This window comes from Streptomyces sp. NPDC046379, assembly GCF_055587785.1.
Window position 1 is genome coordinate 57,672 of sequence record NZ_JBVJFP010000010.1, and the last position, 54,813, is coordinate 112,484.

General features: G+C 72.1%; 52 protein-coding genes and 1 pseudogene (1 of these 53 cut by a window edge). 29 read left to right on the plus strand and 24 right to left on the minus strand.

Annotated elements, in window-relative coordinates; genetic code table 11:
- A protein-coding gene (locus ACZ6KF_RS18695; protein ID WP_469159046.1) for a glycoside hydrolase family 3 C-terminal domain-containing protein crosses the window boundary here: on the plus strand, positions 1-1,984 show its 3' portion. 836 nt of this gene lie to the left of the window's left edge; the window shows 1,984 of its 2,820 coding nt (coding positions 837-2,820); the start codon falls outside the window, past its left edge; it ends in the stop codon at positions 1,982-1,984.
- Positions 1,985-2,069: 85 nt separating this feature from the next.
- On the opposite strand, the gene ACZ6KF_RS18700 is transcribed toward ACZ6KF_RS18695, so the two are convergent.
- From ACZ6KF_RS18700 to ACZ6KF_RS18710, 3 genes are all read right to left on the minus strand, one after another.
- On the minus strand, positions 2,070-3,515 hold the full coding sequence (locus tag ACZ6KF_RS18700) for an aldehyde dehydrogenase family protein (protein ID WP_469159045.1): 1,446 nt from the start codon (positions 3,513-3,515) through the stop codon (positions 2,070-2,072).
- 165 nt (positions 3,516-3,680) lie between these two features.
- The gene (locus ACZ6KF_RS18705; RefSeq protein ID WP_469239256.1) at positions 3,681-5,264 is read right to left on the minus strand and encodes a PucR family transcriptional regulator; all 1,584 of its coding nucleotides are present in this window, start codon (positions 5,262-5,264) and stop codon (positions 3,681-3,683) included.
- Positions 5,265-5,400: 136 nt separating this feature from the next.
- Positions 5,401-7,887 (minus strand): ATP/GTP-binding protein, encoded by a 2,487-nt coding sequence (locus ACZ6KF_RS18710; RefSeq protein ID WP_469239258.1) that lies wholly within the window; start codon positions 7,885-7,887, stop codon positions 5,401-5,403.
- 302 nt (positions 7,888-8,189) lie between these two features.
- On the opposite strand from ACZ6KF_RS18710, the gene gabT reads away from it, so the two are divergent.
- Both gabT and ACZ6KF_RS18720 read left to right on the plus strand, forming a co-directional pair.
- Positions 8,190-9,524 carry a 4-aminobutyrate--2-oxoglutarate transaminase gene (gene gabT / locus ACZ6KF_RS18715; RefSeq protein WP_469239260.1) on the plus strand — a complete coding sequence of 445 codons (1,335 nt, stop codon included), beginning with the start codon at positions 8,190-8,192 and terminating at the stop codon, positions 9,522-9,524.
- Positions 9,525-9,967: 443 nt separating this feature from the next.
- A complete protein-coding gene (locus ACZ6KF_RS18720; protein ID WP_356629970.1) occupies positions 9,968-10,678 on the plus strand; it encodes a phosphatase PAP2 family protein in 711 nt (236 codons plus the stop codon).
- Here ACZ6KF_RS18720 and ACZ6KF_RS18725 read toward each other — a convergent pair.
- The 8 genes from ACZ6KF_RS18725 to ACZ6KF_RS18760 form a co-directional block, all read right to left on the minus strand.
- The gene (locus ACZ6KF_RS18725) at positions 10,617-12,362 is read right to left on the minus strand and encodes a chitinase (protein WP_469239414.1); all 1,746 of its coding nucleotides are present in this window, start codon (positions 12,360-12,362) and stop codon (positions 10,617-10,619) included. The two genes, ACZ6KF_RS18720 and ACZ6KF_RS18725, sit on opposite strands and share 62 nt — an antisense overlap.
- A 150-nt stretch (positions 12,363-12,512) precedes the next feature.
- Entirely contained in the window at positions 12,513-13,001 is a 489-nt protein-coding gene (locus tag ACZ6KF_RS18730; protein ID WP_469177224.1) for a hypothetical protein, read from the minus strand.
- Positions 13,002-13,156: 155 nt separating this feature from the next.
- A complete protein-coding gene (locus ACZ6KF_RS18735; RefSeq protein ID WP_356629974.1) occupies positions 13,157-14,575 on the minus strand; it encodes an NAD(P)/FAD-dependent oxidoreductase in 1,419 nt (472 codons plus the stop codon).
- Positions 14,576-14,597: 22 nt separating this feature from the next.
- Positions 14,598-15,398 (minus strand): ABC transporter permease, encoded by an 801-nt coding sequence (locus ACZ6KF_RS18740; protein ID WP_356629976.1) that lies wholly within the window; start codon positions 15,396-15,398, stop codon positions 14,598-14,600.
- Positions 15,399-16,322, minus strand: a complete 924-nt coding sequence (locus ACZ6KF_RS18745) for an ABC transporter permease (protein WP_469239263.1) — start codon at positions 16,320-16,322, stop codon at positions 15,399-15,401.
- Positions 16,322-17,467: an ABC transporter ATP-binding protein gene (locus ACZ6KF_RS18750; protein WP_469159040.1), complete on the minus strand. Its 1,146-nt coding sequence runs from the start codon at positions 17,465-17,467 to the stop codon at positions 16,322-16,324. The genes ACZ6KF_RS18745 and ACZ6KF_RS18750 overlap by 1 nt, the downstream gene beginning before the upstream one ends.
- 5 nt (positions 17,468-17,472) lie before the next feature.
- Positions 17,473-18,717, minus strand: coding sequence for an ABC transporter substrate-binding protein (locus ACZ6KF_RS18755; RefSeq protein WP_469239264.1), 1,245 nt, complete (start codon positions 18,715-18,717; stop codon positions 17,473-17,475).
- A gap of 53 nt (positions 18,718-18,770) precedes the next feature.
- Positions 18,771-20,306, minus strand: coding sequence for a gamma-aminobutyraldehyde dehydrogenase (locus ACZ6KF_RS18760; protein ID WP_469239266.1), 1,536 nt, complete (start codon positions 20,304-20,306; stop codon positions 18,771-18,773).
- Positions 20,307-20,490: 184 nt separating this feature from the next.
- Here ACZ6KF_RS18760 and ACZ6KF_RS18765 point away from each other — a divergent pair, with 184 nt between their 5' ends.
- Positions 20,491-21,096 (plus strand): NADAR family protein, encoded by a 606-nt coding sequence (locus ACZ6KF_RS18765; protein ID WP_469239269.1) that lies wholly within the window; start codon positions 20,491-20,493, stop codon positions 21,094-21,096.
- Between the two features lie 4 nt (positions 21,097-21,100).
- Here ACZ6KF_RS18765 and ACZ6KF_RS18770 read toward each other — a convergent pair whose 3' ends face one another.
- Positions 21,101-21,991: a DUF4190 domain-containing protein gene (locus ACZ6KF_RS18770; RefSeq protein ID WP_469177212.1), complete on the minus strand. Its 891-nt coding sequence runs from the start codon at positions 21,989-21,991 to the stop codon at positions 21,101-21,103.
- A 206-nt stretch (positions 21,992-22,197) separates the two neighbouring features.
- Here ACZ6KF_RS18770 and ACZ6KF_RS18775 point away from each other — a divergent pair, with 206 nt between their 5' ends.
- On the plus strand, positions 22,198-23,238 hold the full coding sequence (locus ACZ6KF_RS18775) for an adenosine deaminase (RefSeq protein WP_469159067.1): 1,041 nt from the start codon (positions 22,198-22,200) through the stop codon (positions 23,236-23,238).
- Positions 23,239-23,286: 48 nt separating this feature from the next.
- Complete coding sequence (locus ACZ6KF_RS18780) at positions 23,287-23,994, plus strand: glycerophosphodiester phosphodiesterase (RefSeq protein ID WP_469239271.1); 708 nt, start codon at positions 23,287-23,289, stop codon at positions 23,992-23,994.
- Here the strand turns inward: ACZ6KF_RS18780 and ACZ6KF_RS18785 are convergent.
- The 3 genes and pseudogenes from ACZ6KF_RS18785 to ACZ6KF_RS18795 all read right to left on the minus strand — a co-directional run.
- A pseudogene (locus ACZ6KF_RS18785) lies at positions 23,969-24,300 on the minus strand (NAD(P)-binding domain-containing protein); the annotation flags it as partial. The gene ACZ6KF_RS18780 and the pseudogene ACZ6KF_RS18785 overlap by 26 nt on opposite strands.
- 43 nt (positions 24,301-24,343) lie before the next feature.
- Positions 24,344-24,886, minus strand: a complete 543-nt coding sequence (locus tag ACZ6KF_RS18790; protein WP_469159034.1) for a hypothetical protein — start codon at positions 24,884-24,886, stop codon at positions 24,344-24,346.
- 56 nt (positions 24,887-24,942) lie between these two features.
- On the minus strand, positions 24,943-27,180 hold the full coding sequence (locus tag ACZ6KF_RS18795; RefSeq protein WP_469159033.1) for a heavy metal translocating P-type ATPase: 2,238 nt from the start codon (positions 27,178-27,180) through the stop codon (positions 24,943-24,945).
- Positions 27,181-27,328: 148 nt separating this feature from the next.
- Between ACZ6KF_RS18795 and ACZ6KF_RS18800 the strand changes: the two genes are divergently transcribed.
- Entirely contained in the window at positions 27,329-28,285 is a 957-nt protein-coding gene (locus ACZ6KF_RS18800; protein ID WP_469239273.1) for a hypothetical protein, read from the plus strand.
- A 160-nt stretch (positions 28,286-28,445) separates the two neighbouring features.
- Here ACZ6KF_RS18800 and ACZ6KF_RS18805 read toward each other — a convergent pair whose 3' ends face one another.
- The gene (locus ACZ6KF_RS18805; protein ID WP_469239275.1) at positions 28,446-29,885 is read right to left on the minus strand and encodes a gamma-aminobutyraldehyde dehydrogenase; all 1,440 of its coding nucleotides are present in this window, start codon (positions 29,883-29,885) and stop codon (positions 28,446-28,448) included.
- Between the two features lie 164 nt (positions 29,886-30,049).
- On the opposite strand from ACZ6KF_RS18805, the gene ACZ6KF_RS18810 reads away from it, so the two are divergent.
- From ACZ6KF_RS18810 to ACZ6KF_RS18840, 7 genes are all read left to right on the plus strand, one after another.
- On the plus strand, positions 30,050-30,598 hold the full coding sequence (locus tag ACZ6KF_RS18810; protein ID WP_356630002.1) for an Lrp/AsnC family transcriptional regulator: 549 nt from the start codon (positions 30,050-30,052) through the stop codon (positions 30,596-30,598).
- Between the two features lie 20 nt (positions 30,599-30,618).
- On the plus strand, positions 30,619-31,983 hold the full coding sequence (locus ACZ6KF_RS18815; RefSeq protein WP_356630004.1) for an aspartate aminotransferase family protein: 1,365 nt from the start codon (positions 30,619-30,621) through the stop codon (positions 31,981-31,983).
- A 188-nt stretch (positions 31,984-32,171) separates the two neighbouring features.
- Positions 32,172-32,912, plus strand: coding sequence for an ABC transporter ATP-binding protein (locus ACZ6KF_RS18820; RefSeq protein ID WP_356630006.1), 741 nt, complete (start codon positions 32,172-32,174; stop codon positions 32,910-32,912).
- Positions 32,894-34,495 (plus strand): hypothetical protein, encoded by a 1,602-nt coding sequence (locus tag ACZ6KF_RS18825; RefSeq protein ID WP_469239277.1) that lies wholly within the window; start codon positions 32,894-32,896, stop codon positions 34,493-34,495. Before ACZ6KF_RS18820 ends, ACZ6KF_RS18825 begins: the two co-directional genes overlap by 19 nt.
- 109 nt (positions 34,496-34,604) lie before the next feature.
- Positions 34,605-35,012 carry a VOC family protein gene (locus ACZ6KF_RS18830; protein WP_356630010.1) on the plus strand — a complete coding sequence of 136 codons (408 nt, stop codon included), beginning with the start codon at positions 34,605-34,607 and terminating at the stop codon, positions 35,010-35,012.
- 179 nt (positions 35,013-35,191) lie between these two features.
- Positions 35,192-36,271: an LOG family protein gene (locus tag ACZ6KF_RS18835; RefSeq protein ID WP_469239416.1), complete on the plus strand. Its 1,080-nt coding sequence runs from the start codon at positions 35,192-35,194 to the stop codon at positions 36,269-36,271.
- Between the two features lie 180 nt (positions 36,272-36,451).
- Positions 36,452-37,132 carry an LAETG motif-containing sortase-dependent surface protein gene (locus ACZ6KF_RS18840; protein ID WP_469239279.1) on the plus strand — a complete coding sequence of 227 codons (681 nt, stop codon included), beginning with the start codon at positions 36,452-36,454 and terminating at the stop codon, positions 37,130-37,132.
- Between the two features lie 108 nt (positions 37,133-37,240).
- Here the strand turns inward: ACZ6KF_RS18840 and ACZ6KF_RS18845 are convergent, their stop codons facing one another.
- The 5 genes from ACZ6KF_RS18845 to rlmN form a co-directional block, all read right to left on the minus strand.
- Positions 37,241-38,050: a maleylpyruvate isomerase family mycothiol-dependent enzyme gene (locus tag ACZ6KF_RS18845; RefSeq protein WP_469239281.1), complete on the minus strand. Its 810-nt coding sequence runs from the start codon at positions 38,048-38,050 to the stop codon at positions 37,241-37,243.
- 23 nt (positions 38,051-38,073) lie between these two features.
- Entirely contained in the window at positions 38,074-39,093 is a 1,020-nt protein-coding gene (locus ACZ6KF_RS18850) for an ABC transporter ATP-binding protein (protein WP_469239283.1), read from the minus strand.
- Positions 39,093-40,766, minus strand: coding sequence for an ABC transporter permease (locus tag ACZ6KF_RS18855; RefSeq protein ID WP_469239286.1), 1,674 nt, complete (start codon positions 40,764-40,766; stop codon positions 39,093-39,095). The genes ACZ6KF_RS18850 and ACZ6KF_RS18855 overlap by 1 nt, the downstream gene beginning before the upstream one ends.
- Positions 40,742-41,836 (minus strand): thiamine ABC transporter substrate-binding protein, encoded by a 1,095-nt coding sequence (locus tag ACZ6KF_RS18860; protein ID WP_469239287.1) that lies wholly within the window; start codon positions 41,834-41,836, stop codon positions 40,742-40,744. The genes ACZ6KF_RS18855 and ACZ6KF_RS18860 overlap by 25 nt, the downstream gene beginning before the upstream one ends.
- Before the next feature lie 214 nt (positions 41,837-42,050).
- Positions 42,051-43,157 carry a dual-specificity RNA methyltransferase RlmN gene (gene rlmN, locus ACZ6KF_RS18865; RefSeq protein ID WP_469239289.1) on the minus strand — a complete coding sequence of 369 codons (1,107 nt, stop codon included), beginning with the start codon at positions 43,155-43,157 and terminating at the stop codon, positions 42,051-42,053.
- A 210-nt stretch (positions 43,158-43,367) separates the two neighbouring features.
- Here rlmN and ACZ6KF_RS18870 point away from each other — a divergent pair, with 210 nt between their 5' ends.
- From ACZ6KF_RS18870 to ACZ6KF_RS18880, 3 genes are all read left to right on the plus strand, one after another.
- Positions 43,368-44,003, plus strand: coding sequence for a hypothetical protein (locus tag ACZ6KF_RS18870; RefSeq protein WP_469239291.1), 636 nt, complete (start codon positions 43,368-43,370; stop codon positions 44,001-44,003).
- Between the two features lie 30 nt (positions 44,004-44,033).
- Positions 44,034-44,822, plus strand: a complete 789-nt coding sequence (locus ACZ6KF_RS18875; RefSeq protein ID WP_469239294.1) for a DUF6414 family protein — start codon at positions 44,034-44,036, stop codon at positions 44,820-44,822.
- Between the two features lie 409 nt (positions 44,823-45,231).
- On the plus strand, positions 45,232-45,792 hold the full coding sequence (locus tag ACZ6KF_RS18880) for an HD domain-containing protein (RefSeq protein WP_161368214.1): 561 nt from the start codon (positions 45,232-45,234) through the stop codon (positions 45,790-45,792).
- On the opposite strand, the gene ACZ6KF_RS18885 is transcribed toward ACZ6KF_RS18880, so the two are convergent.
- Positions 45,780-46,250 (minus strand): NUDIX hydrolase, encoded by a 471-nt coding sequence (locus ACZ6KF_RS18885; RefSeq protein ID WP_469239296.1) that lies wholly within the window; start codon positions 46,248-46,250, stop codon positions 45,780-45,782. The two genes, ACZ6KF_RS18880 and ACZ6KF_RS18885, sit on opposite strands and share 13 nt — an antisense overlap.
- A gap of 28 nt (positions 46,251-46,278) precedes the next feature.
- On the minus strand, positions 46,279-47,010 hold the full coding sequence (locus ACZ6KF_RS18890; protein WP_356671732.1) for an XRE family transcriptional regulator: 732 nt from the start codon (positions 47,008-47,010) through the stop codon (positions 46,279-46,281).
- A 156-nt stretch (positions 47,011-47,166) separates the two neighbouring features.
- On the opposite strand from ACZ6KF_RS18890, the gene ACZ6KF_RS18895 reads away from it, so the two are divergent.
- From ACZ6KF_RS18895 to ACZ6KF_RS18950, 12 genes are all read left to right on the plus strand, one after another.
- Positions 47,167-47,523, plus strand: coding sequence for an SCO3933 family regulatory protein (locus tag ACZ6KF_RS18895; RefSeq protein WP_161368211.1), 357 nt, complete (start codon positions 47,167-47,169; stop codon positions 47,521-47,523).
- A gap of 2 nt (positions 47,524-47,525) precedes the next feature.
- On the plus strand, positions 47,526-48,881 hold the full coding sequence (locus ACZ6KF_RS18900; protein WP_469239298.1) for an FtsK/SpoIIIE domain-containing protein: 1,356 nt from the start codon (positions 47,526-47,528) through the stop codon (positions 48,879-48,881).
- A gap of 84 nt (positions 48,882-48,965) precedes the next feature.
- Positions 48,966-49,124 (plus strand): hypothetical protein, encoded by a 159-nt coding sequence (locus tag ACZ6KF_RS18905; RefSeq protein ID WP_167396220.1) that lies wholly within the window; start codon positions 48,966-48,968, stop codon positions 49,122-49,124.
- Positions 49,124-49,792 carry a DUF2637 domain-containing protein gene (locus tag ACZ6KF_RS18910; protein ID WP_469239301.1) on the plus strand — a complete coding sequence of 223 codons (669 nt, stop codon included), beginning with the start codon at positions 49,124-49,126 and terminating at the stop codon, positions 49,790-49,792. The genes ACZ6KF_RS18905 and ACZ6KF_RS18910 overlap by 1 nt, the downstream gene beginning before the upstream one ends.
- 22 nt (positions 49,793-49,814) lie before the next feature.
- The gene (locus tag ACZ6KF_RS18915) at positions 49,815-50,006 is read left to right on the plus strand and encodes a mobile element transfer protein (protein WP_161368208.1); all 192 of its coding nucleotides are present in this window, start codon (positions 49,815-49,817) and stop codon (positions 50,004-50,006) included.
- A gap of 11 nt (positions 50,007-50,017) precedes the next feature.
- The gene (locus ACZ6KF_RS18920; protein WP_184564812.1) at positions 50,018-50,176 is read left to right on the plus strand and encodes a hypothetical protein; all 159 of its coding nucleotides are present in this window, start codon (positions 50,018-50,020) and stop codon (positions 50,174-50,176) included.
- A 19-nt stretch (positions 50,177-50,195) separates the two neighbouring features.
- A complete protein-coding gene (locus ACZ6KF_RS18925; protein WP_469239304.1) occupies positions 50,196-50,504 on the plus strand; it encodes a SpdD-like protein in 309 nt (102 codons plus the stop codon).
- Positions 50,505-50,597: 93 nt separating this feature from the next.
- Entirely contained in the window at positions 50,598-51,149 is a 552-nt protein-coding gene (locus tag ACZ6KF_RS18930; RefSeq protein ID WP_469239306.1) for a GGDEF domain-containing protein, read from the plus strand.
- An 85-nt stretch (positions 51,150-51,234) separates the two neighbouring features.
- Positions 51,235-51,420 carry a hypothetical protein gene (locus ACZ6KF_RS18935; protein ID WP_469239308.1) on the plus strand — a complete coding sequence of 62 codons (186 nt, stop codon included), beginning with the start codon at positions 51,235-51,237 and terminating at the stop codon, positions 51,418-51,420.
- The gene (repSA, locus tag ACZ6KF_RS18940) at positions 51,413-52,789 is read left to right on the plus strand and encodes a replication initiator protein RepSA (RefSeq protein WP_469239310.1); all 1,377 of its coding nucleotides are present in this window, start codon (positions 51,413-51,415) and stop codon (positions 52,787-52,789) included. Before ACZ6KF_RS18935 ends, repSA begins: the two co-directional genes overlap by 8 nt.
- The gene (locus ACZ6KF_RS18945) at positions 52,786-52,983 is read left to right on the plus strand and encodes a helix-turn-helix transcriptional regulator (RefSeq protein WP_161368203.1); all 198 of its coding nucleotides are present in this window, start codon (positions 52,786-52,788) and stop codon (positions 52,981-52,983) included. The genes repSA and ACZ6KF_RS18945 overlap by 4 nt, the downstream gene beginning before the upstream one ends.
- Positions 52,983-54,218: a tyrosine-type recombinase/integrase gene (locus tag ACZ6KF_RS18950; RefSeq protein ID WP_469239313.1), complete on the plus strand. Its 1,236-nt coding sequence runs from the start codon at positions 52,983-52,985 to the stop codon at positions 54,216-54,218. Before ACZ6KF_RS18945 ends, ACZ6KF_RS18950 begins: the two co-directional genes overlap by 1 nt.
- 105 nt (positions 54,219-54,323) lie before the next feature.
- Here ACZ6KF_RS18950 and ACZ6KF_RS18955 read toward each other — a convergent pair whose 3' ends face one another.
- Positions 54,324-54,560 carry a hypothetical protein gene (locus ACZ6KF_RS18955; RefSeq protein ID WP_469239314.1) on the minus strand — a complete coding sequence of 79 codons (237 nt, stop codon included), beginning with the start codon at positions 54,558-54,560 and terminating at the stop codon, positions 54,324-54,326.
- Positions 54,561-54,813: the final 253 nt, after the last annotated feature.

Sequence of the window (54,813 nt, forward strand, 5' to 3'; positions counted from 1 at the left end):
CACCGACGGCTCGCAGATCACCGCGCGGGTGCACGGCGCCCTGGAGCGGGGCCTGCTGACGGAGGCCGACGTGGACACGGCCGTGCGCCGCCAGTTGTCGGTGCGGTTCCGGCTCGGCGAGTTCGACGGCTACGACGAGGCCGGCGCCTTCGACACCCCCGGACACCGCGCGCTCGCACGGGAGGCGGCCGAGCAGGCGATCGTGCTGCTGCGCAACGACGGCGTCCTGCCGCTCGCCCCCGGGACCCGGATCGCGGTGACCGGGCTGCTCGCCGACGAGTGCAAGCTCGACTGGTACAGCGGCACGCTGATCCACCGCAGCACGCCGCTGGAGGGCCTGCGCGAGCGCTTCGGCGCGCAGAACGTCGTCTTCGCGGAGGGCGTGGACCGCGTCCGCCTGCGCACATCGGCCGGCGCCTTCCTCCATGTGCCGCGGGCCCCGGAGGCCGCCGGCGCGGTACGCGGCGCGGAGGGCGCCCTCGACCCGGCGCTGCTGGCAGGCCGCACGGACCTGCCCCCGCTGACCACCGACGCCGCCGGCACCGAGCTGGCCCTCGTCGACTGGGGCGAGGGCGTCCTCACCCTGCGCGCGCCCGACGGCCGCTACCTGTCCGTCGCCGAGGACGGCTACGTGCGCGCCTCCGCCGACCAGCCGGGTGGCTGGGTCGTCCAGGAGACCTTCCGCCTGGAACCCCATGGCGACGGTCACCTCCTGCGGCACACGGGCACGGGTCGCCATGTCTCAGTGACCGCCGAGGGCGTGAAGGTTGCCGACGAATCCCCGGAGATCTTCGAACTCGTGCACATCGAGCGCGGCGAGGACGCCGTGGCCCGGGCGGCGGCCGGCGCCGACGTGGTCGTGGTGGTCGCGGGCAACGACCCGCACATCAACGGCCGCGAGACCGAGGACCGTACGACCCTGGCCCTGCCCGCGCACCAGGACCGCCTGCTGCGCGCGGCACGCGAGGCGAACCCGCGCACGGTGCTGGTCCTGACCTCCGCCTACCCCTACGCCTTCGACCCGTCCCCGCTCCCGGCCGCCCTGTGGACGGCCCACGGCGGCCAGGCGGCGGGCACGGCCCTGGCCCGCGTCCTGGCGGGCGACGTCTCCCCCGCCGGCCGCCTCCCCCAGACGTGGTACGCCTCGGACGCGGACCTCCCTTCCCTCCTCGACTACGACGTGATCGGCAGCCGCCAGACGTACCTGTACTTCGAGGGGGCCCCGTTGTTCCCCTTCGGCCACGGCCTGTCGTACGCGCAGTTCGCCTACGCCGGCCTGACGGCGAGGGTCACGGACACGACGGTCGAGGTCTCCTTCACGGTCACCAACACGGGCGACGTGACCGCCGACGAGGTCCCGCAGCTGTACGCCCGCGCGGCACAGCCGTCGGCGCCGCGCCCGCGCCGGGAACTGCTGGCCCACGACCGGGTGACCCTGTCCCCCGGCCGGACCACGACCCTGTCCTACGAAATCCCCCTGTCGGCCCTGGAGTTCTGGGACGTGTCCCGCTCGTCCTGGCGCCTGGACCCCGGCCCGTACGACCTCCTCGTGGGGGCCTCCAGCGAGGACGTCCGCCTCCGCACGACGATCACCCTCACCGGCACCCCGGCGACCCCGCGCCCGCTCGTCGAACGGGGCCTGTCCGCGGCCGACTTCGACGACCACACCGGCGCGGAGCTGGTCGACCGCACGAAGAGGTCGGGCGACGCGGTGACCCCGGCGGGCGCGGGGCCGGCCGAACTGGTCTACCGGGCCTGCGACTTCGGCACGGGGGTGACGGGCGTGACGTTCGAGGTGGCGGGCGCGGGCACGGTCGAACTGTCCCTGGACGGCGGGGAACCCGTGGTCACGGTGAGCACGCCCGCCTCGGACCCGTACGCCTACACGACCGTGTCGGCGCCGCTCACCGCCGAGGGCGTGCACGACGTCCGGGTCGGGCTGGGCGGGGAGGTGCGGCTGGCGCGGGTGGAGGTCTCCCGCTGAGCCTGCGGAGGACGTCTTCCCCTGACACGCCGATGGCCGGAGCCCCCGCACAGTGGGCTCCGGCCGTCGGGCCGAGGGGTGTCGGTCAGAGGGCGAGGCCCGTCAGGACCAGGACCCGCTCGTAGGTGTAGTCCTCCATGGCGAAGCGGACGCCCTCGCGGCCGACGCCGGACTGCTTGGCGCCGCCGTACGGCATCTGGTCGGCGCGGTAGGAGGGCACGTCGCCGATGACCACGCCGCCGACCTCCAGGGCGCGGTGGGCGCGGAAGGCGGCCTGCAGGTCGTGGGTGAACACGCCGGCCTGCAGACCGTACTTGGAGGCGTTGACGGCGGCGAACGCCTCGGCCTCGCCGTCGACCCTCTGCACCGTGAGGACCGGGCCGAAGACCTCCTCGCAGGCCAGGGTGGTGCTCGCGGGGACGTCGGTGAGGACGGTGGGCGCGTAGGAGGCGGCCTCGCGCTTGCCGCCGGTGAGGAGCTTCGCGCCCGCGGCGACGGCCTCGTCGACCCACGCCTCGACGCGCTGGGCGGCGGCCTCGCTGACCAGCGGGCCGACGTCGGTGGCGTCGTCGGACGGGTCGCCGGTGACCTGGGCCTCGACGGCGGCGACGATGCGGGGCAGGAGACGGTCGTAGACCGACGCGTCGGCGATCACGCGCTGCACGGAGATGCAGGACTGGCCGCCCTGGTAGTTCGAGAAGGTCGCGATGCGGTGCGCGGCCCGGTCGAGGTCCTCGTCGCTCGCCCAGTCCGCGAGGACGACGGCCGCGCCGTTGCCGCCCAGCTCCAGGGTGCAGTGCTTGCGCGGCACCGAGTCCATGATCGCGTAGCCGACCTTCTCGGAGCCGGTGAAGGAGACGACCGGCAGGCGCTCGTCCTGGACCAGGGCGGGCATGCGGTCGTTCGGGACCGGGAGGATCGACCAGGAGCCGGCCGGCAGCTCGGTCTCGGCCAGCAGCTCGCCGAGGACCAGGGCGGACAGCGGGGTCGCCGGGGCGGGCTTGAGGACGATCGGGGCGCCGGCGGCGATGGCCGGGGCGACCTTGTGGGCGCACAGATTGAGCGGGAAGTTGAACGGCGCGATGCCGAGGACGACGCCCTTCGGGAAGCGCCGGGTGAGGGCGAGCCGGCCCTGGCCGCCGAGGTCGGTGTCGAGGCGCTGGGCCTCGCCGCCGTTGAAGCGCCGGGCCTCCTCGGCGGCGAAGCGGAACACGGACACCGCGCGGCCGACCTCGCCGCGGGCCCACTTGACCGGCTTGCCGTTCTCGGCGGAGATCAGCCGCGCGATCTCCTCGGTGCGCTCGGCGAGCCGCCGGCTGACGTGGTCCAGTGCGGCGGCGCGGACGTGGGCCGGGGTGGCGGCGAACTCGTCCAGCACGGCGTACGCGGCGGCCACGGCCTCCTCGACCTGGGCGTCGGTCGGCACGCTCACCGTTCCGACGAGCCGGCCGTCCCACGGGGAGGTGACGTCGAAGCTGTCCTCGCCGGTGGCCTGGCGTCCGGCGAGCCAGAAGGCGTGGGTGGAGGTCATGGTCGAAGCCCGTGCCCTTCCGCGTTGGGTGTTCCTGTGCTGCTCTGTCGGGTCAACCGTAGGGCGCGGGGCGCGAAGGGTCGCTTGTCCGATGCGTAGCAGTGCGGGCGGGGGATGCGCCGTATTGGCCCAGTCGCGGGACGTAGCGGCAGGGGGGGCCACCGGCTACTGCTCGGCCGACGTCGCCTTCAGCGCCAGCCACAGTTCCATCCGGACGTCCGGGTCGTCCAGGGAGCGGCCCAGGATCTCCTCCACGCGCCGCATCCGGTAGCGCAGGGTGTGGCGGTGGACGCCCAGGTCGGCGGCCGCGGCGTCCCACTGGCCGTGCCGGGACAGCCAGGCGCGCAGGGAGGCGACCAGGTCGCCGCGGCCGGTGGCGTCGTGGTCGTGCAGCGCCCGCAGCAGGCCGTCCGCGAAGGCGCGTACGGCGTCGTCCGCGAGGAGCGGCAGCACGGAGCCGGCCGCCAGATGTTCGTGCTCCACCAGCACGCGGCCCCTGCGGCGGGCGACCGACAGCGCCTGGACCGCCTGTCTGTACGCGGACCCGGCGGCGATCGGCCCGGCCGGCGCCGACAGGCCCACGACCAGGCCGTCCTCCTCGCCGCCGCCCGTGCCCTCGCCCGTCGCCCGGCCCACCTCCAGCCCGGCCGCGTACTCCCCGCACGCCTCGATCACCGCGCCCCCGTCCGTCGCCAGCACCACCAGGCGCTCGCCGCCGCTCTCCGGCACCGCGAGCACCGCCTCCCCCGACCGGGCCGCCGCCGTCTCCACCGCCTCGGCCAGCCCGGCGAGCCCGGCGGCCCCCGACGCGCACTCGGCGACGACGATCCGGAAGGGCGCGTCCAGCAGGTCGCCGTACAGGCCGCCGGCCACCGTGCGGGCGTGGTCCGGTTCGCCCGCCAGCAGCATCCGCAGCACGGCGGCGCCGATCCGCTGCTCGGCGGCGTGCAGGGAGCGGGAGCGTTCCGTCGTCAGGGTGAGCAGGGCGATGGCGGAGTGCACGGCGTAGCGTTCGGCGGTGCCGAGGGCGGCGGCGGTGCCGACGGCGAGGGCCGCGCGCGGACGGCGGCCGGTGCCGAGGGTGTGCAGTTCCACCCGGTCGTCCCGGTCCGGCACGCCCACCACGGAGCTGGCCGGCGCGGGCCGCTCCCGCAGCCGTTCGACGTCGGACGTCAGGCGCGCGGCACGGCGGCCGGCCCACTCCGGCGCGGCGGCGACGACGGCGCCCGAGGCGTCGTACAGCGCCGTCCACCCGTCGACCTGCGCGGCGAGCGCCCCGAGCAGCCCTTCGGGGCCGTCGTTCAGCGCCTGCCTGGTCAGTTCCCGCTGGGCGGCGAACCCGTCCGTCACCGCCCGGTACTGGTCGGCGGCGATCGCGGCCGACACCGCCTTGGTGATGGCGAGGAACGGGGTGCGGCGGGGCACCTCCAGCAGCGGCAGTCCCTCGCGCTCCGCCGCGCCGACCAGGGCCTGCGGGATCTCGTCGTAGTTGACGCCGACCGCGAACCCGAGGCCGACCACGCCCGCCCCGGCCAGCCGCTTCACGTACCGGCGCATCGCCTCCGGGTCCTCCGCGTCCAGTTTCAGCGCGGTGATCAGCAGCAGCTCGCCGCCCTCCATGTAGGGCACGGGATCGGCCAGCTCACTGACGTGGGCCCAGCGCACGGGCACGTCCAGGCGGTCCCCGCCGGCCCGCACGGTCAGTTTGAGCGCGGGGTGGTGGACGAGTGAGGCGAGCGTGGGGGGCATGGGACCTTCAGGTCGAGGGGGTGATCTTTTGGCCGCCGCGTATGAACGACCTGTGTCGATTCTGCCTCACCGTACGGTCCCGGGTTCCGGACGAGGACTCACGACGGCCGGGAACCGCCCTCCCCGCCCCGGGCCCTCAATCCCGCAGATCCACCAGCAACGGCGGCGCGTGCTCGCCGCCGACCGTCGTCAGGGACAGCACCGCGTGCCCCGGCGGCACCTCGTGGGCGAGCTGGGAGGCGGACCAGCGCTCCCGCTCGACCTGCCGGACGGTCACCGCCTCCGTGGTGACCGCCTTGCCGGTGACCATCTTGCGCAGGGCGTGGATGGCCCGGGTCATGGGCTGGTCGGCGAACACGGTGTGATGGGCCACCTCTTCGGTCTCGACCCACTCCTTGCCCCACGCCTCGGCGAACCGGCTGCCGTCCCAGGTCGTGACGCCGGACAGCGCCATCCGGCAGCCGACCGCCGCGTAGAGCGGCCCGTGCAGCGGCTCGGGCACGTCGGCGACCGTGCGCAGCGCGAGCACGACCCCGGCGTTGCGGGACCGCAGCCGCTGGACGCGCCGCACGGACTCGGCGGTGACCGCGCCGGTCGCGTCGTCGAGGACGAGGCAGGCGAAGTGCTCCCGCTCCTCCTCCCGCACGACGGCCGAGAACTGCGCCAGCACCAGCCGGGTGATCAGCCGGGACGCCTCCTCGTGCCCGTGCTCGGGGACGTCGATCCGCACCCGCAGCGGATGGTGGGCGACGGCCCGCAGCGAGAACGGCCGGATCCCGTCGCCACCCGCGCCGAAGAAGCCCGCGAAGGCCGGCCGGTCCAGGGTGGCGAGCCGGTCGGCGAGCGCCGGACCGGGGTCGCCGGGGGTGTCCGTCTGGCGGATACGCGCTTCCAGTTCCCTGGCCATGGCGACGTGCCGCCCGCCTCCCAGCGCCTCGCGCACCGCGCCCACCACCGCCGGGTCGCCCTCCAGCAGCCGGCGCAGGACGGTGAGGGGCGGAAAGCCGCCGAACGCCGCCCGGTAGGGGCCGAGGAGCTGCGCCAGCGCCGTGGCCGCCCGCTGGACGCCCACGGACTCCAGGTCTCCCGCCAGCGCCTCGGCGAGGAACCCGGCCGCCTCGTCGGGGTCGACGGAGCCGGCGTACGGGTCGAGGTCGTACGACGAGGCCGCGTTGCCGAGGCGTACGACGATGTCGAAGGCCGCGTCGGGGCCGACCGGCGCCCCGGCGGCGCACACCGCGACGACGGCGCAGCCGCCGGTCAGGGCCTGCAGGGCGAGGGACTCCACGACCGGCGCGACGACCCGGCGGGTCTTGCCGGACCCGGACGGCCCCACGACGAGCAGGGAGGTGCCGAGCGTCTCCGGTTCCAGGGCGGCGCCCGCGTTCCGGTAGTCGAGCGGCGTGCGCTCGGCGGGCGTCCAGCGTCCGATGCGCACCTGTCCGGCGAGCAGGTCGTGCCGGGCGGCGCGGACGGGGAGGTCGCGGGCGCCGGAGGGGTGGACCAGCGCGGCGCCGCCCTGGCGCAGCACGGCGTCCGTGAAGGCGGCGGCCCGGCCGAGGCCCCGGGCGCGCCGCCAGGCCCGGTCGAGCCGGGCGCAGTCGACGTCGTTCGTCCGGCCGCCCAGCGTCTCGGCGGTGAGGACGTCCGCCGCGTCGGACGCGCCGGCCTCGCGCAACGCGGGCCAGTGGGATCGGGGGGTCTCGACGGCCGGCGGGGGCTCGTCGGACGCCGTGCGGCGGCGGGCGGCGAGCCAGGTGCGCGCGAGCTGCGGCCAGCCCCCGATCCGGGCGAAGGGCCACAGGACGAGAAGGGTGATGACGGCGTAGAGCGCGTCGGTGGTCCAGGGCGAGGTGAAAACCTCGTAACCGCCCGTGACCAGGACGACGAGGGAGAAGATCGGCGCGACCACGGGGAGGGCGTCCCAGCCGACGCCCGGGAAGGCGCTCGGGAAGACGAAACTCAGCGTGGCGAGCGCGCCGAGGGCCGCGAGCAGGGCGCGCGCGGGCTGCTCACGCCGGGCGACGACGTGGCGCACGATGTCGGACCAGCTGCCGAGCCGGCCCATGGCGTACAGCAGCACCCCGAAGAAGAGGCCGTCGTAGACCACCTTGGCCTCCGCGCCCTCCAGGCCCTTGGGCGAGGCCAGTGAGCCGCCCCACCACCAGTCGTCCGGGGTGAACACGCGCAGCAGGGTCCACTGGAAGGGCACGGCGCCGCGCCGCCACATGGACCACAGCACGAGGGCGAGGACCAGCGGGACCAGTACGCCGACGATGGTGACCGGCGCGAGGCGCTCGGCCGGGCCGTCGTCCCTGGCCGGACGGTGGCCGAAGCGCCAGATCCCCGGCCTGGCCGCCGGGCGCGGCTCGTCGAGCCAGTCGGCGACGGCGGAGCGGGCGGGCGCGGGCTGCTCGGCGCCGGCCGCCGCACCGGGCGGCGACCCCGCGGGCGGACCGGGCGCGGCAGCCGGACGGGGCGGGACGGCCGGGGCGGGCGGCACGGGCGGCACCCCCGCCCCCTCGAACGGCCCAGACGGCCCGAACGGCCCCGGCGGCCCCGCCGGACGCGGCACCGGGTTCGGGTGCGTGCCCCGCGCGTCCTGCGTCCCGTCGCTGTTCATCGCCCTGCCCCCTGGCCAGCCGCTGCGTGCACCGTCAGCGAGTCAATCTAATGCCCCGGCAGGGGGAGTTCACCGAAGACCGACCCCGGCCGCGCCGGATGCCCCGCCGTGTCCCGCGCCCTCACCCCCGCCGCGCCCTTGCCGCAGGCCCGGCTCCGGCCCCGCCTACCCCTCCCGATCTGTCCACCACGGACAACCGCCCCTCCCGAACAACGCCCACATGGAGCATGCCCCCACCCCCGCCCCGCCCCTAGCCTGCGAAGAAAGAAGGCAAGCATCCGCAAAACCCCCAGGAGCCCCGCATGTCCGCACTCCCCCAGGAGCGCCGCGTCGTCACCGCCATCCCCGGCCCGAAGTCGCAGGAACTGCAGGCCCGCCGTGTCGCCGCGGTCGCCCAGGGCGTGGGCTCGGTGCTGCCCGTGTTCACCGCGCGCGCGGGCGGCGGCATCATCGAGGACGTCGACGGCAACCGGCTGATCGACTTCGGTTCCGGCATCGCCGTGACGTCCGTCGGCGCGTCCGCCGAGGCCGTCGTGCGCCGGGCGAGCGCCCAGCTCGCCGACTTCACCCACACCTGCTTCATGGTGACGCCGTACGAGGGCTACGTGGAGGTCGCCGAGGCGCTGGCCGAGCTGACGCCGGGCGACCACGCCAAGAAGTCGGCCCTGTTCAACTCCGGCGCCGAGGCCGTCGAGAACGCCGTCAAGATCGCCCGCGCGTACACCAAGCGGCAGGCGGTCGTCGTCTTCGACCACGGCTACCACGGCCGCACCAACCTCACGATGGCGCTGACGGCGAAGAACATGCCGTACAAGCACGGCTTCGGCCCGTTCGCGCCCGAGGTGTACCGCGTGCCGGTCGCCTACGGCTACCGCTGGCCGACCGGCGCCGAGAACGCCGGTCCGGAGGCCGCCGCGCAGGCCGTCGACCAGATCACCAAGCAGGTCGGCGCGGAGAACGTCGCCGCGATCATCATCGAGCCGGTGCTCGGCGAGGGCGGCTTCATCGAGCCGGCGAAGGGCTTCCTGCCGGCGATCCGGAAGTTCGCCTCCGACCACGGCATCGTCTTCGTCGCCGACGAGATCCAGTCCGGCTTCTGCCGCACCGGCCAGTGGTTCGCCTGCGAGGACGAGGGCATCGTCCCGGACCTGATCACCACCGCGAAGGGCATCGCCGGCGGTCTGCCGCTGGCCGCGGTGACCGGCCGCGCCGAGATCATGGACGCGGCGCACGCGGGCGGCCTGGGCGGCACGTACGGCGGCAACCCGGTCGCCTGCGCCGGCGCGCTCGGCGCGATCGAGACGATGCGAGAGCTGGACCTCAACGCCCGCGCGAAGAGCATCGAGACGGTCATGAAGGCCCGCCTCGGCGCTATGGCCGAGAAGTTCGACCTCATCGGCGACGTGCGGGGCCGCGGCGCGATGATCGCCATCGAGCTGGTCAAGGACCGTATGACCAAGGAGCCCGCGCCGGAGGCCACCGCCGCCCTGGCCAAGGCCTGTCATGCGGAGGGCCTGCTGGTCCTCACCTGCGGCACCTACGGCAACGTGCTGCGCTTCCTGCCCCCGCTGGTGATCGGCGAGGACCTGCTGAACGAGGGTCTCGACATCATCGAGCAGGCGTTCGCGCGCATCTGAGCCGGCCGTCCGCACGTCTGGCGGCCCGCGCGATGAGCGTGTGAAGAAGGTGTGCGGGGTGGATGGCGGGATACCGATCCTGCTGTCCCGCGCCCACCCGCTGTCGTAGGTTCTGACCGATGAGAGATACCGCCCGTGGGAAGCCGCGGGCGACAGGCCGGGGCCTCCCCAGCTTCGACCTGGTCGTGCCTCGCGCACACAAACCGGGGCCTCGCGCCCCGGGTCTCCTCACCGATCGGACGGTCGCCCGCCCCAGACCCCCCGGGGCGCGCGACGTTCCGATTCGGACGCCCGTGATCGGCCCCCCCGATCCCGGCCGTCGAGAAGGGCCGACGCACACCCCCCCTTGCGTCGGCCCTTCGGCCGTTTCCGGGGCCCGGTGCGCGCTGCGGCCCGCGGGGGTACGAGGCCGCACGGGGCGGTCATGCGGTAGGCAGTACCTCATGCCGCGACCCCCCTCGCCCCGACCGCGCCCGGCCGCCCCCGTGCCGCCCTCGCTGTGCCCTCCTTTCCTCCTGTGCCTGACCCTCGGCCTGCTGTTCGGCCTGATCACCTGGCAGGTCGTCGCCGACGGGCCGCTGGTGCGGCTGGACGAGCGGATCAGCCGGGCCGCGGTCCGGCCCGGCCGGGTCTCCGACGCCCTCGCGGACCTGGGCAACGTGGAGGTCGCCGTCCCCGTCCTGGCCGCCGTCGCCGCCTACGCCGCCCGCCGCCGACGGCGGGCGGGCGAGCGGCGCTGGTGGCGGCCGGCGGCCGGCGCGCTCGGGCTGATGGCGCTGGTGCCGGTGCTCGTCGTGCCGGTCAAGGAGCTGACCGACCGTCCCGGGACCCCGGCCGTGCCCCCGGCCACCGGCTACTTCCCCTCCGGCCACACCGCCACCGCCGTCGTCGCCTACGGCTGCGCCGCCCTGCTGGTCCTGCCCTGGCTGCGGCGGGCCCTCGTCCGACGCGCGGTCGTCGCGGGCGGCGCCGTCGTCAACCTGGGCGTCGGGGTCGGGCTGGTCCGGCACGGCTACCACTGGCCGCTGGACGTGGTGGCCAGTTGGTGCCTCGGGGCGGTGCTGCTGACGGTGTTCGCCACCTCGGCCGGAGTCAGCCGAAGTAGCCGTCGAACGTGCGCTGGAACTCCCAGTTCGCGAACCGGTCCCAGTTGATCGACCAGGTCATCAGGCCCCGCAGCGACGGCCAGGTGCCGTGCGTGGCGTACGAGCCGCAGTTGGTCCGCTTCGTCAGGCAGTCGAGGGCCTTGGTGACCTCGCCCGGAGGGACGTACCCGTTGCCCGCGTTCGTGGACGCCGGCATGCCGATGGCGACCTGGTCGGGGCGCAGCGGCGGGAAGACGTTGTTCGCGTCGCCCGCGACCGGGAAGCCGGTGAGGAGCATGTCGGTCATGGCGATGTGGAAGTCGGCGCCGCCCATGGAGTGGTACTGGTTGTCGAGGCCCATGATCGGGCCCGAGTTGTAGTCCTGGACGTGGAGCAGGTCGAGGTCGTCGCGCAGGGCGTGGATGACCGGGAGGTAGGCGCCGGCGCGCGGGTCCTGGCCGCCCCATCGGCCGGTTCCGTAGTACTGGTAGCCGAGTTGGACGAAGAACGTCTCCGGGGCCATCGTCAGGACGAAGTCGTCGCCGTACCGGGCCTGGAGGGTCCTGAGCGCCGAGATCAGGTTGACGATCACCGGGGTCTTCGGGTTCTTGAAGTCGGTGTCGTCGGCGTTGAGGGACAGCGAGTGGCCCTCGAAGTCGATGTCGAGGCCGTCGAGGCCGTACTCGTCGATGATCTTCGAGACGGAGGAGACGAAGGTGTCGCGGGCGGCGGCCGTGGTGAGCTGGACCTGGCCGTTCTGGCCGCCGATCGAGATGAGCACCTTCTTTCCGGCCGCCTGCTTGGCCCGGATCGCGGCCTTGAACTCGGCGTCGCTCTCCACGCCCGGGCACTCGGTCGCCGGGCAGCGCTCGAAGCGGATGTCGCCGGAGGTGACCGAGGTCGGCTCGCCGAAGGCCAGGTCGATGACGTCCCAGCTGTCGGGGACGTCGGCCAGGCGGGTGTAGCCGGAGCCGTTGGCGAAACTGGCGTGGAGGTAGCCGACCAGGGCGTGCGGCGGCAGGTCGGAGGAGCCGCCGCCGGAGCCGGGCGCGGTCGTCGCGGTGACCGTCGCGGACCTGGCGGACTCGCCGGCGTCGTTCACGGCGGCCACCTGGAAGGCGTACGCCGTCGAGGGCGTCAGGCCCGTCACGGTGGCCGAGGTCCCGCTCACCGTCTGGACCTTCGTGCCGTCGCGGTAGACGGCGTACCCCGTCGCGCCCGTGACCGGCGACCAGGACAGGGCGACGCTGGTGGCGGTGACGGTGCCGGTGCGCAGGCCGGCCGACGGGGCGGGCGGCTGTCCGGTCTCGCCGCCGGGGCCGACGAGGGAGATGTCGTCGGCGTGGTAGGCGCCGGTGCCGTACCAGCCGTGGGTGTAGATCGTGACCCGGGTGGTGTTCGGGCCGGTGCGGAAGGTCGTCGTCAACTGCCGCCAGTCGGGGGCCGACTGGGTCCAGGTGGAGACGTCGGTGGTGCCGGTGCCGCTCGCGCCGAGGTAGACGTACGAGCCCCGGACATGGCCGCTGAGCGTGTACTGGGAATCGGGTTTGACGGTCACGGTCTGGGAGCAGCGGGCGTTGTCGCTGCCGGCCGGAGTGGCTTTCAGCGCGGAAGTGCCGCTGCGGACGGGACTGTTGACGGTGGTGCCGGCGGTGCAGGACCAGCCGTCCAGGCCCGCCTCGAATCCGCCGTTCCTGGCGAGGTCGGCGTCGGCCGCACGGGCGGCCGACGACAGCGCGGTCACGCCGGGCATGGTCAGTGCCACGGCGGTGAGGACGGCGAGAGGTCTGAAGCGATCCACGAGTGCCTCCGCGGAGGGGGGAAGGGGCAGGGTGGAGCGCCCACAACTTGGTCCAGACCAATCCCGGTTGTCAAGGGTTGCGGCGGCCGGAGCCGTCCTCCGTCACGCCCGGGGAGCCCCGCCCCCGGACGATCCGCCCTCCGCCCGTCCGCCCTCCGCCAGTCCCGCCGCCGCCTCGTGCATCGCCAGTTCCAGCAGCGCCGGGTCGGTGAGGGTGCCCGAGCCGTCCGGCGGCACCAGCCAGCGCACGCCGCCGGACGGCCGGCCGGGATACGGCACCACGATCCAGGTGCCGCTTCCGGCGGTGCGGACGCCGGTGCCGACCCAGCGCGAGGCGGTGCCCGGCGGCACCAGGAAGCCGACCCGCGCGTCGCCGAAGTCGGCCAGCACGGGCCCGGGTTGGTCGATGATGCGGGTGAGGACGTCGAGCGTGGGGTAGCCCAGCTCGCCGGGCAGGATCAGGACGTCCCAGGCCTTGCCCGCCGGCAGCAGCGCGACCCCGCGGGGGCTGCGCTCCCACTCCCAGCGGCACGCCTCGGGATCCGGCGCCACGGATGCCAGCCACTCGACCGCCGTCTTCGCCCCTGCCATGAGGAGACCTCCCTGTCTCTCGTGTCCGACGCTGGTCGCGTCACGAGGGAGAGGGAGGTCACCGGCGTCCATTACGCGGGTCCGGCTCACTCGTCCGAGTGAGCCGGATCACACGGGCGTGTGCCGCACGCCCGCCCGTTCGCCCGTGCGGGCGGTCAGCTGTCGAAGCCGAGCCCCAGCCGGTCCATCGTCCGCAGCCACAGATTGCGCCGCCCGGCGTGGGCGTCGGCCCTGGCCAGCGACCACTTGGTGAGCGCGATGCCGGTCCAGGCGAACGGCTCCGGCGGGAAGGGCAGCGGCTTCCTGCGGACCATCTCCAGCTCGGTCCGTTCGGTGCGCTCCCCCGCCAGCAGGTCGAGCATGACGTCGGCGCCGAAGCGGGTGGCGCCCACCCCGAGGCCGGTGTACCCGGCCGCGTAGGCGACCCGGCCGCCGTACGCCGTGCCGAAGAACGCCGAGAAGCGTGAGCAGGTGTCGATCGCCCCGCCCCAGGCGTGCGTGAAGCGCAGGCCCTCCAGCTGCGGGAAGCAGGTGAAGAAGTGGCCGGCGAGCTTGGCGTACGTCTCGGGGCGGTCGTCGTACTCGGCGCGCACCCGGCCGCCGTAGGGGTAGATGGCGTCGTAACCGCCCCACAGGATGCGGTTGTCGGCGGAGAGGCGGAAGTAGTGGAACTGGTTGGCGCTGTCGCCGAGGCCCTGCCGGCCGCGCCAGCCGACCGACGCGAGCTGCTCGTCGGTGAGCGGCTCGGTCATCAGGGCGTAGTCGTAGACGGGGACGGTGTAGTGCCGCGCCCGTCTGACCAGGCTGGGGAAGATGTTGGTGCCCAGGGCTGCCTTGCGGGCGCGGACCTCGCCGTACGGGGTGCGCACGCTCATCCCGGCGCCGTACGGCTTCAGGGTGAGCGCGGGGGTGTGCTCGTAGACCCGCACGCCGAGGCGCAGGCAGGCCCGCTTGAGGCCCCAGACCAGTTTGGCCGGGTTCACCAGGGCGACGCCCCGGCGGTCGTGCAGGCCGGCCTGGAAGGTGGGCGAGTGGACCTGGGCGCGGACGGCGTCGGCGTCCAGGAACTCGAAGCCGTCGCCGAGCCCCTCGCGCACCATCCGCTCGTACCAGTCGCGCAGTTCCCACGCCTGGTACGTCTCGGTGGCCACGTCGATCTCGCCGGTGCGCTCGAAGTCGCAGTCGAGGCCGTGCCGGGCGACCGCCTGCTCGATCTCGTCGAGGTTGCGGGCGCCCAGCTCCTGCAGCTTGTGGATCTCGCCGGGCCAGCGGGTGAGGCCGTTGGGCAGGCCGTGGGTGAGGGAGGCGGCGCAGAAGCCGCCGTTGCGGCCGGAGGCGGCCCAGCCCACCTCGCGGCCCTCCAGCAGGACGACGTCCCGTGCGGGGTCGCGCTCCTTGGCGATCAGCGCGGTCCACAGTCCGCTGTAGCCGCCGCCGACGACCAGCAGGTCGCAGGTCTCGGCGCCGGTCAGCGCGGGCTCGGGGCGGGGCCTGCCGGGGTCGTCCAGCCAGTACGGGACCGGCTGGGCGTCGGAAAGAGATCTGGTCCAACGGTTCATGGCGCTTGGGGCCATGATTTTCAACTCCCCACGACTGTCAGGACTTGTGCTTGGTGCGGCGGTTTCCGACGACCATGGAAACCAGGACGAACAGCACGGCGAGCAGGAACATGGCCGTGCCCACGACATTGATCTGGACGGGCGTTCCGCGCTGTGCCGAGCCCCAGACGAACATGGGGAAGGTGACGGTCGAGCCCGCGGTGAAATTGGTGATGATGAAATCGTCGAAGGAGAGCGCGAAGGCGAGCAGCGCGCCCGCCGCGATGCCCGGCGCCGCGATCGGCAGAGTCACCCGGAGGAACGTCTGGAAAGGACCGGCGTAAAGGTCCTGCGCGGCCTGTTCCAGACGCGGGTCCATCGACATCACGCGCGCCTTGACGGCCGTGACGACGAAACTGAGGCAGAACATGACGTGGGCGATGAGAATCGTCCAGAAACCGAGCTGCACGCCCATGTTGAGGAAGAGCGTCAGCAGCGAGGCGGCCATCACGACCTCGGGCATCGCCATCGGCAGGAAGATCAGCGAGCTGACCGCGCCCCGCGCCCGGAACCGGTAGCGGACCAGCGCGAAGGCGATCATCGCGCCGAGCACGGTCGCGCCCAGCGTCGCCCAGAAGGCGATCTGGAGACTGAGCGCGAGCGAGTCGCACAGCCCGGAGACCCCGCAGGGATCGGTCCAGGCGTCCGTGGAGAACGTCTGCCACTCGTAATTGAAGCGGCCCTTCGGGTCGTTGAAGGAGAACACCGTCACGACGACGTTCGGCAGCAGCAGATAACCGAGCGTCAGCAGTCCGGCGAGCACCACGAGATGGCGCCTGAACCAGTTCACGAATGCCATTTAGACCAGATCCTCCGTGCCGGACCTGCGGATGTGGAGCGACACCATGACGAGGATCGCGAACATCAGGATGAAGGACAGCGCCGCCGCCGTCGGATAGTCCAGAACCCGCAGGAACTGCGACTGGATCACATTGCCGATCATGCGGGTGTCGGTGGAGCCGAGCAGGTCGGCGTTCACGTAGTCGCCCGCGGCCGGGATGAACGTCAGCAGGGTGCCCGCGACCACGCCCGGCATCGACAGCGGGAAGGTGACCTTGCGGAAGGTGGTGACGGGCCGCGCGTACAGGTCCCCGGCGGCCTCGTGCAGCCGGCCGTCGATCCGCTCCAGCGAGGTGTACAGCGGCAGGATCATGAACGGCAGGAAGTTGTACGTCAGTCCGCACACCACCGCCAGCGGGGTGGCCAGCACCCGGTCGCCGGCGGTCATGCCGAGCCAGGAGGTGACGTCCAGGACGTGCAGCGCGTCCAGGGCGCCGACGACCGGGCCGCCGTCCGCGAGGATCGTCTTCCAGGCCAGCGTGCGGATCAGGAAGCTGGTGAAGAACGGCGCGATCACCAGGATCATGATCAGGTTGCGCCAGCGGCCCGCGCGGAACGCGATCAGATACGCCAGCGGATAGCCCAGCAGCAGGCACAGCACGGTCGCGGCGCCCGCGTAGAGCACCGAGCGCAGGAACTGCGGCCAGTACTCGGACAGCGCGTCCCAGTAGGTGGCGAAGTGCCAGGTGACCTCGTACCCCTCCTCCAGCGAGCCGGTCTGCACGGAGGTGGAGGCCTGGTAGACCATCGGCAGCGCGAAGAAGACCAGCAGCCACAGCAGACCGGGCAGCAGCAGGAGGTACGGCGTCCAGCGGCCCCACCGGCGCGGGGGTTTCGCCTCGGGTGCGGGCGCCAGGGGCGGCGCTTCGGTGACGGTCGCCATCAGACCGCCTCTTCCTCGGTGCCCGCGTCGATGTCCTGGGCCGCGTCCAGACCGAAGGTGTGGGCCGGGTTCCAGTGCAGGACGACCTCGGCGCCGGGGACGAGACGCATGTCGCGGTCGACGTTCTGGACGTACACGGACAGCTCCGCGCCGGCCGGGCTGTCGACGACGTACTGCGTGGAGACGCCGATGAAACTGGCGTCGGCGATCCTGCCGGTGACGCGGTTGCGGCCCGCCGGGATCGCGCCCGCGTCGTCGGCGTGGGTGAGGGAGATCTTCTCGGGCCGCACGCCGACCAGCACCTTTCCGCCGGCCGCCGTGGGGGCCGTACAGCGCGCCCGGGGCAGCGTCAGCTTGCCGCCGCCCGCCCTCAGCACGATCTCGTCGCCGCCCGCGGTGTCGACCTCGGCCTCGATGAGGTTGGAGGTGCCGAGGAAGTTGGCGACGAACGTCGTCCTCGGGTTCTCGTACAGGTCGGCGGGGGCGCCGAGCTGCTCGACGCGGCCCGCGTTCATCACGGCGACCGTGTCGGCCATGGTCATGGCCTCCTCCTGGTCGTGCGTGACGTGGACGAAGGTGATGCCGACCTCGGTCTGGATGCGCTTGAGCTCCAGCTGCATCTGGCGGCGCAGCTTCAGGTCGAGCGCGCCGAGCGGCTCGTCGAGCAGCAGCACCTTGGGGTGGTTGATCAGCGCCCGGGCGACGGCGACGCGCTGCTGCTGGCCGCCGGAGAGCTGGTGCGGCCTGCGGCGGGCCTGCTCGCCGAGCTGGACCAGGTCGAGCATCTCGCCGACCTGCTTCTTCACGCTCTTGATCCCGCGCCGGCGCAGCCCGAAGGCGACGTTCTCGAAGACGTCGAGGTGCGGGAAGAGGGCGTAGGACTGGAAGACGGTGTTCACCGGCCGCTTGTACGGGGGCAGCCGGGTCACGTCCTGGTCGCCGAGGTGGACGGTGCCGCCGGTCGGTTCCTCCAGGCCCGCGATCATGCGCAGGGTGGTGGTCTTGCCGCAGCCGGACGCGCCGAGCAGGGCGAAGAAGGAGCCCTGCGGGACGGTCAGGTCCAGCGGGTGGACGGCGGTGAAGGAGCCGTAGGTCTTGGTGATGCCCGAGAGGCGGACGTCGCCGCTGTGGTCTGTGGTCGTCATGGTCGTCACGCCCCTGTGAGCTTCGCGAACTTCTCTTCGTAGGCCGTCTCTTCCTTCGAGCTCAGGGAGCGGAAGGCGCGGGACTTCGCGGCCATCTCCTCGTCGGGGAGGATCAGCGGGTTGTTCGCCGCGTCCTCGTCGATCTCGGCGAGTTCGTCCTTCACCCCGTCGACCGGGCACACGTAGTTGATGTACGCGGCGAGCTGCGCGGCCGGTCCGGGCTCGTAGTAGTAGTCGATGAGGCGCTCGGCGTTGGTCTTGTGCCGTGCCTTGTTGGGGACCAGCAGGTTGTCCGTGGACGTCATGTAGCCGCTGTCCGGGATGAGGAAGTCGACGTCGGGGCTGTCGGCCTTGAGCTGGACGACGTCGCCGGCCCAGGCGAGGCAGGCGGCGAAGTCTCCCTTGGTGAGGTCGGAGGTGTAGTCGTTGCCGGTGAACCGGCGGATCTGGCCCCGGTCTGCGGCCTTCTGGAGGCGGGCGATCGCCGCGTCGAAGTCGTCGTCGGTGAACCGGCCCGGGTCCTTGCCCAGGTCGAGCAGGGTCATGCCGACGCTGTCGCGCATCTCGGACAGGAAGCCGACCCGCCCCTTGAGCTTCGGGTTGTCCAGCAGGTCGGAGACGGACTTGACCTCGACGCCGTCCAGCGCCTTCTTGTTGTAGGCGATGACCGTGGAGATGCCGGTCCACGGGTAGGAGTAGGCGCGCCCCGGGTCCCAGTCGGGGCTGCGGAACTGCCGGGAGAGATTGGCGTACGCGGTGGGCAGGTTGGCCGGGTCCAGCTTCTGGACCCAGCCGAAGCGGATGAGCCGGGCGGCGAGCCAGTCGGTGACGCAGATCAGATCGCGTCCGGTGGGCCGGCCGGCCGCGAGCTGCGGCTTGATCTTGCCGAAGAACTCGACGTTGTCGTTGATGTCCTCGGTGTACTCGACCCTGATCCCGGTCCGCCTGGTGAACGCGTCGAGCGTCGGGTGGTGCTTCTCGCTCTCGTCGACGTCCATGTACTCGGTCCAGTTGGAGAAGCTGACGGTCTTCTCCTTCGCCGAGTGGTCCTCCGACGAGACGCCCGAGGTCTTCGCGGCCGGCGGAATGCCGCAGGCGCTCAGCGCGCCGAGGCCGCCGGCCGTGAGTGCGCCGCCCGCGGAGGCGCGCAGCAGCGAGCGGCGGCTGAGGGAGGCCCTGCCGTTGCGGAGGCTGCGCCGCATGGCGGCCGCTTGGGCCGGCGACGGGCGGTCGGGCTCGTACTGCTCCATGCGCGTGGTGCCCTTTCGGAGGATGGGCGGCCGCGGGTCGGGCGGCCTGGTGGCTATCGGTCCCCGAAGACGGTGCGGTGCCAGTCCTTGCGGGCCACCGCCGTGTTGTCGAACATGACGTGCTTGATCTGCGTGTACTCCTCGAACGAGTACATGGACATGTCCTTGCCGAAGCCGGACTGCCCATAGCCGCCGTGCGGCATCTCGCTGATGATCGGAATGTGGTCGTTGACCCAGACGCACCCGGCCCGGATCTCACGGGTGGCACGGCCCGCGCGGTACACGTCCCGGCTCCACGCGGAGGCGGCGAGCCCGTACGGGGTGTCGTTGGCGAGCGCGATCCCCTCGTCGTCGGTGTCGAAGGGCAGGACCACGAGGACCGGGCCGAAGATCTCGGCCTGGACGATCTCGCTGTCCTGGGGCGCGTCGGCGATCAGCGTGGGCCGGTAGTAGGCGCCGTCCTTCAGTTCCCCCCACGGGGCCTCGCCGCCGGTGACCACGCGCGCGTAGGCGCGCGCCCGGTCGACGAAGCCGGCGACCCGGTCGCGGTGGGCGTGCGAGATCAGCGGCCCGAGGTCGGTGCCGGGGGCGAACGGGTCGCCGAGCCGGACGGTCTCCATGAGGGCGGCGGTCCGGGCGACGAACTCCTCGTACAGGGGGCGCTGCACGTAGGCGCGCGTGGCGGCGGTGCAGTCCTGCCCGGTGTTGATGAGCGCGCCGGCGACCGCGCCGTGCACGGCGGCCTCGAGGTCGGCGTCGTCGAAGACCACGAAGGGCGCCTTGCCGCCGAGTTCGAGGTGGATCCGCTTGACGGTGGCGGTGGCGATCTCGGCGACGCGCTTGCCGACGGGGGTGGAGCCGGTGAAGGAGGTCATCGCGACATCGGGGTGGCCGACGAGGCGCTCGCCCGCGTCCCGGCCGGCGCCGGTGACGATGTTGACGACCCCGTCCGGCAGGCCCGCGTCGGCGGCGGCCCGGGCGAACAGCAGGGAGGTGAGCGGGGTGGGTTCGGCGGGCTTGAGGACGACGGTGTTGCCCGCGGCGATCGCCGGGAGGATCTTCCAGGCGGCCATCTGGAGGGGGTAGTTCCAGGGCGCGACGGAGCCGACGACGCCGATGGGTTCGCGGCGCACGTACGAGGTGTGGTCGCCGGAGTACTCGCCGGCCGACTGGCCCTGGAGGTGACGGGCGGCGCCGGCGAAGAAGGCGGTGTTGTCGATCGTGCCCGGCACGTCGAACTCGCGGGTCAGCTTCAGCGGTTTGCCGCACTGCAGGGACTCGGCGCGGGCGAAGTCCTCGGCGCGGTCGGCGAGGACGGCGGCGAGGCGGTGCAGGGCGTCGGACCGCTCGCCGGGGGTGGCGGCGGACCATCCCGGGAAGGCGTCGCGGGCGGCGGCCACGGCGGCGTCGACGTCGTCGGCGCCGGCCAGTGCGTAGCGCAGCACCTCGTCGCCCGTGGCCGGGTCGACGACGGCGTGCGTACGGCCCGACGTGCCGTGGGTGAGACGGCCGGCGATGTACTGCGCACCGTCCGCGAACCGGTCCCGTGCGGCGAATCGTTCCGGGGTGCCCTGACCCGCGTCGTGCATGTCGCTCTCCTTCGGCGGCGTGGCTCCAGCTCGATTTGAGTGCCGATCCTGACAGAGCAGTGGGTCATCAACAAGGGATTCCGTTGTTGCCTTTTGGTTACACGACGGAATCTGTCGACCAGGTGTCGAGTCGCCCGGGAAAAGGCAGGACGGACTGTCAGTGGCGCCTGCCAGACTCGCGTGCATGGAGAACACGACGGGGGCGCCGGGACGGATCGGCTCGCGCGAAGCGCTGGTCGAGGCCGTCCGGGCGGGCGTGAGGGTGAAGTACCTGTACTTCTGGGGGCACCGGCCGCGACCGGGCGGACGGATCGGTCCCGGCTGTCTCAGCCAGTGGTGGCCGTCGCCGTTCACGGTGGACGGCGTGGCGTACGCGAGTGCCGAGCACTGGATGATGGCCGCGAAGGCCCGTCTCTTCGGGGACGCGGAGGCCGAGCGGCTGGCGCTGGCCGCGGAGCATCCGGCGCAGGCCAAGCGGGCGGGGCGGCTGGTGCGCGGCTTCGACGAGGCGGTGTGGGAGCGCGAGCGGTTCGGCATCGTGGTCGAGGGGAGCGTGCACAAGTTCGGCGCCGACGCCGGTCTGCGGGAGTTTCTGCTGGACACGGGGGACCGGGTGCTGGTGGAGGCGAGCCCCGTGGACCGGGTCTGGGGCATCGGCCTGGCGGCGGACGACGCCGCGGCCGGGGACCCGGAGCGGTGGCGGGGGGCGAATCTGCTGGGGTTCGCGCTGATGGCGGCGCGCGAGCGGATACGGGCGCGGGATCAGGACGCCGTCCCGCGCCCGGCGTGAGCGGTCAGGCGAGGAACAGCGCCAGCATCAGGAGGATGCCGACGACCGCGCCGACGGCTCCGCAGATGATGCCGGCCAGGGCCTGGCCCCCGTTGGTGGCCTCGCCCCGGCTCGCCCGCTGCCTGCCGATCACGCCGAAGACGACGCCGAGGACGCCGGTGACGATGGCGAGCGGCCACAGGCAGAAGCCGACGACCGAGACGATGCCGACGATCAGCGCGGCGGTGCCCAGCCCGTTGTTCGGCATGGCCGGCATGCCGGTCCAGCCGGGGTAGGGCTGATGGTGGTGGCCGGGGGCGTGCTGGCCGGCGTGGACGGGCTGCGCCGGGTAGGCGTAGCCGGCCGCCGGATAGCCGTACGGCGCCCGGCCGGGGCCGTCGGGGGCGATCGCCGGGGCCGGGACGGCGCCCTGCGGGGGCGCGGCCGGGCCGGTGGGCGGCGCGTAGGGGGTGCCCGCCGAGGGGGTGCCCGGCTGGTGGGGGGTGCCCGCCGGCGGGGTGCCGGGGCCGGGGGGCGCGAACGGGTTGGGCGGCGGGTACGCCCCGGGTCCGCCGGTCGACGGGGCCGGCGCCGCCCAGGGCTGGGCGGGGGCCGGGTTGCCGTCGGCGGTGGGCATCGAGGTGACCGTCTGCTGGTCGTGCACGGAGGGCGGCACGGGGGCGACGGGGCCGCTCGACGCGACGGTCATGCCGGGTCCCGCGGGCGCGGCCCACGGGTCGGGGTCGTCCCGCACGACCGGGATGGCGTCGCTGTCCAGCGCCGCGCCGGGGCTCGTCTCCCGCACGGACTTCTCGGGCGCCCACGGGTCACGGGCGTCACCGCCGGTCGCGGACGCCCCCTGCCCGTCGGCGGCGTTGTGCTCCGGCGCTGCCGGCGGCTGCGGGTCGTCGGACATGCGCGGGGTCCCCTCTGTCGTACGCGGTCGAACGCGTGCGGTCATGCTACGACCAGAACCGTCGGCACGGGGGCCCGGTCCCCCGCGACATCTCCCGGCCTACGATGATCCCGACCCGTCGATCAGCCGATCACCCGCGTCCCGCCGGCCAGGCCCGGGGCGCCGTTCCCGGGGAGGAACCCTTGTCCGACCGTCTCGTGGCCGCCATGACCGGCGACCGTGATCTGCGCGCCTTCATCGCCGGACTGCCCAAGGCGGAGCTGCATGTCCACCATGTCGGCTCGGCGTCCCCGCGGATCGTCGCCGAACTGGCCGCCCGCCACCCCGACTCGAAGGTGCCCACCGACCCCGAGGCTCTGGTCGACTACTTCACCTTCACGGACTTCGCGCACTTCATCGAGGTGTACCTGTCCGTGGTCGAGCTGATCCGCACCCCGGAGGACGTGCGGCTGCTGACGTTCGAGGTGGCCCGGGAGCTGGCCCGGCAGCAGGTGCGGTACGCGGAGCTGACCGTCACGCCGTTCTCCTCCACCCGCCGCGGCATCGACGCCAAGGCGTTCATGGAGGCGATCGAGGACGCCCGCACCGCGGCCGAGGCCGAGTTCGGGACCGTGCTGCGCTGGTGCTTCGACATTCCCGGCGAGGCGGGGCTGGAGTCCGCCGAGGAGACCGTCCGGCTCGCCACCGACGACCGGCTGCGCCCGGAGGGGCTGGTCTCCTTCGGGCTGGGCGGGCCCGAAGTGGGCGTGCCCCGGCCGCAGTTCAAGCCGTACTTCGACCGGGCCATCGCCGCGGGGCTGCACTCGGTGCCGCACGCCGGCGAGACCACCGGGCCGGAGACCGTGTGGGACGCCCTGACGCATCTGCGCGCCGAGCGCATCGGGCACGGCACGAGTTCCGCCCGCGACCCGAAGCTGCTGGAGCACCTCGCCGAGCACCGCATCGCGCTCGAGGTGTGCCCGACCTCCAACATCGCCACCCGCGCGGTGCGCACCCTGGACGAGCACCCCATCCGGGAGTTCGTCGACGCGGGCGTGCCGGTGACGGTCAACTCCGACGATCCGCCGATGTTCGGCACCGACCTCAACACCGAGTACGCCGTCGCCGCCCGCCTCCTCGACCTGGACGAGCGCGGTCTCGCCGGCCTGGCGCGGGGCGCGGTCGAGGCGTCGTTCCTGGACGAGCCCGGCAAGGCGCGACTGACCGCCGAGATCGACGAGTACACCGCGCGGTGGCTCGCGTCCTGACCCGCCGGGGCCGACCCGTTACAGGGCCCGACCCACCACAATGGGCCCATGCGGAACGTGATCGCCGTGGCCCACCGCGGCGCCCCCTACCACCACCCCGAGAACACGATCGACTCCCTGCGCACCGCGCTCGACCTGGGCGCGGACGCGGTGGAGACCGATGTGCGCCTGACCCGCGACGGCGTCCCCGTGCTGCTGCACGACCCGACGCTGAAGCGGCTGTGGGAGCACGACCGGCCGGTGCTCGCCCTGTCGGCGGACGAGGTGCGGGGCCTGACCGGGGGCCGGGTGCCGACGCTGGCCGAGGCCCTCGTGGCGACGGACGGCAGCCGGCTGATGCTGGACCTGCCCGGCACGCCGGACGTCCGGGCGGCGCGCCGGGTGGTCGACGTGGTCCGCGAGTGCGGGGCTCAGGACCGGGTGTACTACTGCGCCGGCGCGCGGGCGATGCTCGCGGTGCGCGAGGCCGACCCGGCCGCCGAGATCGCCCTGACCTGGACGACGCTGGCCCCGCCCAGGCCCGCCCTGCTGGAGGCGGTGCGCCCGCGCTGGCTCAACTACCGCTTCGGCCTCGTGGACCGGGACCTCGCCGACCGCGTCCACCGCGACGGCTACCTGCTGTCCGTCTGGACCGCCGACACCCGGCGCACGATGCGCCGGCTGGTCGCGGCGGGCGTCGACTCCATCACCACCAACCGCGTCGACGCCCTGTGCGCCCTGCGCGACCGCCTCACCGCCGGGGACCGGCGAAGCTGAGCGGCGGCGCGATCGCTTGCGCGTCGGCCCCGTCCCCCACCCACAGCCCGATCAGCAGCGCCGCCGTCGCCTCCACCAGCCCCGCCCGGTCCGGTCCCCGGCGTTCACCGGCTCGCAGCCGATGTCGCGCACCAGCCGCCGTACGGCGGACAGCGCCCGTTCGTCGTCGCCGCACAGCGGCACCGCCAGGGGGCGGCCGTCGAAGACGGGCGGGGTCAGCCTCCAGACGTCGACGTGGCAGAGGTTGAACGCCTTCACCACACGGGCGTCCGTGGCCGCGGCGGCGATGCGCTCGGCGGCGGAGGGATCGACGCCTTCGGGGCCCGGGCGTTCGAGCACGGCGACGAGGTCATGGCCGCGCAGGAGCGGTTCGGGCGAGAAGGGCGGGGTCCGGGGCCGCGGTGAGCGCCTCCAGCCGCTTGATCCTGCGGCGCACCACGTACAGCGGGATCATCCCGAACACCCCGAACGACATGTCGATGGCCGTCCACCACCCGGGGATGCCGCGGACCGGCCCGCAGATCAGGGCGAGCGGGACGACCATCGCGCAGGCGATCATCCCGAACTCGACCACCCAGATGTTGCGGACCGGGTCGCGGTAGGGGCCGTAGAAGGCGACCGCGATGACCAGGTGGGCGAAGGCGAGCCAGTCCGTGCCGTACAGGACGAACGGGTGGTCGGCGTCGGTGGCGTCCAGCCCCCGCCGCACCCGCTCGACCCATTCCATCAGCCCCGGCAGCTGCTCGGGCACGAACGTCGACCGGAGGAACTCCTCGGCCCAGCGCAGCTCGTGGACCAGGGGGAAGGCCGTCGCCCCGCTGAGGACCAGGCAGACCACGAAGAACGCCAACCACGCGCGAATGCCCTTCAGCAGGGCGGCTCTGTCGCTCATGACCCGAGCCTACGCCCCCCTTTTGAACGTGTTCAAAAGGGGGGCGTAAAGATGCCTCACGCCGCCTTGAAGCCCCGCAGCCGCAGGGAGTTGCTCACCACGAAGACCGACGAGAAGGCCATGGCCGCCCCGGCGAGCATCGGGTTGAGCAGTCCGGCCGCGGCGAGCGGCAGCGCGGCGACGTTGTAGGCGAAGGCCCAGAACAGGTTGCCGCGGATCGTGCCGAGGGTGCGCCGGGAGAGCCGGATCGCGTCGGCGGCGGCGCGCAGGTCGCCCCGGACCAGGGTGAGGTCGCCGGCCTCGATGGCCGCGTCGGTGCCGGTGCCCAGGGCGAGTCCGAGGTCGGCCTGCGCGAGGGCGGCGGCGTCGTTGACCCCGTCGCCGACCATGGCGACCGTACGGCCCTCCTCCTGGAGCCGGCGCACGACGGCGGCCTTGTCCTCGGGCAGCACCTCGGCGATGACCTCCTCGATGCCGACCTCGGCGGCGACCGCCCGTGCGACGGCCTCGTTGTCGCCGGTGAGCAGCACGGGCCGCATCCCCAGCGCCCGCAGCCGGGCCACTGCCTCGGCGCTGGTGTCCTTCACCGCGTCGGCGACCACCAGCACGGCACGCGCCCGCCCGTCCCAGGCGACCGCGACGGCGGTGCGGCCGTCCCGCTCGGCCGCCGTCTTGGCCGCGCGCAGTGCCTCCGGCAGTTCCAGCGACCGGTCGGCCAGCAGCTTCTCCCGTCCGACGAGGACCGCGTGACCGTCCACGACGCCCCGCACTCCCAGTCCGGCCACCGACGTGAAGTCCTCCGGCGCCGGCAGGCTTCCGACGCGCTCCTCGGCGCCGGCGGCGACGGCCCGCGCGATCGGGTGTTCGGAGGCGTGCTCCAGCGCCCCGGCCAGCCGCAGCACCTCCGCCTCGCTCTCGCCGTCGGCGGTGTGCACGGCCAGCAGGGTCATCCGGCCGGTGGTGACGGTGCCGGTCTTGTCCAGGACGACGGTGTCCACGCGCCGGGTGTTCTCCAGCACCTCCGGGCCCTTGATCAGGATGCCGAGCTGGGCGCCCCGCCCGGTGCCCACCATGAGCGCGGTCGGGGTGGCGAGGCCGAGGGCGCAGGGGCAGGCGATGATCAGCACGGCGACGGCGGCGGTGAACGCCGTCGCGGCTTCGGCGCCGTTGCCGAGCCAGAAGCCGAGGGTGCCGAGGGCGAGCGCGATGACGACCGGCACGAACACGCCGGATATCCGGTCGGCGAGCCGCTGGGCGGCGGCCTTGCCGTTCTGGGCGTCCTCCACGAGCCGGGCCATCCGGGCGAGCTGGGTGTCGGCCCCGACCCGGGTGGCCTCGACGACGAGCCGCCCGCCCGCGTTGACGGTCGCGCCGGTGACGGTGTCGCCGACGCCGACCTCCACGGGCACGGACTCGCCGGTCAGCATCGAGGCGTCGACGGCGGAGGAGCCCTCGACCACGGTCCCGTCGGTGGCGATCTTCTCGCCGGGCCGGACGAGGAAGCGGTCGCCCGGCTTCAGATCGGCGACGGGCACCCGGTGCTCGGCGCCGTCGCGCAGCACGGTGACGTCCTTCGCGCCGAGTTCCATCAGGGACCTCAGCGCGGCGCCCGCCCGCCGCTTGGAGCGGGCCTCGAAGTAGCGGCCGGCCAGCAGGAAGGCGGTCACCCCGGCGGCCGTTTCCAGGTAGAGGTTCCCGGAGCCGTCGCCCCGGGCGATGGTCAGCTCGAAGGGATGGGTCATGCCCGGCGTGCCCGCGGTGCCGAGGAACAGCGCCCACACCGACCACAGGAACGCCGCCGCGGTGCCGACGGAGACCAGCGTGTCCATGGTGGACGCGCCGTGCCGGGCGTTGGTCCAGGCGGCGCGGTGGAAGGGCCAGGCGGCGTAGGTGACGACGGGCGCGGTGAGGGTCAGGGACAGCCACTGCCAGTACTCGAACTGCAGGGCCGGGACCATCGCCATGGCGATCACGGGCACGGCCAGGACGACGGCGGTGACGAGCCGTTCGCGCAGCGGCTTCAGCTCGTCGGTCTCGGCGGGCGGGGCGGCGGCGTCCGGCGCAGTGGGCTCGTGGGCGGTGTACCCGGTGGCCTCGACGGTGGCGATCAGGTCGGGGACGGTCACGCCGGCCGGGTAGCTGACCTTCGCCTTCTCGGTCGCGTAGTTGACGGTGGCGGTGACGCCCGGCATGCGGTTGAGCTTCTTCTCGACGCGCGCCGCGCAGGAGGCACAGGTCATTCCGCCGATGGCCAGCTCGACCTGGGCGGCGCCGGGTGCCGGGGCGATCGTCATGGCGTCCTCACTCCTCCTGTCCGGGGGGCGTCCTCCCCGGGCGCTTCGTCCAACTTCCCTCATACCCCAGTGGGGTATAAGCTGAGGCCATGTATACCCCCCAAGGGTATGCTGAGGCAAGTCAGACGAGCGACTCCAGGAGCCCGCGATGCGTCCCGCACAGAAGATCGGCGCCTTCACCGCCGCACTCGCCACGTCCTTCGCCGTCGCCTACGGCATCGGCGACGCCGTGAACCCGATCTCCACGGAGACGACGGCGGAGATGAAGACGGAGACGGCGGCGAAGCGCCCGGCGGCGAGCAGCACGCCCTCCGCGCCGGGGACCGCCCCCGGCGGCCTCCAGGTCTCCGAGCGCGGCTACACCCTGGACCTGGACACCCCGCGCGTGCGGGCGGGCGAGGAGAGCGAACTGCGTTTCGTCGTGCGCGACGGCAGGGGACGGCCGGTGACCGAGTACCGGCGCGAGCACGGGAAGGAACTGCACCTGATCGTCGCCTCACGCGATCTGACCGTCTACCGCCATCTGCATTCCGCACGCGGCTCCGACGGCGTCTGGCGCTCCACCGCCGACCTCCCCGACCCCGGCGCCTACCGCGTCTTCGCGGACTTCACGCCCGCCGCCCAGCAGGACGGCCTGACCCTGGGCGCCGACCTCGCGGTCACCGGGGACTACGCGCCGGGGAACCTCCCCGCGCCGTCCCGCACCGCCGAGGTGGACGGCTACACGGTCGCCCTCGCCGGCGGCCTGAAGGCGGGCGGCGAGAGCACGCTGACGTTCACGGTCACCCGCGCGGGCCGCCCCGTCACCGCCCTCCAGCCCTACCTGGGCGCGTACGGCCACCTGGTCGCCCTGCGCTCCGGCGACCTGGCCTACCTCCACGTTCACCCGCACGACGAGGTCCACGGCGACGCCGAGTCCGGCCCCGAGGTCGCCTTCTCCGCGACGGCGCCGAGCCCGGGGACGTACCGCCTGTTCCTGGACTTCAAGATCGACGGCGAGGTCCGCACCGCGGCGTTCACCGTCCGCGCGGGCGGCGGCGCACCGGCGGCGACGGAGCCGGCCCCGGAGCCGACCGGGCACGACGAGGCGCCGCACGGCCACTGACCGGCGCACGTCCGCGCGGGCGACCGCGTCCGGGCGGGCACGTCCGCGCGGGCGCCCCACCGGCATCCGTGGAACCCGCCCCGCCCTCTCGCCGGCACGGCCCCGAGCACACCGCGGCCCCGGACGGAGAGTCCCGTCCGGGGCCGCGCGCCGTGCGTCGTCAGGCGTCCAGCGACGTCATCACGTGCTTGATCCGCGTGTAGTCCTCGAAGCCGTACCCCGACAGGTCCTTGCCGTAGCCGGACTTCTTGAAGCCGCCGTGCGGCATCTCCGCGACCAGCGGGATGTGGGTGTTGATCCACACGCAGCCGAAGTCCAGCTTCTTGGACATCCGCATCGCGCGGGCGTGGTCCTTGGTCCACACCGAGGAGGCGAGGGCGTACTCGACTCCGTTGGCGTAGCCCACCGCCTGGTCCTCGTCGGTGAAGGACTGGACGGTGATGACGGGGCCGAAGACCTCGTTCTGGATGATCTCGTCGTCCTGCTGGAGGCCGGAGACGACCGTCGGGGCGTAGAAGTAGCCCTTGTCGCCGACCCGCTGACCGCCGGTCTCCACCTTGGCGTGGGCGGGCAGCCGGTCGATGAAGCCGGCGACCTGCCGGAGCTGGTTCGGGTTGTTCAGCGGGCCGTACAGGACGTCCTCGTCGTCGGGCCGCCCGGTCTTCGTCTCCGCCGCCGCCTTGGCGAGCGCGGCCACGAACTCGTCGTGGATGGACTCCTGCACGAGCACGCGGGTGGCGGCCGTGCAGTCCTGGCCGGCGTTGAAGAAGCCCGCGACCGAGATGTCCTCGACGGCCTTGGCGATGTCGGTGTCCTCGAAGACCACGACCGGGGCCTTGCCGCCCAGCTCCAGGTGGACGCGCTTGACGTCCTTGGCGGCGGACTCGGCGACCGACATGCCGGCGCGCACCGAGCCGGTGATGGAGGCCATCGCCGGGACCGGGTGCTCGACCATCAGACGGCCGGTGTCGCGGTCGCCGCAGATGACGTTGAAGACGCCCTTGGGCAGGATCTCCCCGAGGATCTCGGCGATCAGGACCGTGGAGGCGGGGGTCGTGTCGGACGGCTTGAGCACGACCGTGTTGCCCGCCGCGATGGCCGGGGCGAACTTCCACACGGCCATCATCATCGGGTAGTTCCAGGGCGCGACCTGCGCGCAGACGCCGACCGGCTCGCGGCGGACGATCGAGGTCATGCCGTCCATGTACTCGCCCGCGGAGCGGCCCTCCAGCATCCGGGCCGCCCCCGCGAAGAAGCGGATCTGATCGACCATGGGCGGGATCTCCTCGGAGCGGGTCAGCCCGACCGGCTTGCCCGTGTTCTCCACCTCGGCCGCGATCAGGTCCTCGGCCCGCTCCTCGAAGGCGTCGGCGATCTTGAGCAGGGCCTTCTGCCGCTCGGCGGGCGTGGTGTCCCGCCACGCCGGGAACGCGGCCGCGGCGGCGGCCATGGCGGCGTCGACGTCGGCCTGTCCGGAGAGCGGAGCGGTCGCGTACGCCTCGCCGGTGGCGGGGTTGACCACCTCCGTGGTCCGTCCGTCGGCGGCGTCCCGGAACTCTCCGTCGATGTAGTTGCGCAGGCGACGCAGTTCGGTGGTCACTGCCGGCCCTCCTGTCGGGGTGTCCATTCCTTGAGATGCCCACCCTAATCGGTTGCCCGACGGTTTCAACACCCCCCGCCGCGCCGATTCTGCGAAATCCGCACACTGCGAACGCGTAAACAACGGATTTCATCAATCCGGCCTTGCGAAACCGTCGAGTCCTCATGCACAGTGAGGTCGTGGCCAGTCGAAGCGCAGACCAGAGAGGCACGCGGGACCTCCGCGAGACCTCCCGTGAGACCCCCCGCGAGCCGAGGAACGGCAGCCCCCAGCTGGACGCCGTCTCGCTCGCGATCATCGAGCAGCTCCAGGAGGACGGCCGCCGGCCGTACGCCGCGATCGGCAAGGCCGTGGGCCTGTCGGAGGCGGCCGTGCGCCAGCGCGTCCAGAAGCTGCTCGACCAGGGCGTGATGCAGATCGTCGCCGTCACCGACCCGCTCACCGTGGGCTTCCGGCGGCAGGCGATGGTCGGGATCAACGTCGAGGGCGACGCGGAGTCCGTGGCCGACGCGCTGACCGGCATGGCGGAGGTCGAGTACGTGGTGATGACCGCGGGCTCGTTCGACGTGCTCGCGGAGATCGTCTGCGAGGACGACGACCACCTGCTGGACGTCATCAACAAGCGCATCCGCGCTCTGCCCGGCGTGCGCTCCACCGAGAGCTTCGTCTACCTCAAGCTCAAGAAGCAGACCTACATGTGGGGAACCCGATAACCCGTGAGGACCCGATAACCGTGAGCACCAAGGACCTCAGCCGCTCCGCGTACGACCACCTGTGGATGCACTTCACCCGCATGTCCTCGTACGAGAACTCCCCCGTCCCGACGATCGTCCGCGGCGAGGGCACCTACATCTACGACGACAAGGGCAGGCGCTACCTCGACGGACTCGCGGGCCTGTTCGTGGTCCAGGCCGGGCACGGCCGCACGGAACTGGCCGAGACCGCCGCCAAGCAGGCCCAGGAGCTGGCCTTCTTCCCGGTCTGGTCCTACGCCCACCCCCGCGCCGTCGAGCTGGCCGAGCGCCTCGCCGACCACGCCCCGGGCGATCTGAACAAGGTCTTCTTCACCACCGGCGGCGGCGAAGCGGTCGAGACCGCCTGGAAGCTCGCCAAGCAGTACTTCAAGCTGACGGGCAAGCCCACCAAGTACAAGGTCATCTCGCGCGCGGTCGCCTACCACGGCACCCCGCAGGGAGCCCTGTCCATCACCGGCCTGCCGGCCCTGAAGGCCCCCTTCGAGCCGCTGGTGCCGGGCGCGCACAAAGTGCCGAACACCAACATCTACCGCGCCCCGATCCACGGCGACGACCCCGAGGCCTTCGGCCGCTGGGCCGCCGACCAGATCGAGCAGCAGATCCTCTTCGAGGGCCCGGACACGGTGGCCGCGGTCTTCCTGGAGCCGGTGCAGAACGCCGGCGGCTGCTTCCCGCCGCCGCCCGGCTACTTCCAGCGGGTGCGCGAGATCTGCGACCGGTACGACGTCCTGCTCGTCTCGGACGAGGTCATCTGCGCCTTCGGCCGCCTGGGCACGATGTTCGCCTGCGACAAGTTCGGCTACGTCCCGGACATGATCACCTGCGCCAAGGGCATGACCTCGGGCTACTCCCCGATCGGCGCGTGCATCGTCTCCGACCGTCTCGCCGAGCCGTTCTACAAGGGCGGCAACACCTTCCTGCACGGCTACACCTTCGGCGGCCACCCGGTCTCCGCCGCGGTGGGCCTGGCCAATCTCGACCTGTTCGAGCGGGAGAACCTCACCCAGCACGTCCTGGACAACGAGGGCGCGTTCCTCTCCACGCTGCAGAAGCTGCACGACCTGCCGATCGTCGGCGACGTCCGCGGCAACGGCTTCTTCTACGGCATCGAACTGGTCAAGGACAAGGCGACCAAGGAGTCCTTCGACGCGGAGGAGACCGAGCGGGTCCTGTACGGCTTCCTGTCCAAGGCCCTGTTCGAGAACGGCCTGTACTGCCGCGCCGACGACCGCGGCGACCCGGTCGTGCAGCTCGCGCCGCCGCTGATCTCCGACCAGCGGACGTTCGACGAGATCGAGCAGATCCTGCGCGCGACGCTGACGGAGGCGTGGACGAAGCTCTGACCGTCCCGTCGCTGATCAACACCGGCCCCGGACCCGTCCGTTCGAGTGAGAACGGCCGCCCGGGGCCGTGTGCTGTCCGGGCTTCCCGCGTGGTCTGCCTAGCGTGCCAGTGACCGATCGGCCCGGCTGTTCGTTCCCCCGGACGGGGGACCACACGGGAAAACGGATCAGAACCGAGGTGTACGCCCATGGAGGCCCCACCGGACAACGACGTGCTGTGGGCACGGTCCCTGCACTTCACCCATCCCGACGGCTTCGCCGCGCTCGGCGGCGTCTCGCTCGCCGTGCGGGAGGGCGAGATCCTCGCCGTCACGGGTCCGCGCGGCAGCGGAAAAACGACCCTGCTGCACTGTCTCGCGGGACTGGTCCGCGTCCGCCGCGGCGAGGTCTGGTTCAACAGCCTCCCCGTGCACACCATGGGCTCCGTGGCCCGTGAACGGCTGCGCCGGGAGCGCTTCACCTGGATCGACCCGGGACCCTCGCTGGTCCCCGAGCTGAACGCCTGGGAGAACGCCGCGCTGCCGATGATGCTGCGCGGCATCGGCCGCCGCCGCGCCAAGGCCGCCGCCCTGGAGTGGCTGGAGCGCCTCGACGTGGGCGGCAAGGCCCGCAAACGCCCGCACCAGCTCACCAAGGCCGAGCGCCAGCGTGTGTGCGTCGCCCGCGCGGTGGCCCCCGCTCCGACGGTCCTGTTCGCCGACGAGCCGACCGCTCCCCTGCACCGCGCCGACCGCGCCCAGGTGCTGCGCACCCTCACCACGGCCGCCCGCTCGCACGGCATCACCGTCGTGTTCGCCACCCACGACCCGGACGCCGCGGCCGTCGCCGACCGCACGGTGTCGCTGCGCGACGGCCGGCGCGTCAACACCGTGCACCTGCCGCCGGTCGCCGACTCGGAAGGCCGGGCCGCGTGCTCGCTCTCCGTCTGACCCGAAGCGCCCACCCGGCCGTCCAGCTGCGCCGGCTGCTCGTCGCGGCGGCCTCGGCGGGCACGGGCTTCCTGCTGCTGTGCGCCCTCGGCCACGCGCTGAGCCACCCGCACGATCCGGCCGCCTCCGCGCTGCGGCTCGCCTGGTGCGCGGCGCCGCTCGCCGCCACCGTCCAGTTCGCGGTGGCCGTCGCCCGCACCGACCCCGGCACCCGGCCCCGCCCCGGCCTCTCCGCGATCGGCCTCGGCCCGGCCCGTCTGATGGCCGTCGCGGCGACGACGACGGCCCTGTCGACCACCCTCGGCTCGACGCTCGCCCTGCTGTTCTTCCTGCACCTGCGCGGCGACCTCACGGGCCTGCCCTTCGACGCCGCGGCGGCGGACTTCCTCGCCGCGGGCCACCCCCTCCCGCTCCCCGCCGCCCTCACCCTCCTCGCCCTGGTCCCGGCGGCGGCGTCCCTGGCCGTCGCCGTGGTCCTGCGGCCACGGGAGAGCCGGCGCACGGGGCGGAGGCAGGGCGGCCGGTCGGGGTGGGCGAGGCAGGGCGGCCGGTCGGGGTGGGCGAGGCAGGGCGGCCGGTCGGGGTGGGCGCGGGCCAGCGGCCACGGCACCGGGCGCGGGTCCGCCGGAGCGGGCGGCCGCGTCCGCCCGCCGTCCGCGGATGCCGCCCGGCCCGTCGGGACGGACGGCGCCGGCGAGGCCCGCCGGGCCCACGCGACCGGCGGCCGGGACGGCGCCCCCCGGCCCCACGCGGCGGAGGGTTCCGGTCGCGCGCCCGCGGCCGTCGGGTCGTACGGCCCCTCCGGCCACCGGCCCCACCGGGCGCCGACCGCGCGCACCGCGGACGCGCGGGAGACCGACGTGTGGGAGGCGGACGTGTGGGAGGCGGCCCCCCGTCCGACGGACCGCCACGAGGACCGCTTCCGCCCGGCGTACGACGTCACCGCCCCCTCGCCCCTCCCCACCGACCACCGCGCCGCCCCCGTCGCCCTTCCCTGGGGCATGGCCACCGTCGCCGCCGGGCTCGCCGTCGAGGCCTACGCCGGGCATGCCACGGCCACTCCCGCCGGACTCGCCCTCCCCGGAGGACTGACCGGCGGCCCGGCCGGCGTGCTTCTCGGGTGGGCGCTCACCGCCCTCGGGCTCGCCCTCGCCGGCCCCGGCCTCACGCACCTGTCCGGCAGGCTGCTCCAGGCCGTCCGGCCCGGGGCGCTGCGGCTGCTCGCGGGCCGGGTCCTGATGGCGGAGGCGTCCCGCATCGGACGGCCCCTCGGCGTGGTCTGCGCCGTCGCCTCCGCCGCGTACGCGACGGCCGTCCTGCGCGCTCCGGACGGGCCGTCCTTCGGTCCGCTGTCCACCCTCGGCGCGCTGCTCGTCGCCGGCTGCGCCGTCGCCACGCTGCTCACCGCGGCCGTGGAGGCCCGGCAGATCCGCGCCGAGACCACCGCCGCCCTGGTGCGGCTCGGGGCCCCCGCCGCGCTGCTGCGCGCCGCCGCCGCGCTGCGCGCCGGGGCGCTCGTCGCCGTCTTCACGCCGCTGACCCTGGTCGTCGCCGAGCTGGCCGCCCAGCCCCTGGCCCGCTGAGGGACACTGCGGAGATCCCGCGGAAAAAAATCTTCGGGCGCCGATGAGTTCGCGGACCCGCCCCGGTCTACCCACCGAACACGACGAACCCGACGGGAAAGGCCCCGCCATGTACCAGCAGATGATCTTCGTGAACCTGCCCGTGAACGACATCGAGGCCTCGAAGAAGTTCTTCACGGAACTGGGCTACTCGATCAACCCCCAGTTCAGCGACGAGACCACGGCCAGCGTCGTGATCAGCGACACGATCATCGCGATGATGCTCTCCAAGGAGAAGTACGCCCAGTTCACCAAGAAGGAGATCGCGGACGCCACGAAGACCAGCGAGGTCCTGATCGCGCTGAGCGCCGAGAGCCGCGAGAACGTGGACGAGCTGGTGGACAAGGCGATCGCGGCGGGCGGCACCGCCTCGGGCGAGACCCAGGACCTCGGTTTCATGTACGGCCGCGCCTTCGACGACCTGGACGGCCACACCTGGGAGGTCGTGTGGATGGACCCGGCGGCCATCGAGGGCTGAGCCCGCACCGGCCGCCCGTCGGCGGGGCGGGCGGCCCTCGTGCCTAGCATGGGCGGGTGCAGCAACCACCCGCCCGCGCATCCCACCCGTCCGCTCCCGCGCCGGCCCCCGCGGACTCGTCCAGCGGAGCCTTCCCCACCGGCGCCACGGCCTCCCACACCGCCTCGCACGACCGCGAGATCGAGTCGCTCGCCGAGTTCGACGAGGTCCTCGCCGCCCATGGCACCCTGGCCCGGTTCCGGGTCCAGGCCGTCGATCTGACCGGCCGTACGGACCGCCTGCTGACCGCCGACGTCTCGGGCGCCGTCTTCCTCGGCTGCCCGATGAGCCCCGAGGCCGCGAACCGGGTCGCCGCCGCCGGGGCACTCGTCTTCCCGCCCGCACCGGGCCTGCCCTTCGACCCGTACCGGGGCTTCGTGTACACCCCCGAGGAGCTGTTCGACTCCCTCGACGCGGGCTACGAGGCCACCCCCGACTTCCACGCCTACGCCTGGTTCCGGTCGACCCGGGCCGACGGGGACGTCTTCGCGTCCATGCTGCGCACCGTCCACGACGACGCGATCTCCGACGCGCTCGACGAACTCCTCGTCGGCGCACGGGTGGTGGGCGTCATGGGCGGCCACGCGATGGCGCGCGGCACCGCGCCGTACGAGGGCGCCGCCCGGCTCGGGCGCGAGCTGGCCCGCGCCGGACTGACCGTCGCCACCGGCGGCGGCCCGGGTGCGATGGAAGCGGCCAACCTCGGCGCGTACGCCGCCCCGTTCGACGACGGGATGCTCGCCGAGGCCCTGCGGCTCCTCGCCGAGGCACCGCAGTTCGTCCCGTCGGTCACCGACTGGGCGCGGGCCGCCTTCGAGGTGCGCGCCCGCTGGCCGCACGGCGGTCCCTCGGTCGGCGTCCCGACCTGGTTCTACGGCCATGAGCCGCCGAACGCCTTCGCCGCGCACATCGCCAAGTACTTCGCCAACGCCACCCGCGAGGACGGCCTGTTGGCGCGCTGCACCGCGGGTGTGGTCTTCCTGCCGGGAGCGGCCGGGACCGTGCAGGAGATCTTCGACAACACGACCCCGAACTACTACGAGTCGCGCGGCGAGCCGACCCCCATGGTTCTGGTCGACCGCGCGCACTGGACGGAGCGGTTGCCGGCCTGGCCGCTGCTGCGATCACTCGCCCGGGAGCGGCCGATGGAGGCGCGGATCGCGCTGGTGGACACCATCGAGGAGGCGCCGGCGGCCCTCGAGCGGCTCAGTGGCCGGTAAGACCCCTTCGCGGCCCATGAGCGGGTAAAGGCAAGTCCCCCGCGGGGACCGCAGATTGACACTGTTATCGAACGCTTATAGACCTGTGAGTCTCCTGGGAGTGGTGAGGCGCCGGCACACTCCGATCGTCCCGCCTCTCCCCTCAGCCCTCCGCAATCTGCGCGATCCTGAAGGACAAACGTGTCCATAATCCACCGCACCGCACGTCGCCGCGTGCGTTTCCTCGGCGCCGCCTCCGTCTCGGCCGCGTTCGCGCTCGGCGTCGCGGGCCACGCGTTCGCCAGTGACATCGGTCAGTTCTCCGCCGCGGCCGAGTGCGACGGCGGCAAGGGGATCATCACGGTCACGGCCAAGGATCCGGCCGGCACGCCCGCGCTCGTCTCCGTCTACCTCGAGAACAACGGGGCGGACGCCCGGTTCGTCGGTGAGCAGGAGGTCCGGGGCTCGGCCGAGGGCGTCAGCGTGGTCTTCGCCGAGGACTGGAAGCCGGGCGCCGTCTACCGGATCCGCGTCAAGGCCGGCGCCGAGGTCGACGAGGACATCCGGCCGAATCTGACCGCGCCGGGCACGGCCTGCGCCGACGACTCCGAGGACCCGAAGCCGGCCCCGTCGAAGCCGGCGGCCGCCATCTCGGCGCACCCGACGTCCCAGGCGCCCGCGCCGGCCACTCCGCAGACCAGCATCCCGCCGGCCTCCGCGGACAGCGTCCCGTCGCCGGCCACCGGCGACTCCCATCTCGCCGCGACCGGCTCCAGCTCCAACACCGGCCTGATCATCGGCATCGCCGCCGTGCTGGTCGCCGTCGGCGTGGCCGCGGTGTTCCTGGGCCTGCGTCGCCGGGGCACGAACGACGACCGCTGAGCCGAGCGGGCGGGGCATCGGCGAAGGTCGCCCCGGCGGGCGGCCTCATGCGCAGGTCGCCCCCGGCGGGCGGCTTCGGTCGAACGCCGTCCCGGGCGGGCGTTCTCCTCAGTCGAAGGACGCCCGCTCCAGCCAGAACTCCAGCAGCCCGCGCTCGCCGAGCACGTCGAGGCCGGGGCTGTCCAGCGGCAGTCGGCGGTAGAACGCGAGCAGCACGGAGGTGAGCGGCCCGCGCAGGGCGACGGTCGCCTTCTCGTGGCCGCGCCGCCACACCACCCCCTCCCCGGTGAGTTCGATGGTCCACTCGGCGTCGAGGGCGGCGTCCGTGTCGGTGGCGTGCAGGTGGATGCTGCCGGTCCGCCCGAGCAGCTCGCGCGTCGCCTCGCCGGGGGCATTGCGCTGGAGGTACGCCACGATGCCGAGCCACTCGTCGAGGGCGTCGGCGGCGATCTCGGGGGCCACGCGGTACGGCAGGCCGGCGGCGAGGACCGCGTCGGCGCGGTGGACGGCGAGTTCGTGGGTCATCCGGCGCGCCCAGAAACCCGCGGTGCGGGTCCCGGCCCAGCCCCACACCTCGGTGTCGGGCCCGGCCTCGCGCAGGGTGCGCGCCAACCGCTCGCCGCTCTCGGCCATCCAGGCCGCCAGCGCCGGCGCGTCCCCCCGGGCCTCGGGCCCGGCCGCTCCCGGCACCCGGTCCCCGGGGATCATCTCCACGGCGCGGGTGCGCACCATCAGCTCCGCCCAGCGCAGGACGGAGCCGACGTGCCGGACGAGCTGTTCCAGGGTCCAGTCCGGGCAGGTCGGCACGGTCGCGGACAGATCGGCTCCGGAGGCGACGAGCACCTCCAACTCCTGTGCCTGCGCGGCGATTTCCTCGCAGTAGCGGTCGTACGTCAAAGGTTCGGCACGGTCGGTCATGCCCGCACCCTACGGTCGCCCGGTCAGCCGAGCACCACGATTTCCGCCGGGTCGAACTCCACCCCGACCACGCCCCCGGCCTCGGGAGCGTCCCGCAAAGCACACGCCGCCTCCAGCCGCGGCGCGCCCTCCGGCTGGAGCTGTACGGCGACATGGGTGCCCTTGAACGTGCGCGCGACCACCGTGCAGCGCAGGCCGGCGCCGGCCTCGACCAGGCGCACCCCGGCGGGCCGTACGAGCAGGGTCCGGGAGCCCTGGGGGGCGCCCTCGGGCACGGGCAGCCTGCCCCACGGCGTGTCCGCGGCCCGTCCGTCCACTGTCGCCGAGGTCACGTTCTCGAAGCCGAGGAAGCGGGCCACGAACGCGTCGGCCGGCCTCTGCCACACGTCAAGGGGCGAGCCCGACTGGGCGATCCGTCCGTCCCGCATGACCACGACCCGGTCGGCCAGCGCGAACGCCTCGCCCTGGTCGTGCGTCACGGCGAGCACGGTGGTGCCCAACCGGGTGAACAGCTCGCGCAGCTCCACCACCAGCCGCTCCCGCAGAGAGCGGTCGAGCTGCCCGAGCGGCTCGTCCAGCATCAGCAGCCTCGGCCGCGGCGCCAGCGCCCGGGCGAGGGCGACGCGTTGCTGCTCACCCCCGGAGAGCGAGGCGACGGCCCGCCGCCCGGCGCCCGGCAGCCCGACCAGCTCCAGCAGCTGCGCGACCCGTTCGCGCTGCCGCTCCCTCGGCGCCCCGTGCATCCGCAGCCCGAAGGCCACATTGCCGGCCACGTCCCGCTGCGGGAACAGCTGATGGTCCTGGAACATCAGCCCGACGCCCCGCTTGTGCGCGGGCGTCCCCGCCTGGTCCCGCCCGTCGAGCAGCACCCGCCCGGAATCCAGCGGCTGCAGTCCGGCGACCGCCCGCAGCAACGTCGACTTGCCGCTGCCGCTCGGCCCGAGCACGCACACGATCTCGTGCTCGGCGACGCCCAGGCCGACGCCGTCGAGCACGGCCCGCCCGCCGAACCGGACGGTGGCGTCCTGGAGGGCCAGCAGCATCAGAACTCTCCCGTCCGGTCGGTACGCAGACGTTCCAGCACCAGCAGGGCCACCGCGCACACCACCATCAGAATCGTGGACAGGGCCATCGCCTGCCCGTAGTTGAGTTCGCCGGGCCGGCCCAGCAGCCGGGCCACGGCGACCGGCAGCGTCGGGTTGTCGGGCCGGGCGATGAACACCGTGGCGCCGAACTCGCCGAGGGACACGGCGAACGCGAACCCGGCCGCGACCAGCAGCGCCCGCCGCACCATCGGCAGGTCGACCTCGCGCCAGACCCGCCAGGGCGACGCCCCGAGCACCGCCGCCGCCTCGCGCAGCCGCGCGTCCACCGCCCGCAGCACGGGCAGCATCGTCCGCACCACGAACGGCACCCCGACCAGCGCCTGCGCCACCGGCACCAGCAGCCAGGAGGAACGCAGGTCCAGCGGCGGCTCGTCGAGCGCGATCAGGAAGCCGAAGCCCACGGTCACCGCGGACACGCCGAGCGGCAGCATCAGCAGCGCGTCGAAGCCGCGCACGAACCGGCCCGCGTCCCGCCGGGTCAGCGCGGCGGCGGCCAGCCCGCCGACCAGCACGGCGATGGCGGTGGCGACGACGGCGTACCCGAGGGAGTTGCCGACCGCGTTGATCGGCGGCACCAGGAAACTGCCGCCCTCCTGGCTGGTCAGCGCCCGGTAGTAGGCGAAGTCGGGGGCGGCGAGGGACCGTTCGACGAGCACGGCCAGCGGCAGCAGGATCAGCGCCGCCACGGTGGCGAGGACCCCGGCCAGCAGCCACCGCTCCCCCGCTCCGCGCGGCCGGTGCGCGGTGACGGAGGCGTCGACCAGCTTCAGCGCGGTCTCCCTGCGCCGTACCGTCCAGGCGTGCAGGGCGAGGATCGCGCCGACCGCGAAGAACTGGATGAGCGTGAGCACCGCGGCCGTGGACAGGTCGAAGATCTCGGAGGTCTGCCGGTAGATCTCCACCTCCAGGGTCGCGAAGGCCGGTCCGCCGAGGATCTGCACGACGCCGAAGGAGGTGAAGGTGAACAGGAAGACCATCAGCGCGGCGGCGGCCACGGCGGGCGCGAGCGCGGGCAGCGTGACCTGCCGCCACGCCCGCAGCGGCGAGGCGCCGAGCATGCGCGCGGCCTCCTCCTGGCGCGGGTCGAGCTGGGCCCACAGCCCGCCGACCGTGCGGACGACGACGGCGTAGTTGAAGAAGACGTGCGCGAGCAGGATCGCCCACACGGTGGTGTCGAGCCGGACGCCCCACAGCTCGTCCAGCAGTCCGCCGCGCCCGACGAGCGCGAGGAACGCCGAGCCGACGACGACCGTCGGCAGCACGAACGGCACGGTCGCCACCGCCCGCAGCACCTGCTTGCCGGGGAAGTCGAGGCGGGCGAAGGCGTAGGCGGCGGGCAGCGCGATCAGCAGCGTCAGCGCGGTGGAGAGCAGGGCCTGCCAGGTGGTGAACCACAGGACGTGCCGGATGTCCGGCCGGGTGAGGACGTCCGCGATCCGGCCCAACTGCCAGGCCCCGTCGACGCGCAGACCGCGGGCGACGATCGCGGCGACGGGGTGGGCGAAGAAGACGCCGAAGAACGCGACGGGCAGGGCGATCAGGCCCAGCCGCGCCGCGCTCCCCTTCGCACGGAGCGCCCGGGACGTCACTTCAGGACGAGCGAGGTCCACGCGCCGACCCACTCGTCGCGGTGAGCGGCGATGTCGTCCGGGGCCATGGTCCGCGGGTCCTCGGCCTGCCGCCCGTACTTCCTGAACTCCTCGGGCACCTGGGCGCCCTCGCGCACCGGGTGGACGAACATGTTCAGCGGCATGTCCTCCTGGAACTCCTTCGAGATCAGGAAGTCCAGCAGCGCCTTGCCGCCCTCGGGGTTCTTCGCGTTGCCGAGCAGCCCGGCGTATTCGATCTGCCGGAAGCAGGTGCCGGTCGCCACGCCGGTCGGGGCGGTGTCCGGCCTGGGGTCGGCGAAGACGACCTCGGCGGGCGGCGAGGAGGCGTACGAGACGACGAGCGGCCGCTCTCCGCCGGCCTCCCGGCCGCCGGAGGACCCGGAGAACTCCTCGTTGTAGGCCTGCTCCCAGCCGTCGACCACCTTCACGCCGTTGGCCTTGAGCTTCTTCCAGTACTCCGGCCAGCCCTCGTCCCCGTACGCGGCGGCGGTGCCCAGCAGGAAGGCGAGGCCGGGCGAGGAGGTGGCGGCGTTCTCGGTGACGAGGAGGTCCCGGTACACGGGCTTCACCAGGTCGTCGAAGGTCCGCGGCGGGTCCAGCTTGCGGTCGGCGAAGTACTTCTTGTCGTAGTTGACGCAGACGTCGCCGGTGTCGACGGGCGTGACCCGGTGCTTCACCGTCTCGTCGCGGTACTCCGGGCGGATCAGGTCGGCGCCCTTCGCCTCGTACGGCTGGAACAGGCCGTTGTCGAGCGCGCGGGAGAGCAGGGTGTTGTCGACGCCGAAGAAGACGTCGCCCTGCGGGTTGTCCTTGGTGAGGATGGCCTTGTTGACGGCGGTACCGGCGTCGCCGTCCATGAGGACCTTGAGCCGGTAGCCGGACTTCTTCTCGAAGGAGGCGATCACGTCCTTCGACACGACCCACGAGTCGTGGCTGACCAGCGTCACGGTCTTCGAATCGGACGTCCCGGTGCCGTCGGAGCCGTCGGAGTCGCCGGACGTGCACGCGGACAGCGTGACGAGGCCCAGCCCCACGACCGCGGCCGTGAACTTCTTGGCGGTGGTGCTCACCGATTTCCTCCTGGCTGACCAGGAAGAGACGCGGCCCTGCCCGTTCGCGGGCAGGGCGCAACAGCTCGAGTGGTGACCGATCTCCCTACCCAGAATGACCTGGGCGAGGTTCGGAGGGTCTGCGGTCTTGAACCGCACTCTCAGCGCTGTGGCGCTCCCCTGTCGGAATATGTAGGAATACTCAGATCACGAACATGTACGTACGAAGGTCAGACTACCGCTCGGTGGCCGCGAGCTGACCACACGCCCCGTCGATCTCCTGGCCACGGGTGTCCCGGACGGTGACCGGCACCCCGTGCGCGGCGATGGCCTCCACGAACGCCTTCTCGTCCTCGGGCCGCGAGGCGGTCCACTTCGAGCCGGGCGTGGGGTTGAGCGGGATCAGGTTGACGTGCACCGGCCGACCCTTGAGCAGCCGGCCGAGCCGGTCGCCGCGCCATGCCTGGTCGTTGATGTCGCGGATCAGCGCGTACTCGATGGACAGCCGCCGCCCGGACCTGGCCGCGTAGCCGAAGCCCGCGTCGAGCACCTCGCGGACCTTCCACCGGGTGTTGACGGGCACGAGGGTGTCGCGCAGCTCGTCGTCGGGAGCGTGCAGGGAGATCGCGAGCCGGCACTTGAAGCCCTCGTCGGCGAACCGGTGGATCGCCGGGACCAGTCCGACGGTGGACACGGTGATCCCGCGCTGCGACAGCCCCAGCCCGTCCGGCTCCGGATCGGTCAGCGCGCGGATGGCGCCGACGACCCGCTTGTAGTTGGCGAGCGGCTCGCCCATCCCCATGAAGACGATGTTGGACAGCCGCGCCGGCCCGCCCGGCACCTCGCCGTCCCGCAGCGCCCGCATGCCGTCCACGATCTGGTGCACGATCTCGGCCGTCGACAGGTTCCGGTCCAGTCCCGCCTGCCCGGTCGCGCAGAACGGGCAGTTCATCCCGCATCCGGCCTGCGAGCTGATGCACATCGTCACCCGGTCCGGGTAGCGCATCAGCACCGACTCGACCAGCGTGCCGTCGAACAGCCGCCACAGCGTCTTGCGGGTGGCGCCCTCGTCGGTCGACAGATGCCGTACGACGGTCATCAGCTCGGGGAACAGCGCCTCCCGCAGCCTGGCACGCGAACCGGCGGGGATGTCGGTCCACTGCTCGGGGTCGTGCGCGTACCGCGCGAAGTAGTGCTGCGAGAGCTGCTTGGCGCGAAACGGCTTCTCGCCGATCTCGGCGACGGCTTCCCTGCGCTCGGCGGGCGAGAGATCGGCAAGGTGCCGCGGCGGCTTCTTGGCTCCGCGCGGGGCGACGAAAGTGAGTTCTCCGGGTGCAGGCATAACCCTTCCAGTGTGGCAGATCATCGCCGGGAGCCCAGGCCGGAGCGGGGTGGGGGTGGTCACCTGTGGGTGCCGTCTGTCAGCGTTGGCCAGCCTCGGACGGCCCAGGGACGGCCCAGGGTGCTTCGCTGCCGCGATGCCGCCTCCGAGAGTTCGCCCGGAATTTTTGAAACTTCCGCATATGCACCGACTGGCTGCCATAATCCAATCGTGCTAGCAGCAACGAACTCGAACAGCGCAGGAGCACTTCCGGCTGCCGCCGTGGTAGCAGCCTGTGCCCTCCTGTTCACGATCGCTTCTTTCTGGTGGCTCAACGCCCGCCAAGGGGTCCTTAAGTCTTACACTCCTCACTCCTTCGCCGCTGCTACGACAAGCAGCAAGACGCTCATCCGGATCCCTCTAATTTTCTTCAACACCGGCCCGAAGCCAATCATCGTGCAAAATTTGCGCTTGACCCTTTCAGACACAACAAAAGGCACGGTCACTCTTCCCTGGAGCACCACTCGCGATCGGATCCGACCCGAGAAGGATGACGACCCCCGGCTTCCCAGCGTCTTCGTTGTAGCAGGCCGGTCCGCCGTACAGGTGTTTGCGGAATTCAGCACGCCATTTCCGAACTTTATTCCAGAGCTCCGAGAATATCAGGCCGCAGTCCAATGCAAACTTGGCCACAAGAAACACTGGGGCGACCTCCTGGAATTCCCTATCCAGCTAGGCAACATGACCACCCCTACAGCTTATATTGCCTACAGTAATGAGCCAACGGAAATCACCGAGGACGACCGCACAAAAGCCGCCGCCGCCCTCGATAGTTTGAGATCCGCAGAGAATTCAAACCCAGCTTGATCCCCCACCGACACTTAGATTGGATTACACATGCCCATCCCGTCCCTCCCCCGCTTCCTCTACTTGGACGAGAAAGGACTAGGTGAGTATCTCTCCGTAGTAGAGCAAGGACTCTCCGATGAAGCAAAGACGCGTCGCTTGTCAAGCGGAGGGCAAGTAACGTCCGCCGGGCTCGGTCAACCAGCAGACGGTGAGTCCACCTCAGAGGAAGAGCGAGTAGTCCGCGAAACGGCTAGTCAGCGCTTCATCCGCCTGGTCACCGCACTCGACGTAGCGGCCACTCAGTGGCGATACCGCGACATCGAGGACCTGGGAGAAGAATTCGAAAGCGTCAATGTAGCAGACATCGTGCACGTACAGTGCGAAGTGGAGATTCCCCCTTTCATTCGCATGCTCAGTCAGCCAGAACAGTTGGATGACATGGTGAACCTGATTGAGGCATTTCGAGCAATGGCTCCCATGCTTGGACAGGATCTCGAAGGGCTTCCTGGAGAGAAGGAGACGAAAGCTTTTAGCGATTTCGGCAAAGCGATGAAATCAGACGTGGTCATCCTTGGCGATCAAGAAGACGGCGGCCCTCAAATTACAGGCAAGCTGAACAAGGATTACGTTCGAGATGCAATAGAAGGCGAGGTTTTCATTCTAGGGAAGGTCGCCAAGCGATTGAAGCACGGAGAAACTCACTCCCTCCTAGCGATCCCTGGTGCATCCCTGATGAGTCGAAAGCAGCGCAGGGAAGCTGCTCGACAAGAGCAGTCGGACGACACCACATTGGTCGGCCCGGCTCTGACCCTGGATATTCTCGCGATCTACCGCTGACACCTGCCCAACAGGTCGGCGGAGCGGCTTTGGGCTGGAGCTGCTTTGGGGCGAGTGATCATGGCCCCGTAAGCTTCCGGCGAGTCGGGCAGTCTGTGGACCTGCCCGTTAAAGCACGACGTTGGGGCCATGATCTTAGAGGCTCGCCCCAAAGTGGCTGCCTAAAGCCGTGGAGCCGACCGCCCCAGCCACAGAGGGTGTCTCCCCACTTCATGCCCGCAGCCGCCGAGCGCGCCGCCGGGCGCGGCCAGCCGAGGCGCAGACAGGAGGCAGGCCGCGCCGCAGAGGCGGCGCGCGCCCGCGCCGTGCGCGGGCCTTGATGAAGTAGGGAAAGTTGTACCGCACCCATGATCGAGTCGCTCGATCGTGGCCTGTCGGCTCCCTACTCGTCTCGGCTACCGTTCCTTGCATGCCTTCTGCACTGGACACGCCTCAGGGAGCGGCCGAACTCGCCGAGTCTCTGCTTCCCCAGCTCGGCAATCGCTGGCTGCACACGCAGGCTGTGGCCGCTCGGGCACGTGAGGCCTCCGCGGCTGTGTCCGAGGCTGACCGGGATCTCCTCGTCGCCGCAGCGTGGCTGCATGACATCGGTTACGCCCCCGAGCTTCGCGAGACCGGGTTCCATCCCCTCGACGGTGCCCGTCACCTGGAAGCACTGGGTGCGCCGGCGCGTCTGGTGCGGCTGGTCGCTCACCACTCCGGGGCCGTGTACGAAGCAGAGCAGCGCGGTCTGTCGGCAGAGCTGGCCGTCTACGAGCGGGAAGACTCCCCCGTCCTCGATGCGCTGATCTTCGCCGACATGACAACCGGCCCCGCAGGGCAGTCCTTCCCCTTCGACACGCGCATCGACGAGATCCTCGTCCGCTACGAGCCGGGCAGCGAGGTGCACAACGCGATCAGCAAGGCACGTCCGTACCTCCAGGCCGCCGTCGAGCGAACCCTCGACCGCATGGCCGCTCAGCCGATGTAGGGCTCGGTCCGGTCGGCCAGGCCGTGATCGATCCGCATGCGCATCGACGGGTGGATGTTCAGCTCGCCCAGCCTGCCCGGATCGACGAACGCCACTTCCTTGCTCTCGCTGCTCGTCCGCAGCTGGCCGCCGACGATGCGGGCATGGAAGCAGATCGAGAACTGCTGGCGGACCTCACCGTCGTCGTAGGCCATGACGTGTCCGGGGTTCGTGTAGATCCCGACCAGGCCGGTGACCTCGACGTCGAAGCCGGTCTCTTCCTTGGTCTCGCGTACAGCCGCGTCGGGCGCTGACTCGCCCAGGTCGATGCCGCCTCCGGGCAGGGCCCACAGATCGTTGTCTGTCTTGTGGATCAGCAGGACCTCACCGGCCTCGTTACGGGCCACGGCGGTCACGGAGGGGACGAGGCTGTTCGCCTTCGGGGCGTTCGGATCGTTGAAGTAGTCGACGCGTGCCATGCGTTCAGCGTCGCACGTCGGAAGCCGGTTATGCCTTCCGGCCCTGATCCCACGCGTAGTCGAAGCTGCGCATGTAGTGCCGGAACGTCCGTGCTCCCGGCAGGTACTTGAAGTGCATCACCGGGTTCTGCCCGGCGGGAGCTCCGAGCACGTGGGGATTCACCAGCACGTCGTCATCGAACCGGTAGATCGAGTTGTAGAGGATCGTGTCGTGCAGCCGGATCTCTACGCCGGGTGTCGACATGGCGGGCTGCAGGTACCGGCGGGTTATCCGCGCTCGGGCCGCCAGGTCGTCGCCGATGCCCTCCTCCTCGCCACGCTGGCGCACGGCCGCGGAATCCGGGTCGCCCAGCAGGATGCGGACCTGGGCGCCGGCCTTCGCCTTCTCGGCCAACTGGTCCGGCAGGTCCGGGTGACTGTCGAAGAGGAACAGTCCCGCGTACACCAGGATGTCGACCTGGTCCGTCGCCTTCTCGATCAGGGAGGACCACAGCGGGGCAGGGACGGCACCGCGGTGCGGATAGTACGTGATCAGCTCCGACGCGCTCGCCTTCTCGGCCTGCTTCTCGACTGACGGCCACACGTAGACCTCGTCGACCCCCAGGAAGCTCGCGGCCTTCCAGCGGTGCCCCCGGTGCGGAGTCCGGTTGGTGGTGATCCAGCGCTCGACGCTCTTGGGATCGACTCCGACGTGTTCGGCGACGGACTGGATCGTCTCGCCCTTCGCCGAAATCGCAGCCCGCAGACGTTCGTTCGCCATGGTGTTCCCTCCTAGGGACCCATAGGGACGTTTTGACGGTAGCTCAGACGTCCCTAAACGTCCATACGGACCGTGATGCGTCCAACCCCTCTCGCGGTCTCCTGATGTCACCGACGGGACGTCGGCCAAGAACCCATCACAGCAGGAGACAAGACGATGCGTCAGATTCCCGTGGACACCTCCGCCGCGACCGTGATGGTCGCCAAGACCCCGCAGCCCAAGGTCAAGGACCGCCGAACCGGTGAGATCGCCATGGACGTCGAGTCCGGCGCGAAGCTGATGACGGTCGATGTGATGTTCGCGGCCAACGACGAGGTGGAGATCCTCTCCATCACCGTCCCCGAGCCGGGCATCTCCGGTGAGCTGACCATGGGCACGCCGGTCGCGCTCACGGGCCTGATCGCACGGCCGTGGGAGAACGACTTCAACGGTCAGAAGCGGCACGGCATCGCCTTCCGCGCGGTCGCCGTCACCTCGCTGGCCGCCGCTGCCTCGAACTCGAAGGCGGCCTGACCATGACCGCCTTCACGGTCGCTCTGGTGCTGGTCGTCGCCGCTGCGGGTCTCCTGCGGCGGCGGCGCCCCGCCTGGTACTGGATGACCTTCGGCGTCACCCTCGCCTCGCTGCGGGTCCTGGTCCGCTACGCCTCCGTCATGGACGCCTGTGGCCTGACGGTCCCGCCCCCGCGCTGGCGCCTGGCTCTGGCCCGGATCGCCAACCGGCCCGTGCCGGACTCCCGCCCACCGCGCATCCTGCGCTTCCGGCCGACCCGTACCGGCCTGGTCCTGCGCCTGGGACTGCGCCCCGGTCAGGACGCCTTCGACGTCGCCGCCGCCTCGGACCGGCTGCGCCACTCCTTCTCCATGTACGGTGTCACCTCGCGTGAGGTGCGCTCGGGTGTCGTGGAAGTGCGGATGACCGGCTACGACGTCCTCAAGCAGGTGCAGATGCCCGCCGAGGTCGACACCCGCCCCATGAGGGTTCCGGTCGCCCTGCGCGAGGACGGCTCGGTGCACTACCGCGACTACCGGGCCGTCCCGCACGCCCTCACGCTCGGCGCCACCGAGTCGGGCAAGTCCGTCTACCAGCGCAACCTGGTCGCCGGGCTCGCCCCGATGGACGTCGCCCTGGTCGGCATCGACTGCAAACAGGGGGTGGAGCTGTTCCCGCTGGCCCGCCGGTTCTCCGCCCTCGCCGACAACCCCGACACCGCCGCCGACCTCCTCGACGCGCTCGTGTCCCGCATGGAAGGCGTCTATCAACTCATCCGGGCTGAGCAGCGCATCACCTCCGCCGTGCCCGACGCCGAGATAGCCGCCGACATCTGGGACCTGCCCGACGACATCCGTCCCGTCCCGGTCGTGGTCCTGGTCGACGAGGTCGCCGAACTCGCCCTGTTCGCCAGCAAGGAGGAAGAGAAGCGGCGCGACCGCATCATCACCGCACTGGTCCGCCTCGCCCAGCTCGGCCGCGCGGCCGGCATCTACCTGGAGATCTGCGGACAGCGCTTCGGCTCCGAACTCGGCAAGGGCATCACCATGCTCCGCGCCCAGCTCACCGGCCGCACCGCCCACCGCGTCAACGACGAAACCAGCGCCAACATGGCCTTCGGCGACATCTCCCCGGACGCCGTCCTGGCCGCCATCCAGATCCCCGCCGAGACACGCGGGCTGGCGATCGCCGGTGACTCGACCGGCGGCTGGCACCGCATCCGCGCCCCGCACACCTCGCTCCGCCAGGCCGTGAACACCTGCAACCGGCACGCCGACCGCACACCGGTCCTGCCTGAACTGGCCCCCTTCCGGCCCGAGCTGGTCAGTTCCTCCGAGGCCCTGGTGCCGCTGTCCAAGACGGCTCCCGTCACGGCCTGAGTTCCCCCCACCCAACGGTCGGTGCGACCGCCCTTCGCGCCAGGTTCCTACCCCTGCCATGTCTGATGAAGGGAGAACCCCGCCATGTGCCCCGACTGCGAGGACTTCGCCCGCACGGTCCTGCTCCTGGGCCAGCTCGCCCTCTACGCCGACACGACCGGCGCTGACCTCGACTTCGTGGACGCCGTCAGCCCTTCCCTGGCCGCCTCGCTCCCCGAACCGCCGACCGGGGAGGAGTCCTGATGCCCGCCCGTCACAGCCTGCGCGTCGACGCCGTCCTGGTCCAGGCCGTCATCGCCGGAGCCTTGTCCTTCGCCCACCTGCACGACCTGGCCGCCGCTGCCGGACAGGACGGCTGGAAGGCCTGGGCCTACCCGGTCAGCGTCGACCTGCTCCTGGTCGCCGCCTGGCGACGACTCCGCCGTGAGGGCCCGTCCCGGCTGGCCTGGTGCTGGTTCCTCATCGCCCTGTTCGCCTCGCTCGGCGCCAACGTCGCCACCGCCGGATTCCTCGACCTGGCCGACCCACCCGCCCTGCTCCGCCTCGGCATCGCCGGATGGCCCGCGCTCGCCTTCCTCGGCGGAACCCTCCTCGCACACTCCGGCGACCACCGGATCCCGGATGCCTCGGCACCCGCCGCGGCCCCGGAACCCGGTCTCGCCGACGACCGCGAACCGGCCCCCGAAGCCACGCCGGACCCGGAGCCCGCCCCGGCCCCGGTGGAGGAGCCGCCGGCGCTTCCGCCCGCCGACCCGGTGCCCGCGGTTCCCGCCGTGCTCATCGACCACGCCCGCAAGGTCGCCGCCGACTACCGCGACCGCACCGGCGCTCCGATCGACACCGACACCCTGCGCGCCCGACTCGGCGTCCCGCCCCACCTCGCCGACGCCATCGCCGCCCAGCTCGCCTGACCCGGAAGGAGAACCATCCGCCATGCCCGCCCGCGACCACTTCCACTCCGTGATGCGGATCGGCCCCGTGCAGATCGGCACCCACCGTGACCGCCACGGCCAGACCAAGTACGCCGCCGTCTGCACCGCTGACCGCTGCGGCTGGTCCGCCGACTACTCCAGCCAGAGTGCCGCCCAGCTCGCCGCCCGCACCCACCGCTGCCGCGTCCGCTAGGAGACACCGCCGTGCAGGTCCCCCTCTGGTTCGCCCTCGCCGTCGTCGGCTACCTCGGCGTCAAGTTCCTCCGCCCGCCCTGGTGGCTCGTCGCCGTCCTCCTCCTCGGCGGATACCTCCTCGCCGACAGCGTCCTGGCCCCCGCCATCGACACCGCCCTCAGCAAGTAGCCCCGAAGGGAAATCCGCCATGCTTCGCCCGAAGATCCCCACCATGCCCAGCCCGACCGGACTCATCACCCCGCCCACCATCGTCGAGCCGACCACCGTGGTCCAGCACCACCCGACGCCCGCCCCTGCGCCGACCGCGTCGACCCGCCCGACGATCCAGCTCACCCCCGGCACAGCCCTCGCCCTGGTGGGTGCTGGTACGGCCGTGGTCCTGGTCGTCGGCGCCGTCCTGGTCTCGATGCTCCTGGCCGTCGCCGTCACCGGCGCGTCCGTCGCCGTCTGCGCCGTGGTGATCCGCTCGCTCATCTCCTCGCAGCACCGCCGCTGAACGGTTCCAGGGGCGACGCACAAGCCGCCAAGCACGCCGCCGCTCCTGGGACCGGGTTCCGTCAGCCAACCGCCATCGTCAAGGAGCAACGCCATGGACTTGCACATAGCCGCGAGCATCGTGCCGTTACTGGGCTGGGCCGTGCACGGCGGCATCCTCACCCGCCGTCTCGCCTGCGCCCGCCGCGACCCGCTCACCGGCCTGCACACCCGCGCCGGATGGACCGCCCGCGCCGAACACCTCATCCGCCGGCACCCGAACGCTGCCGTGCTCCTGGTCGACCTCGACCACTTCAAGACCCTGAACGACACCCACGGCCACGCCGCGGGGGACGCCGCCCTCGTCGCCACCGCCGACCGACTGCGTGCCTGGTGCGGACACAACGGCACCGCCGGCCGCCTGGGCGGGGACGAATTCGTCGCCGTGATCCGGGACCTGACCGCCGCCGATCTCGACGCACTCACAGCAGCGCTGCACCGGCCGCTGCCCTATGACGGGACGCCCCTCCCGCTGGCCGCCTCAGTCGGCGTCTGCCCTGTGGCGGAGCTGCCGGTGCCCCTCCTGACGGACGCCCTCGCCGCTGCCGACGCCGCCATGTACGCGGCCAAGGGCCGCACCCGCCGAGGCTCACACAGCACTCGCTGAGAGGCCGCCGGGTGGCGCACAAGCCGCCAAGCACGCCGCCACCCGGGGCCGTTCCTTCCAACCGCAATCGAAAGGAACCACCATCATGGCCCACCACAGCTCGCCCCCGCCTAGGATCTGCCCGGCCTGCGACGGCTTCGCCTCCGTCGCCGTCACCCTCGGCGGCCGCGACCACCGTGGCCACCTGCGCACCATCACCGCCCACTGCCCGGCCTGCAACGGCCTCGGCGTCACCCGCACCCGCCCCGACCGGGAGGGCGCCCGTGTCTGAGCAGCTGCTCGACCGTGCCACCCTCGGCGACCTGCTGAGGGTGGCTTCGGCCTCTGACTACCACCGCTGGCACGAGCAGATCCGCCGCACCGGCGGCTGTGCCGACCCCATCCACCTGACCGGCTGGGTCCTGCACAAGGACAAGACGACCGGCGAGACCCTGCACCACTACTCCACCGAGGGCGAACCGGGCGGGCGGCTCCGCCTCGCCTGCGGCAACCGCCGGGCCTCCCGCTGCCCGTCCTGCGCCTGGACGTACGCGGGCGACACCTACCACCTCATACGCGCCGGGCTCGCCGGGGACGACCGCCGCGACATCCCTGCCACCGTCCGCGACCATCCCCGCGTCTTCGCCACCCTCACCGCACCCTCGTTCGGCCGCGTGCACAACCGCCCGGACCGGGGCGTCTGCCGCTGCGGCACCCGCCACACCCCCGACGATCCCGCTCTCGGCACGGCCCTTGACCCGGAGACGTACGACTACGCAGGCACGGTGCTGTTCAACAACCACGCCGGACAGCTCTGGCAACGCTTCACCAACCGGCTCCGTCGGGAAGTCGCCGCCCGCGCCGGCCTCTCTCAGCGGGAGTTGAAGGAGTCTGCCCGGCTGTCGTACGGCAAGGTCGCGGAGTTCCAGAAGCGGGGTGCGCTGCACTTCCATGCCGTGATCCGCCTCGACGGACCGGACGGCCCTGGCTCCCCGCCGCCGACCTGGGCCACGGTCGATCTCCTCTCCGACGCGATCCGGGCCGCTGCCGCGCACTCCTACACCTCGGTCTCCGTCCCGGCCGTCGCCGACCAACCGGCCCGGACCTTCCGCTGGGGCCGACAGCTCGATGTCCGGCCGATCAAGGCCTTCGGGCACGGCTCCGACATCACGGAACAGGCCGTCGCCTCCTACGTCGCCAAGTACGCCACCAAGGCCGCCGAGAACACGGGCACCCTCGACCGCCGCATCGGTGAACTGTCCGAACTCGACCGCCACGGCGTCCCGGACCACACCCGACGGCTCATCGAGGCGTGCAAGCTACTCGACCCGCTGTACCCGGACCGGCGCCTGTGGGCCTGGGCTCACATGCTCGGCTTCCGCGGCCACTTCTCCTCGAAGTCCCGCCGCTACTCGACCACCCTCGGCGCCCTGCGCCAGGCTCGCGCCGACTACCGCGCCGCCCAGGAGCACGCCGCCCTCGGCCTCGACGACCAGGAGCCGGACACCGTCCTGGTCCTCGCCGACTGGCAGTACGCGGGTCATGGCCACACCCCCGGCGAATCCGTCCTCGCCGCCACCATCGCCCGCGACCTCCAACTCAACCGCCAAACCGCCCGTGAAGCCCTGCAAGACCTGGCTCTGGAAGGAGTCGCCGCATGACCGTCCGCACCCTTCCTGAGCGGTACTTGACCCCGGCTGACGTCGCCGAGCTGCTCGGCGTTCCGGTCGAGACGCTGTACCAGTGGCGGCGGAAGCGCACTGGCCCTCCGGCCTTCCGCGTCGGCCGGCATCTTCGCTACGACCCCGCACGGCTTCGCCAGTGGGTCGACGGTCTGACCGAGGTGGCCGCCTGATGCCTGGGCACGTGCAGGATCGCTGGTACAAGACCGAGACAGGCCCGGACGGCAAGCCGGTGAAGGTGAAGACGGATCGCTACGGCAGCGGCCTCCGCTACCGGGCCCGGTACGTCGGGCCGGACGGCACCGAAAAGAGCCGGTCCTTCCCCGACCGCCAGAAGCGCCGGGCGGAAGAGTGGCTGGCCGAGACGGCTGCCGACATGTCCCGTGGCCAGTACGTCGACCCCAAGGCCGCCCGGATCACCTTCCAGCAGTACGCCGAACGCTGGATCGCCGGACAGACGACCGACCTGAACACCCGTATCGGAGTGGAAACCCGGCTCCGCCTGCACGCCTTCCCCCGCATCGGGCCGCGTCCGCTCGGGTCCTTCCGCCCGGTCCACATCCGCGAGTTCGTGCGCGACCTGGAGAACGACTCGATAGGCGGCACCTACGCCCGCAACATCTACGCCAACGTCCGTGCGGTGCTGTCGGCCGCCGTGGACGACGGCCACCTCGCCCGGAACCCATGCTCGGCGGCATCTGTCCGCCCACCGGCCGTCTCGACCGCCCGGGTCGTGCCGTGGCTCCCCTCCCAAGTGCTCGCAGTCCGCGAGGCCCTACCCGAGCGTTACCGAGCCATGGTCGACGTGGGCAGCGGCTGCGGCCTCCGACAGGGCGAGATCATCGGCCTGGCCGAACACGCCTTGCTGCTCGACAGCGACACCCTGCGGGTCACCACTCAGGTCAAGCTGATCCGGGGCATAGCGGTCTTCGCTCCGCCCAAGGGCAACAAGGAGCGTGACGTGCCGCTGCCGTCCTCGGTCGCCTCGGCCCTGCGCCAGCACATGGATCGTCACCCGCCCGTGGCCATCAAGCTGCCATGGGGCAGGCCGGACGGCCCGCTCACCGAACGGCGCCTGATCTTCACGAACACGATCGGCGGGATCGTCTGGCGGAGCAACTTCAACGTTCACGAGTGGAAGCGCGCCCTCGCCGCGGCCGGCCTCATCCCGACGCCGGAACCCGGCAAGCCGTACGCCTCAGCTCGGCAGCACGGGATGCACGCCCTTCGCCACTTCTACGCCTCGGTCCTCCTGGACGCGGGCGAGAGCATCAAGGCCGTGAGCGAGTACCTGGGCCACGCCGATCCGGCGATGACGCTGCGGGTGTACGCCCACCTGATGCCCAGCAGCACCGAGCGCGCACGCCGGGCTTTGGACGATGTCTTCGGCATGGCTCAGGAGCCCTGACGGTCCACCGACTAGTGCACGGAAGGGGCGGCAACCATATCGAGGTTGCCGCCCCTTCCCTGTACCTGAGCTGGGTTCACGTCGTCGCAGGGCTGGACGAAACGGCTAGACGATGTGGACACGCTCGGTCTCGCCATCTCGATTGCGAAGCAACACGTCACTGCCTTCACGCATGCGTTCTTCAATGAACGCATAAATCTGCACCGCTCGATTGATCACGTCTGTCTTGGTTAGCCCTGTGGCTGCAGTGAGCTGCTCGATGGCTTCCACTGCCGGCGGCACGAGGGTGACCGAATAGCGCTCATTCGCAGCGGGGCGAGCGGTCTGGGTCGGTCGCGGCATATCTATACCTTCCTTGGTCTCCGTCTTGATCCGTAGTAATCGATCTTAACGATGCGCGCGAATGTGCACCCGCTCTGCACGCTACGGCGCACCGATCCGCATCCATCATGGACCCTTATGCACCGATGACGCAAGAGCTAGGTGCATTTTTTCACCAAGAATGCGTCAGCGTGCTACGGTGGACTCACCTCCCGAGGCCGGGCCTAAGGGTCTCGGGTGGCGCCAACCCAACCAACAGGAAAGGAAGTTCAAC

Bases quoted from the DNA above. Each gene is read 5' to 3' on its own strand.
- ACZ6KF_RS18830 (WP_356630010.1), top strand. From the start codon at position 34,605: ATGTACCAGCAGATGATCTTCGTGAACCTGCCCGTGAACGACATCGAG.
- ACZ6KF_RS18845 (WP_469239281.1), bottom strand. From the start codon at position 38,050: ATGACCGACCGTGCCGAACCTTTGACGTACGACCGCTACTGCGAGGAA.
- ACZ6KF_RS18745 (WP_469239263.1), bottom strand. From the start codon at position 16,322: ATGGCGACCGTCACCGAAGCGCCGCCCCTGGCGCCCGCACCCGAGGCG.
- ACZ6KF_RS18790 (WP_469159034.1), bottom strand. From the start codon at position 24,886: ATGAGCGACAGAGCCGCCCTGCTGAAGGGCATTCGCGCGTGGTTGGCG.
- ACZ6KF_RS18910 (WP_469239301.1), top strand. From the start codon at position 49,124: ATGCCCGCCCGTCACAGCCTGCGCGTCGACGCCGTCCTGGTCCAGGCC.
- ACZ6KF_RS18740 (WP_356629976.1), bottom strand. From the start codon at position 15,398: ATGGCATTCGTGAACTGGTTCAGGCGCCATCTCGTGGTGCTCGCCGGA.
- ACZ6KF_RS18800 (WP_469239273.1), top strand. From the start codon at position 27,329: ATGCGTCCCGCACAGAAGATCGGCGCCTTCACCGCCGCACTCGCCACG.
- ACZ6KF_RS18895 (WP_161368211.1), top strand. From the start codon at position 47,167: ATGCGTCAGATTCCCGTGGACACCTCCGCCGCGACCGTGATGGTCGCC.
- ACZ6KF_RS18810 (WP_356630002.1), top strand. From the start codon at position 30,050: ATGCACAGTGAGGTCGTGGCCAGTCGAAGCGCAGACCAGAGAGGCACG.
- ACZ6KF_RS18900 (WP_469239298.1), top strand. From the start codon at position 47,526: ATGACCGCCTTCACGGTCGCTCTGGTGCTGGTCGTCGCCGCTGCGGGT.
- gabT (WP_469239260.1), top strand. From the start codon at position 8,190: ATGTCCGCACTCCCCCAGGAGCGCCGCGTCGTCACCGCCATCCCCGGC.
- ACZ6KF_RS18915 (WP_161368208.1), top strand. From the start codon at position 49,815: ATGCCCGCCCGCGACCACTTCCACTCCGTGATGCGGATCGGCCCCGTG.
- ACZ6KF_RS18750 (WP_469159040.1), bottom strand. From the start codon at position 17,467: ATGACGACCACAGACCACAGCGGCGACGTCCGCCTCTCGGGCATCACC.
- ACZ6KF_RS18755 (WP_469239264.1), bottom strand. From the start codon at position 18,717: ATGGAGCAGTACGAGCCCGACCGCCCGTCGCCGGCCCAAGCGGCCGCC.
- ACZ6KF_RS18905 (WP_167396220.1), top strand. From the start codon at position 48,966: ATGTGCCCCGACTGCGAGGACTTCGCCCGCACGGTCCTGCTCCTGGGC.
- ACZ6KF_RS18885 (WP_469239296.1), bottom strand. From the start codon at position 46,250: ATGGCACGCGTCGACTACTTCAACGATCCGAACGCCCCGAAGGCGAAC.
- ACZ6KF_RS18725 (WP_469239414.1), bottom strand. From the start codon at position 12,362: ATGCCCGGCGTGACCGCGCTGTCGTCGGCCGCCCGTGCGGCCGACGCC.
- ACZ6KF_RS18775 (WP_469159067.1), top strand. From the start codon at position 22,198: ATGACCGGCGACCGTGATCTGCGCGCCTTCATCGCCGGACTGCCCAAG.
- ACZ6KF_RS18820 (WP_356630006.1), top strand. From the start codon at position 32,172: ATGGAGGCCCCACCGGACAACGACGTGCTGTGGGCACGGTCCCTGCAC.
- ACZ6KF_RS18955 (WP_469239314.1), bottom strand. From the start codon at position 54,560: ATGCCGCGACCGACCCAGACCGCTCGCCCCGCTGCGAATGAGCGCTAT.
- ACZ6KF_RS18935 (WP_469239308.1), top strand. From the start codon at position 51,235: ATGGCCCACCACAGCTCGCCCCCGCCTAGGATCTGCCCGGCCTGCGAC.
- rlmN (WP_469239289.1), bottom strand. From the start codon at position 43,157: ATGCCTGCACCCGGAGAACTCACTTTCGTCGCCCCGCGCGGAGCCAAG.
- ACZ6KF_RS18735 (WP_356629974.1), bottom strand. From the start codon at position 14,575: ATGGCCCCAAGCGCCATGAACCGTTGGACCAGATCTCTTTCCGACGCC.
- ACZ6KF_RS18730 (WP_469177224.1), bottom strand. From the start codon at position 13,001: ATGGCAGGGGCGAAGACGGCGGTCGAGTGGCTGGCATCCGTGGCGCCG.
- ACZ6KF_RS18850 (WP_469239283.1), bottom strand. From the start codon at position 39,093: ATGCTGCTGGCCCTCCAGGACGCCACCGTCCGGTTCGGCGGGCGGGCC.
- ACZ6KF_RS18950 (WP_469239313.1), top strand. From the start codon at position 52,983: ATGCCTGGGCACGTGCAGGATCGCTGGTACAAGACCGAGACAGGCCCG.
- ACZ6KF_RS18890 (WP_356671732.1), bottom strand. From the start codon at position 47,010: ATGGCGAACGAACGTCTGCGGGCTGCGATTTCGGCGAAGGGCGAGACG.
- ACZ6KF_RS18880 (WP_161368214.1), top strand. From the start codon at position 45,232: ATGCCTTCTGCACTGGACACGCCTCAGGGAGCGGCCGAACTCGCCGAG.
- ACZ6KF_RS18930 (WP_469239306.1), top strand. From the start codon at position 50,598: ATGGACTTGCACATAGCCGCGAGCATCGTGCCGTTACTGGGCTGGGCC.
- ACZ6KF_RS18705 (WP_469239256.1), bottom strand. From the start codon at position 5,264: ATGCCCCCCACGCTCGCCTCACTCGTCCACCACCCCGCGCTCAAACTG.
- ACZ6KF_RS18945 (WP_161368203.1), top strand. From the start codon at position 52,786: ATGACCGTCCGCACCCTTCCTGAGCGGTACTTGACCCCGGCTGACGTC.
- ACZ6KF_RS18780 (WP_469239271.1), top strand. From the start codon at position 23,287: ATGCGGAACGTGATCGCCGTGGCCCACCGCGGCGCCCCCTACCACCAC.
- ACZ6KF_RS18875 (WP_469239294.1), top strand. From the start codon at position 44,034: ATGCCCATCCCGTCCCTCCCCCGCTTCCTCTACTTGGACGAGAAAGGA.
- ACZ6KF_RS18770 (WP_469177212.1), bottom strand. From the start codon at position 21,991: ATGTCCGACGACCCGCAGCCGCCGGCAGCGCCGGAGCACAACGCCGCC.
- ACZ6KF_RS18760 (WP_469239266.1), bottom strand. From the start codon at position 20,306: ATGCACGACGCGGGTCAGGGCACCCCGGAACGATTCGCCGCACGGGAC.
- ACZ6KF_RS18765 (WP_469239269.1), top strand. From the start codon at position 20,491: ATGGAGAACACGACGGGGGCGCCGGGACGGATCGGCTCGCGCGAAGCG.
- ACZ6KF_RS18925 (WP_469239304.1), top strand. From the start codon at position 50,196: ATGCTTCGCCCGAAGATCCCCACCATGCCCAGCCCGACCGGACTCATC.
- ACZ6KF_RS18710 (WP_469239258.1), bottom strand. From the start codon at position 7,887: ATGAACAGCGACGGGACGCAGGACGCGCGGGGCACGCACCCGAACCCG.
- ACZ6KF_RS18700 (WP_469159045.1), bottom strand. From the start codon at position 3,515: ATGACCTCCACCCACGCCTTCTGGCTCGCCGGACGCCAGGCCACCGGC.
- ACZ6KF_RS18720 (WP_356629970.1), top strand. From the start codon at position 9,968: ATGCCGCGACCCCCCTCGCCCCGACCGCGCCCGGCCGCCCCCGTGCCG.
- ACZ6KF_RS18795 (WP_469159033.1), bottom strand. From the start codon at position 27,180: ATGACGATCGCCCCGGCACCCGGCGCCGCCCAGGTCGAGCTGGCCATC.